Consider the following 53,602-nt stretch of genomic DNA (forward strand, 5'->3'; position numbering starts at 1 on the left):
GGTCATGACGTCAGCTGCGCCGAAGGTTGGCAGGTCAACGAATTTCATTGTTTCTGGCAAAGTCATGTGGGCCTCCGTCGGGTTTTCATTGCCCTGAACTTAGGTCACCTCTGTCGCACTTAAAAGAAGGCGCATTGTCGCTGATATCAAATAGTGTCGCCATAGGTCCGCAGGACGAGGCCTAAGTCGCTTTCCTTGGCAGCCTTTTTGATCGTAGCAATTTCGCCGCCGATCCGCTCCGGGTCGCCAATAATCAAGCCCTTGGAAAGTTGAAGAACGCCGATGGAGCAGCGCATCAGCGCAAAGTCCCGCTCATTGCCAAACCGGTCGTGGCCTTTGATCTGTCCTGCGGCACGGTCTTCTTCCGAATAAAGCCCGACGACATCATCATGGAAATCGCTGAGCAGCCTTCCTAGAATTTCCGTGACCTCGTCCATCGTCCAGCCACGCACGCCAATGAAGAAGTCATCGCCGCCGATATGGCCGAGGAAGCAATCGCCTGAGAAGAAATAGCGCTTCATCAATGCTGAAAACAGCGTGATGGCGTGGTCACCGACATGGAAGCCGTATTTATCGTTGAAGGGTTTGAAATTGTCGAAATCGCAATAGCAGAAAAAGCGGTTGTCGTCGCTATCGCTGCAACTGTCTTCGATAAAGCTGCTGATGGCGCGGTTGCCGGGCAGGGCCGTCAGCGGGTTTTGTTCTTGCGCTAGCTTCAATTGCTTTTCGTTGATGACCTTGATCAGCGATGCAGCGGAGACAACGCCGATATAGCGCATGTTTTCGGTCAGAATAACGCAGGCACTGCCGCCCGTATTGGCAAACACATTCATCAACTGGTCCGCGTCCGCATCCAGCCCGACGATGGGCGCTCCATCCACGAAATGGGAAATCGTTCGCTCATAGACTTTGTTTTTCAGCAGGTCGCGACCGAAGGGCTGGTAGATATATTCCTTAAGATGATGCTCGTTGATGACACCGCGCGGCTCGCCATTGGCGTTGAGAACCGGAAAAAACGCCTGCGCCGGGTTACGACGAAACAGCTCGAACACGCTGTCGATGCTGTCGTTTTCGTAAACCGTCGGCAGACGCTCGATCTGACGGCGGATGAGAATTTCATCCAGCGTCTGGCTGCTGCGGCGGGTCTCACCAAGATGCTGGAGATGTGGAAAGCCAGTCTGCAATTCGCTAACGAAGGTCGTTGGTCGCGAAATGAACCAGCCCTGCACCAGATCGACACCGTGTTCACGGCACGCCAGAAACTCGGCCTCGGTCTCGATGCCTTCTGCAATCACCCGAACGCCCAGAACATGGGCGATGTTGACGATGTTCTTCACCAGGTGGCGCTTGCGCGGATTGCGGTCCACACCTGAAATAAAGTAGCGATCGATCTTCAGATAATCGACCGGGAAGTCACATAGAAGCTTCATCTCGCCGTGGCCGACACCGAAGTCGTCGATGGCCAGCTTGAAGCCCTCCTTGCGCATGCGGGCAATCAACGCGTTGAACTCCGGCACGCTGGTATTGTCGAAACGTTCGGAAAGCTCGAAGCAGATGGATGATGGTGGAATAGACGCTTTGGCCAGATGTTCCAGCAGCTTGTCGAGAATGGTATTGCCGTGCGGGATGAGCCTGACGTCGAGATTGAGAAAGAGGGTGGCCGATGCAAATTCCGGCAATGTCGAGAATTTTGCCAGCGCCCGCCCGACCAGCATCTGCTCCACCGTCAGCAATTGCCCATCGGCTTCTATATGGTCCAGAAGGTCGAGAGGGCTGGAAAAGCCGATGCGGTCAAACCCGCGCATGAGAGACTCGTAACCAAATACGGTTCCGGTTGTTGCCTCGACAATGGGTTGAAATGCGGTTTCCAGCACGAGCTTCGCCATGGATGCCATTTGCCCGCTGGCAAACCGCCGTATGACATCTGGGTCGATCGCCGTCGACATGATAATCTTCTCCACCGACGCGCCCATTTCTGTGATTTGGCAGGCGCTTTTGGGTGGGACAATGGCGAATAGTCATCAACAAACACTTTATTGTTGATGAAGCTTTTTTGAAATTTTTATGACGCGAACGCGAAGTGCTAAAACAGCCATCGCAAAGGTGCTTCGGGGTGTCAGCCGTGTCGTCTTTTTGCGCTGTGTGCGGCGTAAAGTTCTGCAACGTTCAGATGCTCGCTCATTGGCGAGGAATGGTCCTGGCGCTTTGAAACGTCGCTTCTGACCGCAGTCTCCACCCAAAGGCGAAGGGCTGCACGAACGACTTCACTTCCGGAAGCATACTCCCCGCTATCGACCGCGTCGCGCATCTTCGCTGCCTGCTCTGGGGAAATGGATACAGTTACCATCGGCATCGTGTTTCTCCCTGTTTGACAGTTATCGCCCGGCAATCATGTCCGAGGCAAATCCATCATGGCCATCTTAAATGCTCGTCACTGGCCAGTCGTGAACGGGCTTTATTGTTTGTATATTAGCACAGATGTGTGGTGCACCCGAAGGAACGCCCATCTCCGTTTTAGGTTCCAGATGAATGTTCGTTTTGCGAAAGTAAAAAATACGGAAAAAACCGCCGTGTGACCAAAGGGCGTGCGCTGGTGTCACCGAATATCGAGCGAATGCCAAGGATCATGCTTGCGACCTATCATTTGCCAGTGATCGCAGACTAACACATTTGCAGTATCGGGCAAGTTTCAAGGAGACAATGAAATGGCGCAAAGAACACATTTGCGTGTCGCATTTATTATTGATTGATCAGTCAATCAATAATAAATTGCCACCAAAGGAGAGTGGTGATGCCGAAACTTGGAATGGAGCCTTTGCGCAAGAAGGCCCTGATGGATGCAGCATTACGCACCATCGGGCAGCAGGGTTCATTGAATGTGACAATGTCGGACATCGCACGCGAGGCGGGGGTATCTGCGGCACTCGCACATCACTATTTTGGCAGCAAGCAACAGCTTTTGCTCGAAACCATCCGCAGTCTGCTGCGCGCTCTTCACCACGATGCCGTTGCCGCGCTCGGCCAGTCCTCGGGGCCACGCGCACGGTTGAGCGCCATCGTGCGCGTGTCATTCCAAAGCAATCAGTTCACCAATGAAACGGTCGCGGCCTGGTTGGCCTTCTACGTGGAGGCGCAACGCTCCCACCAGATGCGCCGCCTGCTTGTCATCTATAACAGACGTTTGCGGTCCAACATTGTGGATAGTCTTAACCGACTCTGCCCACCTGATGATGCTGCCCGCATTGCAGAGGGAGCCGCAGCCCTGATCGACGGCCTCTATATTCGACACAGCCTTCAAGCTGCGCCACTTGGTATTTCCGCCGCACCTGCGCTGGTGGAGAATTACTTCGACACGCAGCTCAAACCTTTCGTTGACGCCAAGCCGTCCATTCGCATTTTGTAAGGATCCTATCATGACATTGAGAGCCCAGCCGAAAGCATCGCATTTCATCGATGGAGATTATGTCGAAGATGGCAATGGTGCGGTTTTCGACAGTCTCTATCCTGCGACAGGTGAGGTCATCGCAAGGCTGCACGCAGCCACTCCCGCCATCGTGGAGCGCGCCATCGCTTCCGCCAAGCGCGCGCAGAAGGAATGGGCAGCCATGAGCCCCACCGCGCGCGGCCGCATCCTGCGCCGGGCCGCCGATATCATCCGTGAGCGTAACCGCGCGCTGTCTGAGCTTGAAACGCTGGATACCGGCAAGCCCATTCAGGAAACAATCGTCGCGGATTCGACCTCCGGCGCAGATTGTTTCGAGTTTTTCGGCGGCATCGCGCCCTCGGCACTGAACGGCGATTACATTCCTTTGGGCGGCGATTTCGCCTATACAAAGCGCGTGCCGCTGGGCGTTTGCGTTGGTATCGGTGCATGGAACTACCCGCAGCAGATCGCCTGCTGGAAGGCGGCGCCTGCGCTGGTTGCCGGCAACGCCATGGTGTTCAAGCCTTCGGAAAACACGCCGCTTGGTGCGCTGAAAATCGCTGAAATTCTGGTGGAAGCCGGTTTGCCCAAGGGTCTGTTCAACGTCATTCAGGGCGACAGGGACACCGGCCCTCTGCTGGTCAATCACCCGGATGTCGCCAAGGTGTCGCTGACCGGTTCAGTTCCCACGGGCCGCAAAGTGGCCGCTGCGGCTGCCGGACATCTGAAGCACGTCACGATGGAACTCGGCGGTAAGTCTCCGCTGATTGTGTTCGATGATGCCGATATCGAAAGCGCCGTCGGCGGGGCGATGCTGGGCAATTTCTATTCGTCCGGCCAGGTCTGCTCCAACGGTACCCGCGTTTTCGTACAGCGGGGCGCAAAGCAGCGCTTTCTCGAAAACCTCAAAAGCCGCACCGACGTGATGGTGATCGGCGATCCCATGGATGAGGCAACACAAATCGGCCCGCTGGTATCCAAGGCGCAGCAGGAAAAGGTGCTGGCCTATATGGAAAAGGGCAAGGCAGAGGGTGCCACGCTCATCACCGGTGGTGGCATTCCCAACAATGTTGCGGGTGAGGGTGCCTATGTGCAGCCCACGGTCTTTGCCGATGTGACCGACGACATGACCATCGCCCGCGAGGAAATCTTCGGGCCGGTCATGTGCGTTCTGGATTTCGATGATGAAGACGAGGTCATAGCCCGCGCCAACGCCACCGAGTTCGGCCTGGCCGGGGGCGTTTTCACCGCCGACATCACCCGCGCCCACCGCGTTGTCGATCAACTGGAGGCGGGCACGTTGTGGATCAATACCTACAATCTCTGCCCCGTTGAGATGCCTTTTGGCGGGTCCAAGCAATCAGGGTTCGGACGTGAAAATTCTGCGGCAGCGCTTAGTCATTATAGTGAATTGAAGACGGTTTACGTGGCGACGGGCAAGGTGGATGCGCCGTATTGATTTGGTTGTTGGAGGGGGTGAGCTTGCGCAGACCTTCGATTGTGGAAAGAACTTGAAATGCAAAACGCAGATTTCGTTATCGTCGGTTCCGGTTCCGCAGGCTCTGCGTTAGCCTATCGCCTGTCAGAAGACGGCAAATATTCGGTCATCGTCATTGAGGCGGGCGGTTCAGATTTCGGACCGTTTATTCAGATGCCAGCAGCCCTTGCATGGCCGATGAGCATGAAACGCTACAATTGGGGTTATTACTCGGAGCCGGAGCCGAACCTCAACAACCGCCGCATCACCGCGCCGCGTGGCAAGGTCATCGGTGGGTCGTCTTCCATCAACGGTCTTGTCTATGTTCGCGGCCACGCGGAGGATTTTAACCGGTGGGAAGAGCTTGGCGCCCACGGCTGGTCCTATGCGGATGTGTTGCCATACTTCAAACGCATGGAACACAGCCATGGCGGCGAAGAGGGCTGGCGTGGCACGGATGGACCGCTTCATGTGCAGCGCGGGCCAGTTACGAACCCGCTATTTCATGCCTTCGTACAAGCAGGGGCGCAGGCCGGTTTTGAACTGACGGAAGATTATAACGGCTCCAAGCAGGAGGGCTTTGGCCTGATGGAGCAGACCATCCACAATGGTCGCCGCTGGTCTGCCGCCAACGCCTATCTGCGGCCCGCACTGAAACGCGGCAATGTTACGCTGGTGCGTGGCTTTGCGCGCAAGGTGGTCATCGAAAATGGTCGTGCCACCGGTGTCGAGATCGAGCGCCGAGGCGTGGTGGAAACGATACGCGCGAACCGTGAGGCCATCGTTTCTGCCTCATCCTTCAACTCACCCAAGCTGCTGATGCTCTCGGGCATCGGCCCGGCGCAACATTTGCGGGATATGGGCATCGAAGTGAAGGCGGATCGCCCCGGCGTAGGGGCAAATCTTCAGGACCATATGGAGTTTTATTTCCAGCAGGTCTCCACCAAGCCAGTGTCGCTCTATTCTTGGTTGCCATGGTTCTGGCAGGGCGTTGCAGGTGCGCAATGGCTGGTGACGAAGGGTGGGCTGGGCGCTTCCAACCAGTTCGAGGCCTGCGCCTTTCTGCGCTCCGAACCGGGTTTGAAACAGCCAGATATCCAGTTCCACTTCCTGCCCGTCGCCATCTCCTATGATGGCAAGGCGGCCGCGAAAAGCCATGGTTTTCAGGTGCATGTCGGCTTCAACCTGTCGAAATCACGCGGCGATGTCACGCTGCGTTCGTCCGATCCGAAAGATGATCCAATCATCCGCTTCAACTATATGAGCCACGCCGAAGACTGGGAAAAATTCCGCCATTGCGTGCGCCTGACACGGGATATCTTTAGCCAGAAGGCGTTCGATGATTATCGCGGACCAGAGATCCAACCGGGAGAAGCTGTGCAGTCCGATGAAGACATCGACGCTTTTCTGCGAGAACATTTGGAAAGTGCCTATCACCCTTGTGGCACCTGCAGGATGGGCGACCGCAACGATCCGATGGCTGTGGTCGATCCCGAATGCCGGGTCATCGGCGTGGATGGCCTTCGAGTAGCAGACAGCTCGATTTTCCCGCATGTCACCTATGGCAACCTCAACGGCCCTTCGATCATGACCGGTGAGAAAGCAGCGGACCATATTTTGGGGAGACAGCCGCTGCCGCGCTCCAATCAGGAGCCGTGGGTTAATCCGCGTGCGGCGGTGAGCGACCGGTAGGACTTAGTAGTAATCGTCTTCGCGCTGGTGGCGAATGGTAAGGATGGAGACGGTTTCTGTGTCCTCGATTTCGATAAGGGCAATATAGCCTGATGAACCAAAGGGTATCAAAAGCTCTCGACGCCGCCCGTTGTCGCCAATAGTTTTTCGTGTCGCGAAAGGAAATTCCTTGAGGCTTTCTATGGTGCTGATTATTTTATCGAGGGCTTTTTCCGCTGTGGAGAAATCTTTTTCCAGAAGAAATTGATAGAGCCGCGTGATGTCGTCTCTGGCGGAGATCGTGTATCGAAGATTGAAACTCAACGGCCAAGCTCTGCCTTTTTAGCTGCAAGCATTGCCCGCAACTCCGCATGAACTTCATCTGCTGAATAATAAACGCCTGTTCGTTCGGCCTCTTCCAATGACGCAAGCCCGCGCGCGATGAACTCAGCCTGAGATTTCCGTATTTCGACCTGACGTCGTACCGAATCCTCCACGAACGACGAGAGCGTTTCACCCTCCTTCAAAACGCTTTCGGCTGCTTCGCGAAAATCCGAGGTTACCCTCAGTGACGGTATCGTTGAGCTTTTCATAGCTGGCTCCATGCATTGCAATTGCGATGCGTGATCCTGCGCTATTCCCGGGCGATTGTCAAAGACGAGGTTGCAATCGTGGTCTGTCAGTCCGATAAGTGAGCCCTCTCCCCGGACGACAGAAAAGTTGCCATGCCTTCCAAATACAAGAAAATGAAAATGTTTCGCCGCTCCCGCGTCATGTGGGGTTCGTGGCGTGTGTGGAAACCGCGTGCTGTGTTCTGGACCGGCGCTCTGGCCGTCGGTGTCATCAGCGTCGCTTTCGCGAAGATGGCGGATTGGGCGCAGCATCTGTTCTTTTCCGTCACCTCGTCGGGAGAGTGGGCCTTTCTTCTACCGCTGATCATCACGCCGCTCGGCTTTGCACTCTGTGCGTGGCTTGCGATCACAGTGTTTCCAAACTCCGGCGGCAGCGGCATTCCGCAGGCGATTGCGGCGCGGCACTTTCATGATGACGAGGACCGGTCACGACTGCTGTCTCTGAAACTCGCCGTTGGCAAAATCGTGCTGACGATTGCCGGGCTTCTCTCTGGCGCATCCATTGGGCGTGAGGGGCCAACCGTGCAGGTGGGCGCATCGATCATGCTTCAGGCGGCACGCATCGGCGGCATGGCGCAGGCGCGGGGATTGATCCTCGCCGGTTCCGCTGCGGGCATCGCCGCCGCGTTCAACACGCCCTTGGCTGGTATCGTTTTCGCCATCGAGGAAATGAGCCGGACCTATGAGGCGCGCTCCAACGGTCTGGTCCTGACCGCCGTCATCCTGTCCGGCTTGGCGTCGCTGGGTCTGGTCGGCACCTACACCTATTTCGGCACAAGCACCGTTGTAGCCCAGACGGCGGCGGATTGGGGGCTGGTGCTGGTCTGCGGCATCGGTGGCGGTGTGTTCGGCGCGCTGTTCAGCGCCGGTGCGCTGAAAGCATCACAACGGGTTCGTCGCTGGAGCCATAGCGTGCCGCTGAAGCGGATGTTGATCGTTGCCGCCGGTTGTGGCCTTGGCTCCGCCATCATCGGCGTGGCAACGGGTGGTGCGACCTTCGGCACCGGATACGAGCAGGCGCGTGCCGCAATCGAGGGGCAGGGCGCTCCAACTTTCTTCTTCCTCGAAAAGCTGGCTTCTACGTTTCTGGCCATGATGTCGGGCATTCCCGGCGGTATTTTCGCGCCCTCGCTATCCGTTGGGGCAGGTTTCGGCAGCACGGTCGCGTCCGTTCTCGGCACCAGTGTCGGGCTAGGAGCGATCCTCGGCATGGCCGGATATTTCGCCGGCGTCGTACAGGCACCGATGACGGCTTTTGTCATTATTCTTGAAATGACCGGCAATCATGAGGCCGTCATCCCGATCATGGCGGCATCGATGCTGGGGTATTTGACATCGCGGATGATCTCAGCAGAGCCACTTTATCACGGCCTGTCACGCATTTTTATCGCACAGGGCATCCGTGCCAAGCGCGCGCACCGCGCGGCAGAAGATCACACACCCAGCTGAGAACCCGTGCCGAAGTAGCCCAGCCCCGGTATTTTGATGCCGGGGTTTACGATGTCGATCCCTGCGACGAGGCCAAGGAAATTCACCTCAAGGCCGCTTCTGGCACCTGCGGAGACGCCGAAGAAACCGCCAAGCGAAATGCTGACGTCTTTCCAGTCGTCCGCGACGTGGATAAATTCTCCATTGGGCAGATAATCGCGCCCGACGGCATCGGGCGGCAGCACGACGCCCAGTTCCGGCACTTGGCGCAACACATGCGCCACGAAGGTGTTTGAGTTTGGACCCGGATAAATGCGGTAGCCGCCTGGCTTTCCATAGGGGTAATCGGCGATGGCCTGCTCGACTTTCGGGATCAGCCGTTCGGCTTCATCGCCGTGTAATTCCAGGACACGCCGCGGCATGTTGGAATACCAGTATGCATCGGGCGCATAAGCGTTGCGGCGTATCGGCGTGCCCCATCCAACCTTGTCGTAGCGCTCGTAGCTGGATGCCCCTTCTTTTTTCACCACGATCCAGGCATGGCTGGCAAGCGAGCCCTTAAGGCCGCCGGTCATTGCCGAATAGACGTAGATCGCAGCCGGTTTGTCCGCTGGCGCTTCCGGGAGAATACCCGCAGATGACCAGCGCGCGTTGCGATAGCCAGTCGGGTGCTCCTTCATGGCCCAAAGCCCGGCCGAGGCCAGCGCGGGCAGGAGGTAGATGACGAAAACAGCAATTAAAAAGCGTTTGGCGAATTTCAATGAGGCAACCTCGTGCATCGGTGCGGCGATTCATCTAAACAGCGATTTCAATTTCGTATTTTTTGAGGCCGAAGCCATGCACAACCCCGTTACCGTCGAAGTCCTCAGAGGAAATCTCGTTGAAAGCCGCCATCGCGGCATGGCCGTGGTGATGGATGGCGCAGGCGATGTCGTGTTCTCGGCAGGTGACGTGGATGGCGGCGTGTTTCCACGCTCTGCCTGCAAGGCGATGCAGGCGCTTCCTCTGGTAGAAAGCGGCGCGGCGGATGCCTATGGCTTCGGGGATAGAGAACTGGCGTTCGCCTGCGCGTCCCATTCGGGTGAAGATGCCCATGTGCAGCTTGCGGCAAGTATGTTGGCAAAGGCGGGTAAGGACGTGGAGACGCTGGAGTGCGGCGCGCATTGGTCTTCCGATCAGAAGACAATCATCCACCAGGCCCGCACGCTGGAAAAACCATCGGCACTTCACAACAATTGCTCGGGCAAGCATTCCGGCTTCATCTGCACCTGTGCCCACACAGGCATGGAAACGAAGGGCTATGTCGATTACGACCATCCCCTGCAGGCCGAAATACGCTCGACGATGGAAAGCCTGACGGGCGCCGCTATCGGTCATGACAATTGCGGGGTCGATGGCTGCTCTATTCCGACCTACGCCATTCCGCTGAAAGGTCTGGCACATGGCTTTGCCAAGATGGTGACGGGGCAGGGGCTGGAACAGGCGCGCGCAAAAGCCTCACGCCGGTTGATCGACGCTTGCATGGCCCAACCCTTTTACGTGGCTGGAACGGGTCGGACCTGCACGAAGCTGATGGAAATTGCTCCGGGTCAAATCTTCGCCAAAACCGGTGCTGAGGGCGTGTTCGTTGCCGCCCTGCCGCAGCAGGGCATCGCGATGGTGGTCAAATGCGAGGACGGTACGACGCGCGCGGCAGAAGCCATGATTGCGGCTTTGCTGGCGCGTTACTTTGAAAAGGACAGCTCGGAACAGCAGGCGCTGTTGAGCATGGCAAACCGTTCCATGAAAAACTGGAACGGCATCCATGTCGGCGACATCAGAGTGACCACCCGCCTGTAGACGGGGTCAGGCTGCTTCGATGTTGCGAGCGTCCCACATGGCCCTGAAGGCGGGGCGGGACTGGCAGCGTTCCAGCCAGGCCTTGACCGATGGGTTGGCATCGAACAGGGCAGGATGCCCCTGCGCGTAGCGCACGACCTCGGCGGCATTGATATCGGCGACGCTGAACCGGTTGCCGACCAGATAGTCTGTGCTGGAAAGATGCTGCTCGAGAACCTTGAACGGTCGGCGCAACATGCGCGCTGCCACTTCGATCACGGTCTGGCCGGCTTCGCTGTTTGCCAGTCCTTCCGCAACCGTGGAAGAAATCTTCAGGGCGTTCGTCTCGATTTCGGTTGCTGAGAAGAAGGACCACTGCATCATTTGCGCGTCCTCGACCAAATCTGCCGGGGCAAGCGGTGTGCTATACTTGCGCGCCAGATACAGGTTGATCGCCATTGACTCGTAGAGAACCATCCCGTCATCGTCTATGCAGGGAATGGTGCCCATGGGGTTGATGGCAAGATAGGACGGCGTCAGCGTGTTGACCGGTGCATCCGTGGCGAGCGGATCGCTGAGGCGTCTGGCCTGAATGACCGGCATATGCTTGAACTCAAGCCCGAGTTCTCCAGCCAGCCACAGCGTGCGGGTGGCACGGGAGCGATAAACGCCATAGATCGTCAACATTCGCAATTTCCTCTTGTTTCTGAGGGTAACCTATTGCTGCGATTTGCAAAACGGAAGCTGGAATATCACGGCCTCGTGTGATTTTTTCTGATTACTTGATGCATCTTTTGATTGCATTTGAAGTAAAATAGAGTTATTTGCGGTTATATTGCACCCATGTTGTTCAGGTATAAATCTACTTCCAAATGCGGACAGTGTTACGGCTTATTTTAATCGAGCATAAGTACGTTTGCTCTATTGTCGTCATGGCTGATCGATGTCTGTGAACTATGGTTTACTGCCGATCGGAGCAATGAAAAATGGGGAAGAGTAGCGTTGGTGGGGGTCGTTGCGCAATGCGTGAAGAAAATGGCGCTCGTTCACTGAACGTGCAAACATTGGCGACGGATTTGCTCAAGACTGGCCTGTCCGATTCGAGATTATCATACCTGCTCGACAACATACCCGAGATGGTTTTCATTAAAGATATTGAAGGCCGTTACAGCTACATGAATGCGGCTGCATTTGCTTGTCTTGGCCACGAGGTGGACTTCATCCAAGGCCGACAACTGACCATATTCGATATGGCCCCGCCGGATGTCGCGCGTCGTATCGACGCGATGGACAGCCAAATCATGGCAACGGGTCAAGGGCTTTACGATGCCGAAGAGCGCGTCGCCAAGGACGGGCACGTTCGCTGGTACTCGGGAACTCGTATCCCCATCCGCAATGACAGAGGCGATGTTATCGGCCTGGCGGGCATTTCACGCGATATTACCGCCGCAAAATGGCAGGAAACCCTGCGCCGCAGCCACGCTGCACTTCTGGAAATGATCGTGCATGGTGAGCCATTGCCAAACATACTGGAAGCCATCGTTACGACGGTAGAAAACCTGCTGGATAATCTTACGGGCTCCATTCTACTTGTAGAGCAGGATCGGCTGCGAACCGGCGCTGCACAATCTCTTCCGCAAAGCTACACATCGGTGATCGACGGTTTGGAGATTGGCCCCATGGTCGGTTCGTGCGGGACAGCGGCATGGCGCCGCGACGCCGTCTATGTCAGCGATACGTTTCAGGATCCGCTTTGGAAGGATTTCGTTGAAATCGCCATGCGCCACGGACTTCGTTCGTGCTGGTCAACGCCAATCATGGGGAACAACGGCGTGTTGCTGGGCACATTCGCGCTTTACTCCGGCATGGTGCGGGAGCCGTCCGCGATCGAAAAAGAAATCATCGAGATGGCAACCAATATCGCTGGCATTGCGATAGACCGTCGTCGCATCGAAGAGCGCGTCCATTACATGGCGCATCACGACCCGCTGACGGGGCTTTCCAACAGAAACGTGTTCTGGACGCAATTTCGTCGCGCCATTCATGAGGCGAAGCGCGAAAACAGGCTGGTGGCCATCACCTATATCGATCTCGATAATTTTAAGCAGATCAACGACCTTTATGGGCACGCTGCCGGAGACGAGGTTCTACGCAATCTGGCTGCGCGCATCACCGGTTGTATCAGGGCGTCCGATATTGCCGTGAGGCTGGGTGGTGACGAATTTGCGATCATATTCAGCAATCCCAGACATGACGAGCACGGCATAATGCGGAGGCTCGAAAGCATCCGTGAACGTGCGGCTGAGCCGATTGCACTGGAGAACAGCTCCATCACCGTCACCTGTTCATCCGGTACTGCTTTCTATCCAGGTGATGGCGAGACGCCGGAAGCCCTGCTGGCAAAGGCCGACGCGGCCATGTACGAAGCCAAGAAGAACGGCCGCAACACAGTGCGCGTCTTCGAACAGTGTTTCGGGGCAGGTATCTGACAAGGAACAAAAACTGCGGCTTAGCGTAGATTGTCGGGTTTTGCTGCGGCCATCAACGCCATGACATCGGGAGCAAGGCGCTTTTCGAACTTCTCGATAAAGCGATCGAACAATCTGGCAAATTCCGCAACATCCTCGCTTGGCCAGTCGCTGACCACTTCGCGGATAATACTGATCTTTGCGTTGCGCATCTCCTCCAGAATGCTTTGGCCAAGTGGTGTGATATCGATGACGCTGCGTCGTCCGTCTTCCTGAGAAGCCTCTCTTTTGATCAGGCCGCGTCCCACCATTTCGGCCACCACACGGCTGCCGCGAGACGGGTCCAGCCGCATCGCTTCGGCTATTGCGCCCACCGTCACCACCCCGCCCGCACGGTGGACGATATCCAGAACATCGATATGCGACAGCTCCAGCTCTGGCGCCAGCTTGGCAATGGCCATGCGTCCAATGACGCGACGACCGATCATCAGGCGCATGCGGCCCATGGTCTGACTGATCGTCAGAACCTCGTCACGGTCAGTCGGTTCCTGTTTCGAAAGCGATGTCAGCGCATTCATTTCTGCAATTCCCCTGGAGAGTTTGCGAGAGAATATCACAGATTGAGAAATATGCCATTGACACATATGTGCGAAAGGCACATAAATTTCTCATCAAGTGTGAGACCTTCCCATGAATATGGCCGTTACGCCTGTGGCGCCTCTGGTTCCGGATCGCCGCCGCAGGCTCGTTGTGTTTTCTTTCCTCATGTTGGCCATGTTCATGGCGACGCTCGATAACCAGATCGTGTCGACGGCGCTACCGACGATCGTCGGTGAATTCGGCGCGCTGGAACGGTTCGGCTGGATCGGCTCCGCCTATCTTCTCGCCACCAGCGCCGTCATGCCCGTTTACGGAAAACTGGGTGACCTGTTCGGGCGCAAATACGTCATGATGTCCGCTATCGTCATCTTCACGCTGGGCTCACTGGCCTGCGGATTGGCATGGTCGATGGACTCGCTGATTGCCGCCCGTGTGCTGCAAGGGCTTGGTGGCGGTGGCATCATGGTGTCGATCTTTTCCGTCAACGCAGACCTGTTCGAGGCGCGCGAGAGGGCGCGTTACCAGAGCTATTCTAGCCTCGTCATCATGGCATCGGGCAGCGTTGGCCCCATCCTCGGCGGTACGATGAGCGATCTCTTCGGCTGGCGCTCTATTTTCCTCATCAATCTACCCATCGGCATTGCGGCTCTGATCGGTCTTGCGCTGATGCTGCCCTATCGTCGCCCGGAACGTCAGCCCAAGATCGATTATCTCGGCGCGGTTCTGTTGGCTCTGACGATTTCCAGTGTCGTTCTGTGGGCAGATAGTTCGCAGCTCTTCGGTTCGATATTCGCCTGGGAGAGCCTCTGCATCGTCGCCTTTGCCGTTGTCACCGCCTATCTGTGGGTGCAGGTGGAGCGTCGTGCGCTGGAACCCGTGGTGCCGTTACGGTTGTTCAAGGACAGCACATTTCCGCTGTTCATGATCATCTCGTTGATAAGCGGCGGGCTTGGCATCGGCATGGTCAATTATTACGCGCTGTTCTTGCAAACGACGACCGGCCTTTCGCCATCATCTGCCGGGCTTTTCTTCATCGCCATCACCGGCGGCATCGTCATGGGCTCGCTGACGGCGGGCCGCCTGATTTCGATCACGGGCAGTTACAAGATATTCTCGGTCATCAGTCTTTTCATAGGGGTTGTCGCAATGCTGTCTCTTTCGCAGATGCACGCCGGCACACCGCTCTACATCATAGCGATCATTCTGTTTGCGCAGGGACTTGGCGTGGGTTTAGGACAGCAGGCTCCGATCATTGCGGTTCAGAATTCGGCTCCGAAAGCCGACATCGGTGCGGCAAGCGGGGCGGTGGCGTTGACACGCATGGGCGGTGCTGCAATTGCAATCTCCGTCTATGGTGCCATCATTTCCTCCAACCTCAAGGGCGGTGGTGTCGATATTCCGGGCGTGGGCAAGATTCAGGAATTGACGCCGAAGATGCTGTCCGAACTTCGCGCAGCCTCACAAAGCGCCGTTGCAAGTCTTTATGCGGGCGCCTTCACGCCGCTATTTTACGCAGCAGCAGCGACAGCGGCCATCGGGCTGATCGCGGCGTTGGCCTTGAAAAACGTCAAACTGCCAGCGGCAGCCGTCGAAAAGCCTGCTGCCGCGGTTGAGTAACGGCAAGCGCTGAAAATCTTACGGGGCGAGGAACGTGTCGCTGCGGCAAGCGTTTCCTCGTCCAAAGCCGTGAATGATTGCGCATATGAAGCCAGAGAAACTTCTCAGCCCGACGCCAAAAGGGCTCTACTGCCCTGTCGGCGATTTCTATGTTGATCCTGTGCGGCCCGTGCCACGGGCGCTCATCACCCACGGTCATTCCGACCACGCCCGAGCCGGTCATGAAAAGGTTCTGGCGACGCGCCAGACGCTGGATATCATGCGCATCCGCTACGGCGACGACTTCACCTGCAGCGAGCAGGCCATCGGCTTTGGCGAGACGGTAGAGATCAACGGCGTCACGGTTGGCTTTCACCCCGCCGGCCACGTTCTTGGTTCGGCGCAGATTTCCATCGAACATGACGGCATGCGTATCGTTGCATCCGGTGATTACAAGCGCGGTATCGACCCCACCTGCGCGCCATTTGAGCCGGTGCCGTGCGATGTCTTCATTACCGAAGCGACATTCGGACTACCGGTTTTCCATCATCCCAAACCCGGGCGCGAGATGGCCAAGCTTCTGACATCGATCAAGCAGTTCCCGGAACGCACCCATCTCGTCGGTGCTTACTCGCTCGGCAAGGCGCAACGGGTGCTGCGGCTGTTGCGAGATAACAGATATTCCGAGCCGGTTTATATTCACGGCGCGCTCGCCAAGCTGTGTGACTATTATGTTTCCCAAGGCATCGACCTCGGAGATCTGCGTCCCGCCACGCTGGAAAAGAGCAATCCGGCCCAGTTCAAAGGTGCCATCGTCGTCGGCCCACCGTCCGCTTTTCAGGAGAAGTGGGCCCGCCGCTTCAACGAGCCGCTGATTTCCTTTGCGTCAGGCTGGATGATGGTGCGCCAGCGCGCCAAGCAAGGCGGGGTAGAGTTGCCGCTCGTCATCTCTGACCATTGTGACTGGCCCGAACTGCTGGAAACCATCAAGGAAGTTGCGCCGTCTCAAGTCTGGGTCACGCATGGCCGCGAGGAGGCTTTGGTGCGTTGGTGCGAGTTGCAGGGCATTCCGGCACGGCCTCTGCATCTGGTGGGCTATGAGGATGAGGGGGATTGATGGTGCAGAATTTGCGGCTTACCCCCCTCTGTCCTGCCGGACATCTCCCCTACAAGGAGGGAGATCAGCCAATCGTATGCTCCGCACTTAATTCGCAGCCTTCAAGATGGGCGAAAGGTTTCAACGAGTCGATCTCCCCACCTGTGGGGGAGATGTCCGGCAGGACAGAGGGGGGTATCCCACCCACAGTTCCCAACGTCGGGGAGCGCCACCTCCCATGAAACCCTTCGCAACCCTCCTCGACCGCCTCGTCCTTACCCCATCCCGAAACGGCAAACTCAAGTTGCTGACGGACTACTTCCGCGACACGCCAGACCCCGACCGCGGTTACGGTCTTGCCGCCATTGCAGGCACGCTCGACCTCAAGAGCGTCAAGCCCGCCATGCTGCGCGAGCTGGTGCTGGAGCGCATGGACGATGTGCTGTTTCGTTATTCCTACGATTACGTGGGCGATCTGGCCGAAACCATCGCGCTGGTCTGGGACACCAGCCAGAATGCCGACGTACCGCAGGCGGATGATCCCGGCCTTGGTGAGATCGTTGACCTGATGAACTCGCTGGGCCGAACCGAGGTTCGCTCTGCCGTGCGCGATTTACTGGACAGGCTGGAAACATCCTCTCGGTTTGCTTTTCTCAAGCTCGTCACGGGTGGTTTACGTATCGGCGTATCCGCTCGTCTGGCCCGCCAGGCGCTGGCGGATTTCGGGGGCAGGGATATCACCGAGATCGAAACCTTGTGGCATGGCCTGACGCCCCCCTATGAACCTCTATTTGCCTGGCTGGAAGGCGAGGCAGAGCGCCCCGTTCTGGCCACACCTGCCATTTTCCACTCCGTTATGTTGTCCACGCCGGTTGGCGATAACGACCTGCAAAATCTCGATCCACAGGACTTCGTTGCCGAATGGAAGTGGGATGGCATCCGTGTTCAGCTGTCCCGTTCCGGCGAAACGAGGAAACTCTACTCCCGCTCCGGCGACGATATTTCGGGCACGTTCCCCGATGTGCTGGAACGCATCAATTTCGAAGGCGTGATGGATGGCGAGTTGCTGATCGGTGGCACGGCACGTTCCAACATCGCCACGCGCACATTTTCCGATCTCCAGCAGCGATTGAACCGCAAAACGGTCACGGGTCGCATGCTGGAGGAATATCCCGCCTTTATCCGCGCCTATGACCTTTTGTTCGAGGGCGAAGAAGACATCCGCGCACAGACCTTTCTTAAGCGTCGCCAGAAGCTCGAACACATCATCGAAAATGCCCCGCATGACCGATTCGACCTGTCGCCGCTGGTGCCCTTTTCCAGCTGGGATGAGCTGGAAACCCTGCGGAAAGCCCCGCCCGATCCCGTCATCGAGGGCGTCATGATCAAGCGCAAGGACAGCGTCTATCAGGCTGGTCGTGCCAAGGGACCTTGGTTCAAATGGAAGCGCGATCCCTTCAATATCGATGCCGTGATGATGTATGCGCAGCGCGGGCACGGCAAACGTTCCAGCTATTACTCGGATTTCACCTTCGGCGTCTGGGCAGACAATGATGGAGGCGAGCAACTGGTGCCTGTTGGCAAAGCCTATTTCGGCTTTACCGATGCGGAACTGGAAGTGCTCGACAAGTTCGTGCGCGACAACACGGTCGAGCGCTTCGGCCCCGTTCGTGCCGTTCGCGCTACCCCGGAATTCGGCTTCGTACTTGAAGTGGCCTTTGAAGGCATCAACCGCTCCAATCGCCACAAATCCGGTGTCGCCATGCGGTTTCCCCGCATTGCAAGGCTGAGGGCCGACAAATTACCGTCCGAAGCTGACAGGCTCGCCACACTTATGGCGATGATTGATGAGAAATCCGGATAGATTGTCGTCCATTTTCTCGAAACAGGGAGTGGACAACTGAATAGGTCGATGGTGAAATTGAAATGTGCGCAACGTTGTTCCGGGTCATCGCATATGCCAGATAAATGCTCTCTCTCTTCCGATGTCGTTTCCAGACCCATCACGCGCCGCACGCTTCTGGCGGGTGCAGCAGGATTTTCGGCCTCGGCATTTCTCGTTCCGCAGGCCCATGCCAGCCTGACGATGCCTGCTACAATGCCGCTGGAAGATATTGATTACGCGGCCGCACGCAGGCGGTTCCGTACGCACCTCTTGCGCAAGATTTCCGCGCCGGAGAAATCCTCGCCGCTCGGCACGCCCCAGAATGGTGTGCGCGTGACGTATCCCGGAGGGCCGAACGGCTCCATCGAGCTTGTCGCGTGGCTGTCGAATTATACGCCGTCCAAAACGCTGAAACCCGCAGTCCTTTTTCTTCATGGCGGCAACGCGACGGGTGACGGTCACTGGGCGTTGATGAAGCCCTATTGGGAGGCGGGCTTCGTCGTGCTGCTGCCGTCTTTCCGGGGTGAGAATGGCCAGAAAGGCAATTATTCCGGCTTTTACGATGAGACATCCGATGCGCTGGCGGCGGCGTCCTATCTCGAAAATCTTCCGGGGATCGATCAGGACCGCCTGTTCCTCGCGGGCCATTCCAACGGCGGCACCCTCACGCTGCTGGCCTCTATGACACGCAAGTTTCGCGCTGCCGTGCCAATGTCGGCGGGCGTCAATTCCTGGCGCTATTTTAATCGTTATTCTGACGAGCTTTGCTTCGATGATGGCAACCCGCAAGAGTTCATCATGCGCTCGTCGGTCTGTTTCGGACCCAGCCTGAAATGCCCGACCTTGCTGTTGCGTGGCACTGAGGAACGCCCCTTCGATGCCGACCATAAGCTTTTGATGGAGCGCGTCCGCTCGGCAGGAATGCAGATCGACCACAAGCTTTTGCCGGGCAATCACAATGGTGTTGTGCCGGGTGCGGTGGTGGAGAGCATTCGTTTCTTCAACCAGTTTGCCTGATAGCAACCCGAACTGACCATTCCTCCAGCTTCGCGCCAGCCGGGCACGTCATTGTTGCGCCAACGATGACTCCCTGTGAAGCGGTTCAATGACAGTTCTATCCCTTAAAAACTGCCGTCGCCTTGCGTCTTTTGCTGTGCTGGCGCTTCTTCCGCTTCTGGGCGGCTGCCTTTTCGTGACCGACACGAGCCGGATGAACCCGGATGTGTTCGTGCGCGAAACCGCGCCTGTGTTCAATTACAACAATGTCGGCTCCATTCCGCGCCCGCCGTTGCCGCCGACACCCGGTTCGATTAACAGCCGTCCGCCGGATCTTTTCCGTTCGCAATTCCAGCAGCTTTACGGTCCTCCGTCCACCGCACGGCCAACGGGTTCCGGTCTGTCTCCTGCCTATAGCGGTAACACGGTCGGTTATGGCCTGCCGGTTTCCAATCCGTTGCATCGCGCCATATATGGTCAGGTCAGCGATGAAGGTCACACGCTGCCTGCCATTCCCTATGCTCGCGTCGATCCACGCTTTCTGCGCCAGGAAGTCAGCTACCAGACAGCCGAAGCGCCCGGCACGATCGTGGTCGATACCAAGCAGCATTTCCTTTATCTCGTGCAGTCGGGCGGCACCGCCGTTCGTTACGGTGTCGGTCTTGGTCGAGATGGTTACGCCTGGGCCGGTCGCGGCAAGATACAATGGAAAACGAAATGGCCGCGCTGGACGCCGCCGGATGAGATGGTTCAGCGGCAACCGGAGCTGGCTTCGATTTCCGCTGCCAATGGCGGCATGATCCCCGGCCTCAACAATCCGCTCGGTGCCCGGGCGCTTTACATTTTCAAGGACGGCAAGGATACGCTTTATCGTGTCCACGGCACGCCGGACTGGCAGTCTGTCGGAAAGGCAACGTCATCCGGCTGCGTGCGCATGCTCAATCAGGATGTCATCGATCTCTATGATCGCGTGCCGCAGGGCGCGCCGATTGTGGTTATTTGATCACGCGCCCGAAGAATGGTCGACAAATAGGGCTATGTTGCAGACGCGCAACTGGCCTTTAGGTATGTATTAACCACTATACCAATACTTGATCTGTCGCGGAACAAACGACGTACAGCGAGATTGATGGATGGTTCTGCAAACCCGCGTAACATCCGCCCCAGTCGCTTCGATGTGAGAAAAACGGCCTTATGATGAGCACCGACACTGACTTTTCCAGACGTACCTTCCTTTCCCTTCTTGGCCTCTCCTCTGCATCGCTTCTGGCGGGCTGCGCCTCTTCCGGCGTCAGACCCTTCAACAGCGTTGAGCCGGGCAGCCTTGCCAGTAACTTTGCGGGCGATTTCCGCTCGATGTTCGCTGGCGGCATTTCCGATGCAGAGCTTGCCGTCATGTACGGTACCGTCGAGGATGGCGGCTATGTCATTCCCGCGATTCCCTACCAGAAGATCGATCGTCGCTATTATCGCCAGCGCGTTGTCGATCCGACCGGCGAGCCAGCAGGCACCATCGTCGTGGATACGCGCTCGCGTTTCCTTTACGTGGTCGAACCCGGTGGTTCCGCCATGCGCTACGGCGTCGGCATCGGCCGCGAAGGTTTCGCATGGTCGGGCGAGGGTGTCATCCAATGGCGTCAGAAGTGGCCAAAGTGGACACCACCAGACGAAATGGTGGCCCGCCAGCCAGAACTGGTCAAGTTCTCCTCTAGGAACGGTGGCATGCCACCAGGCCTGAAGAACCCGCTCGGCGCGCGCGCGCTCTACATCTTCCAGAACGGCAAGGACACGCTGTACCGTCTCCACGGTTCGCCGGAATGGAACTCCATCGGCAAGGCCGTCTCTTCCGGCTGCGTGCGACTGATGAACCAGGACATCATCGACCTCTACGAACGCGTGCCGAACAAGGCGCGGGTGGTTGTCTGGCAGTAAAACGGTTTTGTTATTTTGACGACATAGAGCCGCAGGCGATCAAACATCGTCTGCGGTTTTGTTTTCCATCATATTTCAAATGGATTTAAACCGGTCTTACTCGGTCACAGCGCGTCGTTCTTCCGGGATTGGATATTGTCTGCCATCATAGATCAGACGCAGTTTCTGCGGCTTATCCGTTATGCTTGTTTCGTCACAAGCCCTGTCTTTTCCAACAAAATTGGTTGTTGTGGTGTTGGTCTCCACCGCCGAGATATCCGCAAAACCATGGTTGGTGGTGGGCGCCATCGAAAGCGTGGTCTGCCTCGCCTTAAACTCAGTAGCGCAATTTGTATCCGATTCGCCCGTCGTTTCCGAAACGACCATCCCGTCAACGACCGGACGTATCGAACTGCCTTCAAGGACATAAAGCCATAGGCTCACTCCATTATAGGGGTTTGCCCTAGAGTTGTTGCTTGCCGATATGCGCAGACCAAAGGCAGCCTGCTCTTTTGTCAGTTTGTAGCGCGCAGTGTCGAATTCGAGTGACCTGATAGCGATGGCATCGTCATTCATTCTGTTGGCAAGAAGCAGGCGCTGTTTTACCGCGAGACTGCTGGTATCAACCACCAGAAGTTCCAGATCGCCTACAGTCCCGTCTTCGTTTGCGGACTTGATCAACGGCACGGCGACCAGCGTGAGGTGCGGATTTGCTGGCCAGACGCGGCATGTCATCATGTGCGGTGCGTCGATACCGGTTTCACTGTTGTTGATCGAGATTGTCGATGCGCCAACCTGGAATGTTTCGTCGTCACTCTTTGTGGCATCAGGGTAGGTGTTGTGGACTATAACTTCAGCACGGTCACCGCAACTCGTGTTCTCTCCAGCCTCCGCCCTGTCGAGTGCAAGGAAGCTCATGATTGCGAATAATATTGTCCTCGTAAATTGCGCAAACATTTGGTCAATTCCATGAGGCTTGATTGGCCGTGCGCGTGACATTATCGCGGTTACGCCATGTTTCAAACCTAGTCTTTCACCAAATTCTCCTTCAGGGCATTCAACCGATCTCGCAACTGCCCAAGCTCCTCTAAACTGCACCCCGTCGCTTCACCAATCGAGCGCATGACGTTGGCGGCTTTTTTCTTCATGTCGGCACCTTCTGGCGTCAGCGCGATCAGCACCTGACGCTCATCCACAGTGCCGCGTTTGCGGGTAATCATGCCCGCTTGTTCCAAACGCTTGAGAAGCGGGGAGAGCGTGCCGGAATCGAGGCCGAGCATTTCACCCAACACTTTCACCGTTGCCGTTTCCTTTTCCCATAGCGCCATCAAAACGAGGTATTGGGGATAGGTCAGACCTAGAGGGTCGAGCAGCGGCTTATAGGCGCGGTTGAAGGCGTGCGCTGCGCCGTAAAGCGCAAAACATATTTGCAGGTCGAGCCTCAAAAGGCCTTCCATCGTTCCGTCATCCATTGTGTGGGCTCCAAATATGCGGCTGGAGAGGGAACAATCTATCCCGTCACTCGGTTCCTGCCACATGCAAAAGGCAACGCAATCTTCAAAATTGTTATGTCAGACATTGAAAAATATCTCAATGTGCAAAATTATATTGCGCACAATTCAATTGTGGGCTATATGAAACTCAACATCAACCGAAGGAAGTGAATGACATGGCTATTCTCTACACCACCCAGGCAAGTGCAACCGGCGGCCGTGCAGGCAACGCCAAGTCCGTAGACGGCGTTCTGGACGTCACCCTGACCGTTCCAAAGGAACTCGGCGGCGATGGCGCAACCGGCACCAACCCTGAGCAGCTTTTCGCAGCTGGTTACTCTGCCTGCTTCCTCGGCGCGTTGAAGAACGTCGCTGGCAAGGAGAAGGTAAAGATCCCCGAAGACACGACTGTGACAGCAAGCGTTGGTGTTGGCCCGCGTGATGACGGCACCGGTTTCGGCATCGACGTATCGCTAAAGGTCAACATTCCCGGCCTCGACAAGGCAACAGCAGAGGATCTGGTCAAGAAGGCGCATATCGTTTGCCCTTACTCCCACGCACTGCGCACCTCCACCGAGGTTCCGGTTTCCGTCGCTTAAGCTGATCCCCGGCGCTTTCGACACAACAAGGGCTGGCATATTGCCAGCCCTTGTTGCTTTCAGAAATAAAACGACTATATTCTTTCCATGGAAAGGATATGCACATGAATATCCAGATCAAACCCGTTGCCGATCCCGCTGAATACGGGAGGGTCGTCACCAAGGCGGTTGTCTCAGCCGCAGAGCGTCTCGGCCTGAATGCGGCGCGCATCGCCGATATTCTCGGTGTTTCGGCGCCGACCGTTTCGCGTATGAAGAGGCTTGATTTCATTCTGGAGCCCGGCAGCAAAGCCTTCGAGCTTTCCGTGTTGTTGATCCGCGTCTTTCGCTCGCTCGATGCTATCGTCGGCGGGGATGAAACGGTGGCCCGCACATGGCTGCGCAATCACAATGATGCGCTGGCGGCCATACCCGCAGAAAAACTCACAACGATCACCGGATTGCTCGATGTCCTCACCTATCTGGACGCAAGACGCGCTCCAATCTGAAAAGCGCGACATATCAGGCCCTTGGTGGCGGCTTGTGGAAGCGCAACATCAGGTTTCCACCATGAAGCTCGTCGATACCGTAGCCGAGCAATCCCTGCTGGAAGATATTCTGGAAGGCAGCAAGCGACGTTTCCCGCCGGAATGCGCTGGCCTCGATTATCTACTGGCGACACCGTTCCGCTATGACTCGGCTTATCCACACGGCTCGCGCTTTCGCCGGGCAGGGTGGAGCAAGGGGGTCTATTATGCTGCCGCGAGCGTAGAAACGGCACTGGCCGAAATGGCCTTCTATCGCCTGTTGTTCTACGCGGAATCCCCCACCACACCGCTGCCCGCCAACGCGGCTGAGTACACCGCCTTTTCGGCCGAGATCGCCACATCCTTCGCGATCGATCTAACGAAGCCAAGCCTGTCTAAGGATCAAGCCGTTTGGACGCATCCAACCGACTACGAACCGTGTCAGGCCCTTGCAGACGTGGCGCGGGCGGCGGATATCGAGGCCATCCTTTACCAATCCGTGCGCGATCCCGATAGCGGACTGAATATCGCACTTCTCACTCCACTGGCCTTTGCCCGGAAACAACCGGTGGAGCGTGTCAGCTGGCGCATTCGGCTGGCGAAAACCGGAATACAGGCGCTGTGCGACTTCCCCATGCGGCGCATTGGGTTTGCGGTGGAGGATTTTGCGGGAGACCCGCGCATTGCGAAACTGTTGAGCGTTTAACCCAGGCTGACCAAATCCTGCCGCAGCCGGTCTGCGTCGCCGCTGTCGATCTGCGCCTCTACCTCGCCATGCGTTTGAATCCAGATGGGAACGGCGGATGCCAGTACCGCCATGCCTTCGTCGGTCAGTTTCAGTCGCTTGCCGCGCTTGTCTTTCGGGTCAGGTTCGATGGAGAGCAGACCGCGCTTTTGCAGCGGCTTCAACGCCGCCGTCAGCGTCGTGCGGTCCATGGCCAACAGGTTCGCCACTGGCCCCATGGGCGGTGGCTCTGGCCGATTGAGCGACATCAACAGGGAAAATTGCCCGTTCGTCAGGCCCACCGGCTTCAAGGCCATGTCGAAACGGCGTGCCAAAGCGCGTGCGGCCCGCTGTGCGTGCAGGCAAAGGCACGTATCGCGGACCAGAAGTGTGGTTGAAAAAGGAATCGCCGTTGGATTTGACATGGCTAATATATGTTGATATCAACGTAAATAGTCAAGAAAATTCGTTTTCGGTGCCTGGGCCATTTTACACGCCAATCAAACCGAGGCCGCGTACCGAGCGTTTTTTGCAGATGATAGATCGAGGAGGATCAGATCATGCCGCATGCTGTCGTTTCCAGAGAGGAGTGGCTGGAGGCCCGCAAGGAGCTTCTGGCAAAGGAAAAGGAATTGACCCGCGCCCGTGACAGGCTGAACGAAGCGCGCCGCGCGCTGCCTTGGGAGCCGGTGACGAAGGAGTATAGTTTCGAAACCCCGTCCGGGGCGAAATCGCTCAGCGAGTTGTTCGGGGATTGCAGCCAGCTCATCGTCTATCACTTCATGCTGGCGCCGGATTGGGAAGAGGGCTGCGTCGGCTGCTCGTTTCTCGCCGATCACGTCGATGGCGCAATCGCGCATCTGAAGGCAGGCGATGCCGCCTTCGTGGCTGCTTCCCGCGCGCCGCTGGACAAGATCGAGGCTTACAAGGCCCGCATGGGCTGGAAATTCCCCTGGGTTTCCGCTGGCGACAGTGATTTCAATTACGATTATCAGGCCTCGTTCCGTGATGAAGACGTCGCGTCCGGCACCATCCACTACAATTACACAGAGATGCCTGCCATGGGCGATCTGAAGGATCTGCATGGCACCAGTGTTTTTGCGAAAGGTGAGGATGGCAGGATTTACCACACCTACTCCACCTATGCCCGTGGTGCCGAACAAACACTGACGACACTGATGCTGCTCGATCTGGTGCCGAAGGGTCGCAACGAGGAGGGCACCATGAACTGGGTGCGCCGCCACGACCAGTACGAGGATGCGCCCAAGACCGCGAGTTGCTGCCACTAAAGTTTCGAGGGAGGAGACACCAATGGAAAGTGCAAAACCACAAAAGGAACACGCGTTTCTTGAGCGCCTCGTTGGCGAATGGGTGATGATCTCTAGCACGTCCGATGAGGGATACGACCCTGATGATGCCGAGCAGCGTTTTACTGAAACCATCCGCTCCGTTGGCGGTCTCTGGGTCGTCAGCGATGGCAAGGGCAAGATGCCGGATGGTTCGCCGATGGAAGCGATTATCACGCTGGGTTTCGACGCGGCCAAGGGCCATTACGTCGGTTCGTGGATCGGCTCCATGATGACGACACTCTGGGTCTACAAAGGTTGGCTGGAGCCGGACGGCAAGACGCTGGTGCTGGAGGCGCAGGGTCCGAAGTTCGACGGCAGCGGCGAGAGCGCCACCTATCATGATGTTCTTACATTGCACGACGATAATAACCGCACTTTCTCCGGCAGCGTGCTGCAGCCGGATGGAAGCTTCAAACAGTTCATGTCGTCGGAATTCCGCCGCAAGCAATAACGGGAGCGAACCAATGTCCACTTCGCATGGAAAATTCATCTGGGTCGAATTGATGACGCCGGACAAGGATGCCGCGGGCCGTTTTTACGGCCATGTCGTCGGCTGGGATATCAAGGACTTCGGTTCACCGGAGATGGACTATAAAATATTCGAGGCCAACGGAGATGGCGTCGGTGGCATGATGGAGCTGACCGAAGAGCACAAAGGCGAGGGCATTCACCCCAACTGGACACGCTATGTCGCGGTCGATGATGTGGATATTACGGCAAAGCGGTTTGAGGAAAAAGGCGGCACAATCATGCGCCCGCCAAGCGATATTCCGGAAGTCGGCCGCTTCGCCGTGGTGACGGACCCATCAGGAGCTGTCCTATGCATCATGAAGCCTTTGCCGATGGACATTAGCGGCTTTCCGGAAGACGCCGACGCACTCAACGGCCATGTCGGCTGGAATGAGCTTTTCACCGATGATGTCGATAGCGCCATGGCCTTCTATGGCGATGTCTTCGGCTGGACCAAGGATCATGATTTCGACATGGGCGACATGGGGCCATACCGGATGTTTGCGCATAACGGCAAAACCATCGGCGGCATCATGAAACGCTCGCCACAAGTCCCGGTCTGCCATTGGGGTTATTATTTCAATGTCGATGGCCTGGAGGACGCCATCACCCGTGTCAGCGTCGGCGGCGGCAAGGTCGTCAACGGCCCTATGGAAGTTCCCGGCAACACATGGATCGTCAATTGCCAGGACCCGCAGGGTGCGTATTTTTCGCTGGTGTCGCAGCGGAAGTAGCGGGCCTGCCAAATACTGGCCTGCCGGATCGGCAGGTCAGTTTCCCCTCGACAATCGTACATGATCGATGAATGCCCGCAACTTGGGCGCCAGATTGCGGCGGCTGGGGTAATAGAGATAGAAGCCTGCAAAGTGGTGGCAGTACTCCTCCAGCATCGGAACGAGTTGACCCCGTTCTATGTAGGGACGGAATGTTTCTTCCATTCCAAAAGTAATGCCCGCACCGGCGCAGGCCAGTTTGATCATCAATTGCATATCGTTGGTGGTGAATTCCGGTTGAACGGCGACGGCGAATTCACGGCCATCTTCCATGAATTCCCACCTGTACGGCGCAACGCCGGGGCGGGGACGCCAGCCGATGCAGCTGTGGCCAATCAATTCCGCTGGGTGCGAGGGCAGGCCGCGCCGATCCATGTAGGCCGTGGAACACACCGGAAGTTGTCGCTGCTCGACGGAGACCGGCACCGCGATCATGTCCTGCGCAATCAACTCGCCCAACCGCACGCCCGCATCATATTGCTCGGCGACGATATCGAATTCCTCATCGGTCACGACAATATCCAGCTGAACTTCCGGATAGCCCTCGGCAAAACCGGCAAGCAACGGGCCGGAGAGGAAGCGTTCAGCGATGGAGGAGACCGCCAACCGCAATTGCCCGCGCACGGTGCCTGACAGCGACGATGCCGCGAGGGCTGCTTGAGCCAGGTTGGCAATGGATGGGGACACATCCGCGTAAAGCTGCTGCCCCGCTTCGGTCAGGCTGACACTGCGGGTGGTGCGCTGAACCAGCGCGATGCCCATGGTCTCCTCAAGCTTGCGGATGGTCTGGCTGACGGCTGATCGCGTAACGCCCAGACGGTCGGCTGCGGCTCGAAAATTGCGCTCGTCTGCCACCATGCAGAATATGGAGAGTGCGTTGAGGTCGATGTTCATTGGTTAGATTTTCTACCCATTGAGGTAATGATTGAGGCGCTTATCACGACAATGTCAAAGCTTTATCTCTGTTGCAACGGCGCTGCCCGACAAAACATGGCAGGTCGCAACATCCAAGGAGATCAAGTCATGGCATTGAACAAAGTCGTTCTCATCACGGGTGCATCGAGCGGTATTGGCGAAGGCATTGCGCGTGAACTCGCAACAGCGGGCGCAAAACTCGTTATCGGTGCTCGCCGCATGGATCGTCTGGAAGCGCTGGCCGAAGAGCTGCGTCAGACCGGCGCAGAGGTCATCGCCCATCCGTTGAACGTGACGGACAGGGACAGCGTTGCAGCCTTCGCGGAAGCGGGGCGTAAGGCTTTCGGCCCCATCGATGTCATCGTCAACAATGCCGGCATCATGCCGTTGTCGCTGATGTCATCGCTGAAAGTCGATGAGTGGGACCGCATGATCGACGTCAACATCAAGGGTGTGCTGTACGGCATCGCCGCCGTGTTGCCGGAGATGACCAGCCGCAAATCCGGCCAGATCATCAACATTGCCTCTATCGGGGCGCTGGCGGTATCGCCCACAGCGGCGGTCTATTGCGCTACAAAGTTTGCGGTGCGTGCCATTTCAGATGGTTTGCGCCAGGAAAACAAGGACATTCGCGTGACCTGCATCCATCCCGGCGTGGTGGAAAGCGAATTGGCCGGAACGATTACAGACCCCGCCGCTGCCGAGTTGATGAAGGGCTACCGAGCCATCGCGCTAAAACCCGATGCCATTGGCCGCGCCGTGCGCTACGCCATCGAGCAGCCGGATAATGTTGATGTCAACGAAATCGTCGTTCGTCCGACCTCTGCCTGAAGGAAGCAACCCATGAACATGGTCTCGACATCGGTTGCCATCGCACTGGCAACCGCCGCCCTTGATGGCATTTCACCCACGACCAATTCCACCCGGGAGGTACAGATGACGAACTCAACATCCCAAAACCAAAGTCACCCCTATCTCGGCATGTGGGTGACGGGAGACGGTCAAATCCGCCAGGAGCTGTTGCCGAATGGACGATATGACGAAGCGCGTGGCAACCGAAAAAGCGCCTATCAGGGGCGCTATGAGGTCAAGGGCGATCATATCGACTATTGGGACGATACGGGTTTTACCGCCGATGGGGAGTTTGTGGACGATGTGCTATATCACGGCGAAATGATTTTTTATCGGGAGAGGTGAAGGCCACCCTATCGTCATCCCGTATCAAGGACGGGATGACGGAAGTGGAGGACACCCTACCGCCGCAAACTTCCCAGAATACCCCGCACCAGCGCCCGCCCGACTGAACTCGCAACAGTCCGGGCTGCACTCTTCATCGCCGCCTCGATCACCGTTTCGCGCTGATAGCCCCCAGCCTTGCGTTTTGTCCCGGTGGTGGAAGCCTGTGTCGGCTCTTCATCGCCAAAGCCCGGCAGTTTCCAGCGGCTCGCGGCGCTGTCGGCTGGCTGATTGTCCTGTTCTTCGGCGGCACGTTTGGCCGCTTCCGCATCCGCTGCTTTCTGCGCACGAGCGGCCAGCAGTTCGAAGGCCGATTCGCGGTCCAGATCCACGTCGTAAATACCCGCAACCGGGCTTGAAGCCATGATGCTTTTGCGTTCATCGTCGCTGACAGGGCCGACCCGGCCGGATGGTGGGCGCACCAGCGTACGCTCCACGATGGATGGCGCACCCTTGTCGCCAAGTGTCGAAACCAGCGCTTCGCCGGTGCCAAGCGTGGTAATGGCATCTGCCGTGCTGAAAGCGGGGTTCTGGCGGAATGTATCGGCAGCGGTTTTGACGGCCTTCTGTTCACGCGGCGTGTAGGCGCGCAGCGCGTGTTGCACCCGGTTGCCCAGCTGGGCCAGCACGGTTTCCGGCACGTCCAATGGGTTTTGCGTCACGAAATAAACGCCGACACCCTTGGAGCGAATGAGGCGGACAACCTGTTCCACGCGCTCCGTCAGCACCCTCGGCGCATCGTTGAACAGAAGGTGGGCTTCATCGAAGAAGAAGACGAGCTTTGGTTTGGTCGGATCACCCACTTCCGGCAGTTCTTCGAACAGTTCCGACAACATCCACAGCAGGAAGGTGCCATACAGGCGCGGGTTCATCATCAGCTTGTCGGCAGCCAGAACCGAAATCGTGCCGCGTCCGTCAGATGTGGTGCGCATGATATCGGAAATCTTAAGCGCCGGTTCGCCAAAGAAATGTTCGGCGCCCTGCTGTTCCAGCACCAGCAAACCGCGCTGTAGCGAGCCGACCGAGGACTTGGAAATCAGGCCGTATTGGTTGGAAAGTTCCGACGCATGTTCGCCCATATAGTTGAGCAGCGCCTGTAAATCCTTCAGGTCCAGAAGCGGCAAACCGCCCTGATCGGCTATCTTGAAGGCGATGTTCAGCACGCCTTCCTGCGCTTCCGACGCATCCATCAGACGCGCCAGCAGCAAAGGCCCCATCTCCGCAATGGTGGCGCGAACGCGGTGGCCTTTTTCGCCGTAGAGATCCCAGAAAATCACCGGAAACTGCTCGAAGGCAAGGTCTGTGAAGCCGATCTGCTCGGCGCGCTTCGTGACCCAGTCTTTCGCTTCGCCCTTGGCTGCAATGCCGGACAAGTCGCCCTTCACATCGGCGCAGAAAACCGGCACGCCCGCCTTGGCAAAACCTTCTGCCAGCACCTGAAGCGAGACAGTCTTGCCGGTGCCGGTCGCCCCGGTGATGAGCCCGTGGCGGTTGCCGAATTTGAGATCGAGATATTCGCCCTTGTTCAGGCTGTCGTCGGCGTTGCGGCTCGTGCCGATATAGAGCTTTCCGTCCTGCAGCATCTGGCGATTTCCTCCGGTATAGCGGGCAGTGGCTGCCCTTTATCCAATCTTTGCAATATACTTATAGGAACTGTTGGAAGGCTCAACAACTGTTTGATAAGGCTGCCAAAGCGCTGGCTGTAAACTTTAGTTGCGTCGCAATTTCCCACCTTGTGTCCAAACTTCAGTTGTTTTACGTTGACGTTAACGTCATTTATTTGTTCGGAGGAAAAACTATGAGCGATATCGTCACCCAGGTAGCCGAAAAGGTTGGTATTGAACACGACAAGGCCGAAAAAGCTTTAGGCATGATGCTGGGTTTCCTTCAGCGCGAGGCGGATGATGCGCCTGTTGCGAAGATGATCGAATCCATCCCCGGCGGCCCTGATCTCGTTGCGCGCTTCAACGGCGAAGGCCAGGGCGGCGGCGGTCTGCTCGGTGGCCTTATGAGCGCCATCGGTGGTGGTGGTATCATGGGTCTTGGTCAGCAGCTGATGAGCCAGGGCCTCGGCATGAGCGAAATTTCCGCGCTGGCCAAGGAAACCATCGCGATCGCTCGCCAGCACGCAGGCGACGAGACCGTAGATCAGGTCATCGCATCCGTTCCGGGCCTTAGCCAGTTCGCCTGATATGTTAGTTTAGACTGCCGGGCGTGGAGGGTGTTCGTTGAACAGTTTCCGCGCCTTTTCTATATCCGCATGGTGGGTTTCGGCCCATATCCAGACGCCACAGAAAGCGCTGCCGAGACTTTTTCCAAGTGCTGTGAGACTGTAGTCCACATGCGGCGGAATGACCGGGTGGATGACGCGTTTCACCAGCCCGTCGCATTCCATCTGCCGCAACGTTTTCGTCAGCATTTTTTGGCTGATGCCGCTGACATGGTGGCCGATTTGCGTGAAGCGCAAGGTGCCGTTCTCTTCCAGAACCTCCAGAATCAGCATCGTCCACTTGTCCGCCACCTTGGCGATGATATCGCGTACCAGCGCCTCGATCACGGGATCGGTTTCTTCCGGCGGCGGCAATTTGCGCTTTTCTTCAATGATCTCATCGGCCAGATGCCTTTTCATGCCGACACTCTCCTTCGGGTAAGTATAAATCTTTTGGGTGCCTACTACCCTCTGGAGAGCAATCTACCTAGATTTTATTCAGACAACAAGGAAAGGCATTCCCATGAACGTCACAGGCAACACGATCCTCATCACCGGCGGCGGCACTGGCATTGGCAGGGCGCTGGCGGAAGCGTTCCACGCGCTCGGCAACAAGGTCATCATCTCAGGTCGCCGCGAGGCGGTCTTGAAAGAGGTCGCGACCGCAAATCCAGGCATGGCATGGGCCACGATGGATGCGGCGGATGCCGAGGGCATCAGCGCCTTTGCCGGTAAGCTCATCGCCGACCACCCTGATATCAACGTGGTCATCAACAATGCCGGCATCATGAAGAATGAGGATATCAAGGCTGCGCCTGACTATCTGGTAACCGCCGAAGAAACCATCACCACCAATCTGCTGGCTCCCATCCGGCTGACGGCAGCACTGCTGCCGCATTTTCTCAAGAAGCCGAAAGCGGCGGTGCTGACCGTCTCATCCGGTCTCGCTTTCGTGCCCATGGTGGCGACACCAACCTACAGTGCCACAAAATTCGCCATCCATGGTTATTCGATGGCTATCCGCGAGCAACTCAAAGGCACGTCGGTCGATGTTATCGAAATTGCGCCACCTTACGTCCAGACGACGTTGCAAGGTGACCATCAGGCCACCGACGAGCGCGCCATGCCGCTCGACGCCTATATTTCGGAAGTCATGGACATTCTGACCAACCAGCCAGACGCGACCGAAGTGGTGGTGGAGCGCTGCAAGCCGCTGCGTTTCGCAGAGAAAAACGGCAATTTCGATCAGGTGTTTGCGATGGTGAATGGGTCACATTCTTGAGGAAGTGGGAGTGGCCGCATAGGCCACTTCCTTTATGGGTGTAATCTTTGCTTTACCTCAGACCTACTTATCCCATTCCGGTGCGAGATGACCCGGATTGACGATCCGACCATCTGCCTTGGCCAGCGCGAAAATCGCCTGCATCTCTTCGCTCGACAATTCAAAGTCAAAAATGTCGTAGTTTTCCTTCAGTCGGCTTTCCGTCGCTGTCTTGGAAAGCGCGATGACATCCGGCTGCTGCACGGCCCAGCGCAGGGCGACTTGAGCTGCGGTCTTGCCGTGTTTTGCGCCGATGTCCTTCAGCACCGCATCGCCTGGCACCTTGCCGTCCGCCATCAGGTAATAGGCGGTGACAGAAATGCCGTTCTTGCGGGCTGCTTCGATGACTTTCGTCTGGTCGAGGTAAGGGTGGTATTCGATCTGGTTGTTGGCAACAGGCGCGTCGGAAAGCTTCACGGCCTCGTCCATCAACGCGACGTTGAAGTTGGAAATGCCGATGTTGCGGACCTTTCCGGCCTTATGGACCTCGTTCAACGCGCCGATACGCTCTGCCAGCGGGACATCGCTTTTTGGCCAGTGCAGCAGCAGAAGGTCGACATAATCGGTCTTCAGCTTCTTAAGGCTCTCATCTACGGATTTGATGAAATCTGCGTGTTTGTATTGATCGACCCAAACCTTCGTTGTCAGGAAAATATCGCCGCGCGCAATGCCTGAATTTGCGATGACATCGCCCACCGACGCCTCGTTCTTGTAGATCTGTGCCGTGTCGACATGGCGAAAGCCGAGCTTCAAAGCTTGGGGGAGGATGCGGTGGACATCGTCATCTGGCATACGGAACGTTCCGAAGCCGAGAGCCGGAATATTTGCGCCATTGGCGTTCACTGTGTGCATGGTTTTTCTCCGTTGTGGGAGTTGGCCCCGCATGGTGGCGGGGCAGGAATGTCACAGGGATAAGTGTGTTGGCTGCGGTTTTGTTCAAGCCGCCTACGCAACATTAGCCAAATGACAGACCGTCGCGCTGCTTTCAATCTTGGAGTCCAAGCTGGCACGACAAGGCCAAACGCAAGATGCGGGCATCAGGCCCGCATCCGCATTTTTAGCGATCGTTTCTTTGTCTGGCGTGTTAGCTCGTCAGGCGTGGCGACGTAATGACCCGCTTGAACAGAGCGGACATGGCGTCCGTTATGCCTTCCGTAGGGCTCACTTCGAAGAACAGGCCGGGCGATGCGCATTCCTGCATTTTGGTGCTGATCTGCGACTGGAAAGGGCTGATCCAGGTCTTGTACCAGTCATTGGTTGGCAGTGGCAGATAGGTGGTGTAAAGCACCGCAATCCTGTAGCCCTTGTCTTTCAAAGCCACGCAAAGTTTCGTGTCGATTGGCTCCTGACAGCGGCCACCCGTCAGCTTCTTGGTGCAGCCGGAGGGCTTGTAGCTGTCGCCGACGCCATCAGATACGAAGAATATGACCTTGTCCGGGCTGGCAGAACTGGTGCCGTTACCGGGGGTGCCGATCTTGTCGCTGATTTGCGTCATCGCCCGGTCGAAGTCGGTCATCTGGTCGTTATTGTAGCTCTGGTACGGAATGGACATGAGGTCGATGGCGCTCGCCTTCTTTTTGGCGGTGGCGAGATCGGCGCTCAACGGGGAGACTTCCAGAAGTTTGGTGTCCTCTGCCTTTTCACCAAAGGTGTAAACGGCCATTCTATACTGGTTGACGTTCTTTCTGGTGGCGACGGCGGTGTCCATAAGGCTCGCGGTTGCTGTCGCGACCACGTTGATGCGCGTTGTCACGCCCAGTTGTTTCGCTTTGAAATAGTAGCTGTTCTGGTCGGCCACGCCATCCTTGACGATGTGACAGGCAAACGCACATTTGTCGCTGGTGTTGGCAACAAGCTTGGCAACGTCGTTGGGTGTCGCGCCAACGCCCATCGAAGGCGTATTGTCGAGCAGCAGGTAGAAATCGCTGTACATTTCCGTTTCGTACTTCGCCGTGGCTTTGCCGGACACGGTAACGAACTCTTTGCCGAGTATGCGTGTCAGCGATGTGTTGACCGTTGCCTTAAAGGTGACAGCGGCCTGAACCACGTTTCCGACCTTTTCAACCGACAGCTTGACGGAGTCGACATCGAAATCGTCACGGCCCACGGCATCTTTGTTGAAGAAGTCCATCGCTTCACCATTGGGAAGTTCGATGGAGCCATCGGCCGACATTTTTCGGGCCGCTTCGACATAGGCGGACATCTTCGCCACAGAAGACAGCACGGCTGCATCCGCCGCTTGCTGCAGATCGGCCTTCACGGCCATAGCCTGGCTGATATCGAGCGCTACACCGGCTGTGCCGAAAATAGGTACAACCATAAGCGCTGTAAGAATACCGAAGTTACCTGCCTTATCGTGCCAGAAATTTCGCACGTTCCACCCTCTCGCGTTAATATGCCGCGAAGCATAGACAAGCAGGATTGAGAACTCGTTTCCCGAGATAACTAACGTCTGATGAATATATTATATCAATCTACTGATATCATAGGTAATCGAGCAAAACCCAAGCAACGCCGTCCACGAGGAAAAGCCTTTGTCCCGCTCTCAACGCCTGCTCGACCTTTTACAGATTTTGCGTACCCACCGCAGACCTGTCAGCGGCGCGGAGCTGGCACGCGCCACGGCGGTCAGTCTGCGCACGCTTTACCGGGATATCGCTACGTTGCAATCGCAGGGCGCCAATATAGAGGGTGAGGCGGGCGTTGGATATGTCTTGCGGCCCGGTTATCTGCTGCCACCACTGATGTTTACCGAAGCCGAAATCGAGGCGCTGGTGCTGGGGTCTCGCTGGGTCGCGGGCAGGGCGGACGGCCCAATGGCGGATGCGGCACGGGCAGCGCTTGCAAAGATATCCGCCGTGGTTCCCGATGAACTGGGTGAAGAGCTGGAAAATTCCACATTGCTGATTGGGCCCGGCAAAGTGCTGGACATGAACAATGTCGATCTTGGCTCGGTGCGCACCGCCATCCGCAGCCAGTCGAAAGCGCAGATCGATTACGGCGATGAAGCCGGGCGCAGTTCTAAGCGTACGATCTGGCCCTTCGCGCTGGCATTTTTCGATCAGGTGCGGGTCATTGTGGCATGGTGCGAGCTGCGGCAGGATTTTCGCAGCTTTCGTGCAGACCGCGTCATGGCTTTTCATGCCCTCGCCACGAGATATCCGCGCAATCGGCAATCGCTTCTCAAGGAATGGCGCGCGCTGCAGAAAAAGACTGCTGACAAAAACTGACAGCAGCGGGGTCTAGGTTCGCTTCATCATCAAAAAGGAGACAAGCGATGACCCAACCCAACTTCACGATCCTGTTCGTCGATAACGTCACGAAAAGCGCCGAATTTTATCAGGATCTCTTCGGTATCAAGCCGGTCGAGGCGTCCGAGACCTTCGGGCAGTTCATTCTGCAAAATGGCCTGAAATTCGGCCTCTGGTCACGTCACACAGCGCAACCGCCCGTTACGTTTACAGGCGGCGGTGCGGAAATCGTCTTTCAGGTGGAAAAGGACGGAGACGTGGATGCGTGGCACCGCGACTGGAAGGCAAAAGGGCTAGCCATCCAGCAAGAACCGACCGAGATGGATTTCGGTTACACCTTCGTTGCCGCCGATCCCGATGGTCACCGCCTGCGGGTTTACGCCGTCCACGACTAGGCTTTGACCGCAACGACGAACAGGCGAGGAAAACGCAGCAACCGCTGCCCGTCCGCCGTGGGCGGGTATGCGGCGTCGATGCGCTGCAGATAATCCGCCAGAAAGGCGGCACGGTTTTCTTCGCCTGCCGCCTCCAGATAAGGGCGAAGGCCGGTGCCCTTGACCCACTCGACGATAGCTTCTGCATTTCGCATCGGATGGTTATAGATCGTGTGCCAGATATCCACGCGCGCGGACTTTGGAGATAGCCGCTCGAAATAGGTAAGCGGAGAGGGCAAATTCGGTCTGCGTAGCCTGTTGCCCTCGAAGGCCGCTTTCCATGGCCCTGCGGCCCCGGTTTCCTGCATCGCAACATGCGTCGGTTCACCCATATTATCCGGCATCTGCACGGCCAGAACGCCACCGGGCTTGAGGTGATCCATCAGCGACACGAGAATGTCGAGGTGATCAGGCAACCACTGAAAAACGGCATTGGCGTAAAACAGATCCGCCTTCTGCTTCGGCCGCCATGTGGCGAGATCAGCCTTTTGGAACTCGGTATTCGGTAGTCTAAGCCGCGCTTTTTCCAGCATATCCGCATCGCTGTCGACGCCGGTTATGACATTGACGCCGTAGCGTTCGGCCAGCAGCTCGGTCGAGTTGCCTGGGCCGCAGCCCAGATCGTAGCCCGCGGTCAGCCGTTCCAGCGGCACTTGCGCCAACAGGTCGCTGGCGGGGCGGGTGCGCTCGGTTTCAAATTTCAGATATTGCTGCGCGGACCATGCCATGATGCACTCCTCTAAAGACACGAAACATCGCATGGCGGCATCCAGCGGGCCAGAGGCTCACTCATCAAAAAACGTGATGGGTCTATCGATAGTGGTTTTGAGATCGCGCAATAAATCCATGATCCGAGCCAGTTTTCCGTAACTTTCCATCAATTTCCGATATTGGTGGAATTTGGTCTTGACGCAAAAGGTGCGGAGGCATTCATTCCCGGCATATGCATAAGGAGAATGCCATGTCCGTCGATACAGCACCCCGTTCCCCCACCTGGACCTATGTCGATGGTCAATGGCTTCCCGGCAACCCGCCGCTGATCGGGCCGACCTCCCACGCCATGTGGCTGGCATCCACGGTGTTCGATGGCGCGCGTTGGTTTAACGGTCTGGCACCGGATCTCGACCTGCACTGCAAGCGCGTCAATCGCTCTGCCATCAGCATGGGCATGAAGCCGACCATGACGCCGGAGGAAATCGAACAGCTTGCGCTGGAAGGCGTGACGAAATTTGACGGCAACGTGGCCATCTACATCAAGCCGATGTATTGGGCCGAACATGGCATGCCCGGCAGCATCGTTGCCCCGGATGCCGCATCCACCCGCTTTGCGCTGTGCCTGTTCGAAGCACCGATGGATGCGGGCGCATCCGTAACGCTCACCGTCTCGTCCCTTCGCCGCCCATCGCCGGAAACGGCCATGACGGATGCCAAGGCCGGTAGCCTTTACCCCAATAGCGGCCGCGCTATTCTGGAAGCCCGCGCCCGCGGCTTCAGCGGCGCTCTGATGCTGGATATGAATGGCAATGTCGCGGAGACGTCTTCGGCCAACGTCTTCATGGTCAAGGACGGCGTCGTCTTCACGCCCGTTCCCAACCGCACCTTCCTCGCTGGTATCACGCGCTCCCGCGTCATGGGCCTTTTGCGTCAGGCCGGGTTCGACGTGCGCGAAGCGACGCTTTCCGTTCAGGATTTCCGCGAGGCCGACGAGATTTTCTGCTCCGGCAATTATTCCAAGGTGTCGCCGGTGACCAAGCTGGATGACCGCGAATTGCAGGCCGGTCCCGTGGCGCGCAAGGCGCTGGATTTGTATATGGAGTGGGCTACGGATTTGGTTTCTGAGGAGTGAGGGTTTAGCCTTTTAGGGAAAGACCCCCTCTGCCTGCCGGCATCTCCCCCACAAGGGGGGAGAAGGCTGGAAGCACAACCTCGTGCTGTTTCGAGCTTATGATATTGGCAAAAAATGAGCCACAATCTGTCTCCCCCTTGTGGGGGAGATGCCGACAGGCAGAGGGGGCTTCTTGCTCACCCCTGCACCAACACACCCCGCGCCACATCCACCACTGCCTGCGTCATCGGTTTCAACCTCTCCGCAGCCAGCTTGTTCACCTGCCAGTACAGCGGAATGTCCAGCGCCGTTTCCGCTACCAGTTCCACGAGTTTTCCCGATGCCAGATGATCACGGACCAGCATTTCAGGGTTCATGCCCCAGCCCATACCCAAGAGCGCTGCGTCTACGAAGCTTTGCGTGGAGGGCAACCAGTGGGTGGGGTGGACGACTGGCGCACCGAAAACACTTGACAACCATTGGTGTTGCAGCCGGTCTTTCTGGTTGAAGGTCAAGGCTGGTGCCTGCGAAAGACGCGCCTCGGTCACGCCAGCGGCAAAATGTCGGGCGATGAAATCGGGGCTGGCAGTGGCGCGGTAGCGCAGGGAGCCGAGTGGCGTGACCCGGCAACCCTGCACCGGCTTTTCAAGGCTGGTAACTGCCGCCAGAACCCGGCCGCGCTGTAGCCAGTCAGCGGTGTGGTCCTGATCGTCCACCGCGATATTCATCAGATAGTTTGAGCCGGTGGAAAAGCCGGAAATCGCTTTCAGGAACCATGTGCCAAGGCTGTCGGCGTTGGTGGCTATGTGTAGCGTCACCTTCTCGCCCGGTTGGTCCGGCGCAAGAAGGGCTGGCAATTGACCAAAAAGCTCCGTTTCCAGCATGCCGACATGCTCCATATGACGGCAGACCCATTCGCCCTTTTCGGTTGCTGTGCACGGGTTGCCGCGCAGGATCAATACGGCTCCGAGCCGTTCTTCCAACTGCTTGACCCGCTGCGAGATCGCAGAGGGCGTGACATGCAGGGCAAGCGCCGCCCTCTCGAAGCTGCCCGTCTGCACCACCATCATCACTGCGCGGAGCGCTGCATAATCCAACATGGAAATTAGCCTGCCTTAATCGGAATTAGAAACATTAACTGGATTAATGTACACGCGCTACCTATTCAGGGCCTTAAATGAAGGGCAGGGGCATGAATTTTTCGACCTATATGACGGGCGTGACGATGGGTCTGACACTGATCGTCGCCATTGGTGCGCAAAACGCTTTCGTGCTGCGGCAGGGTTTGCGCGGAGAGCACGTCTTCGCCGTGGTGTTTGCCTGTGCATTGTCGGATGCGATCCTGATCACTATCGGGGTAACGGCCTTCCGCCAGATTGCCGCCGTCCTGCCCGCCCTGGAGCCTGCCATGCGCTATGCGGGCGCGGCATTTCTATTCTGGTATGGCGCGAAAAGCCTGCAGTCGGCGCTTGGTGCTTCGAATGTTCTCGCCGCCGCATCCGGCACCGTGACCTCGCTCGGGTCGACACTCGCCACTTGTCTCGCGCTGACATGGCTCAACCCGCACGTCTATCTCGACACGGTCGTTCTGCTCGGCACGATCTCCACCCAGTTTCCAGGCGCTGAAAAGGCCTTCTGGGCGGGTGCCGTTACCTCGTCCTTCCTGTTCTTTTTCTGCCTCGGTTACGGCGCCCGCTGGTTACGTCCCATCTTCGCCAATCCGCGAAGCTGGCGCGTGCTGGAAGGCGTCATCGCGCTTACCATGTGGCTGATCGCCATCAAGTTGTTGACCGGTGGGTGAGCGTTGAATTTAGGTTTGAAATGGAGCAGGGACCGTGCACATTGTCTCTGTAAATATTCAGGATATTGAAATGCATTCCCAGCCAAAAACCGTTGTCACCATCCGCCCCTGTGAAGAAGGCGATATTGCCGCAATTACGGAAATCTATCGCCACGCGGTGCTGCACGGTACGGCCAGTTTTGAAATCGAGCCGCCTTCCGCAGACACCATGATCGAGCGCAGGCAGGCTTTGATTGCAGGCGGCTTTCCCTATGTGGTGGCAGAGGTGGAGGGGACTGTCGCGGGTTATGCCTATGCGGGAGCGCATCGGGCACGCCCCGCCTATGGCGCGACTGTTGAAGATTCCATCTATGTCGATCCTGAGCGCAAGGGCTTGGGTATCGGCAAGACCCTGCTTCTATCGCTGATCGATGAGGCGACCGTACGGGGCTTCCGCCAGATGGTTGCCGTCGTCGGAGACGCCGACAATGCGGCGTCCATAGGCGTTCATCGCGCCGCCGGTTTCGAGATGGTCGGCACACTGAAATCCATTGGCTGGAAGCACGGGCGCTGGCTTGATATCGTGCTGATGCAGCGCCCGCTGGGCGAGGCTGATACGACACCCCGCTTCTAATCGGAACCATAGGGGTCAGCGCGCGGCCGCGCCGGGAATGTCAATCTTTACGGCGTCTCGGGGCAACTCGCCGCCAATTTCGACGGTCTTGTTTTTCTTGTCGAAAACGCAGATCTGGCTGATCTCCGTCTTCGTACCCTTCGCCTTGCCGGTGATGATGGCAAGGCCGTAGCTCTGGCTGCCGAAGGGATCGACGACGATCTTCGGCTTTTCCATAACGCCCTCGATTGCGCCCAGGCAACGGGCCTGAACCTCCGCTGAAAATTCCTTCCAGGCATCGCCGGAAGACGCTGCGGCGGGCAGGGCGATGAGGCTTGCGATGCAAGCAGCTAGAAACTGTCGTTTCACGGCAATATCCTTCCTGTATCGTCGCTGGCGAAAGCGAACGGATTTTCTTGAATCGGTACGCAAGCTTGGCATGAAAAGTGTTTTTCCAAGGGCGCCGGGAAGAATTTTCTCTTTTGCTGGAACATTTTAACATTTAGCAGGTTGCCTCTCATGACGTCCGCTCTTATGGTCCGGGCACAGGTTTCAAGGAGCGGCCCTGCCGCTGCAACAAGGAGTAAACACCATGGCCTTCGAACTTCCCGCACTGCCTTACGATTACGATGCACTTGCGCCTTACATGTCTCGCGAAACGCTTGAGCTGCACCACGACAAGCACCACAAGGCCTATGTGGACAACGGCAACAAGCTTGCCGCCGAAGCCGGTCTCGCAGACCTTTCGCTGGAAGAAGTCGTCAAGAAGTCGTTCGGCACACATGCTGGCCTTTTCAACAATGCCGCCCAGCACTACAACCACGTCCACTTCTGGAAGTGGATGAAGAAGGACGGCGGCGGCAACAAGCTTCCGGGCAAGCTGGAGCAGGCATTCGCGTCTGATCTCGGCGGCTACGACAAGTTCAAGGCTGATTTCATCGCTGCTGGCACGACACAGTTTGGTTCCGGCTGGGCATGGCTGTCTGTCAAGGACGGAAAGCTCGAGATTTCCAAGACTCCGAACGGTGAAAACCCGCTGGTTCACGGCGCAGAGCCGATCCTCGGCGTCGACGTATGGGAACACTCCTACTACGTGGATTACAAGAACCTGCGTCCGAAGTACCTCGAAGCTTTCGTCGATAATCTCATCAACTGGGATTACGTTCTGGAGCGCTACGAAGCTGCTGCCAAGTAAGGTTTTACGCTTTCATTGATATCAACACCCGGCCTCAGCGCCGGGTGTTTTCATTTTGTCATATGGCTGTCATTGCCCCGTCCTATGCGGAGGCATCATGACAGAAAAAACTGCACCGCTTTTCTCCTTCGGCATTGTCGCCGATCCACAATACGCCGATGTCGCGCCGCGCCCGGATATGGGCCGCTACTACGCGCAGAGCCCTCAGAAGCTGGATGAGGCCATCGCCGCTTTCAACAGCCAAGACCTCGCCTTTGTCGTCACGCTGGGTGATATCATCGATCACGGCTGGGAAAATTTCGACATCATTCTCAACTGTTACGACAAGCTGCGCCACCGTAGCGTGATGCTGCCGGGTAATCATGATTTTTCGGTCGCGCCGCAGCATCTCGGCACAGTCCATGAACGCCTGTCGATGCCATCACCATGGTATGATTTCACGGTCGGCCATGTTCGTTTTGTGGTGCTGGATGGCAGCGATGTCAGCCTGTTTGCGCCCCCACAGGGTGATCCGCGTCGTGAACTGGCTGCGCAAAGGCTTGACGTGCTGAAACAGGCCGGTGCCATCAATGCCCAGAACTGGAATGGTTCTTTCAGTCCGGAGCAGGTGGCATGGCTTTCCGATACGCTGGACGCGGCTGAAAAGGCGGGCGAAACCGTCATCATCTTCTGCCACTATCCGCTCTATCCTGATAATGCCCACAATATGTGGGACGCGCCTCAAACCCTGGAATTACTCAGTACACGACGATGCGTGAAGGCGTGGTTCTGCGGGCATAATCACGTTGGCAATTACGGGCAGGTGAGCAGCACGCATTTCATGAATTTCAAAGGCATGGTCGATACCTTGGACGAAAACACTTTTGCCATTGCAGATATCTTTGAAGATCGCATTGAAATTCGTGGCTTCGGCCGCGAAGATAGCCGGACGTTGCTACTGTCAGCCTTGACAGACCGGCAGCAGGTCGCGGTGGCGCGGTGATAAAAGCCGACGGCCAAAGGCAACTTTATATACCTGATTTCGCTTTACAAATCACCGGAATGTGACTTCTTTTTGCCATGTGAAGCAGGCATCTTCGTCCACGCTCGCTCCAGCATGTCGGGCGGGTGGGACGCTGTTTTGCGATGACGACATGCGAGAACACAGAGCAGACACCCCTCCGGCGCGCCGGTTTCAGGAGAGAGAAACGATGAAGCTTAGAACCATTGCCGCTTCCATAATGATAGGCTGTCTTTGCGCCGGTGCGGTTTCCGCAGCTGGCGAGGTTGAGAAGCGCGAAGGCTTGATGAAGGGTATCGGCGGCGCCATGGGTGCGCTTGGCGCCATTGCCAAGGGTGAAAAGCCTTACGATGCGGCTACCGTCAAAACCGCTGTTACCACCATCAGCACCAATGCCAAGGCCTTTCCGGACCAGTTCCCGGCTGGTTCCGAGGGCGGCGCTGCGGCTCCTGCCATCTGGCAGAACTTCGTGGACTTCAAGTCCAAGTCCGAAAAGCTCGGTTCTGATGCCGATGCGGTTCTGGCGCAATTGCCGACGGATCAGGCCAGCGTTGGTGCTGCCATGAAGACCCTCGGCGCAGATTGCAGCAGTTGCCACCAGACCTACCGTCTCAAGAAGTAGTCGGTACCAGCCAAGGTCCGCCACCATACCGGCGGACCTTTTCGCATTGTAAATTCGGACGAATCGGAGAAGGCGATGGCTTCCATCTGGGCGAAGCTGGCGGGCGGTGCTGTTATTGCGGGTGCCGTCGGCCTTGGCGTTTTCATGTGGGTAACCGCGCCGCAACGCCAGCCACCAAGCCATTGGGCCAATCTGGGTGAGCCGAACCTTGCCAATGGTGAAACGCTGTTCTGGGCGGGCGGCTGCGCAAGCTGCCATGCCGCGCCGAATGCCACGGGCGACGCACTGAAGACGCTGTCCGGCGGGCAGGCCTTGCCAAGCCCGTTCGGCACCTTCCACATGCCCAACATTTCTTCTGATCCGCAGCACGGCATCGGCGCGTGGACAGTGGGGCAATTCGGCGATGCGATGACGCGCGGCGTCGGCAAAGACGGCGAGCATCTCTACCCGTCATTCCCTTACAACTCCTATGCGCGGATGACGCCGCAGGATGTGAACGATCTTTTCGCCTATTTGAAAACACTGCCGGCCAGCACCAATGATGCGCCGGGCCATGATCTGCCATTTCCCTTCAATATTCGTCTTGCTCTGGGTGGCTGGAAATTCCTGTATTTCGACAAGGGCAAGCCGCGCGTGCAGCTTGCCAATGCCGATGCGGAAGTCCTTCGCGGGCAATATCTCGTGGAAGGCCTCGGCCACTGCGGTGAATGCCACACCCCGCGCGATGCACTGGGTGGGTTCCTGAAGAACCAATGGCTAGCCGGTGGACCCAACCCGGAAGGTGAGGGGCGTATTCCCGATATCCGGCCTGAGTCCCAACCCATCGGTTCATGGTCGCAAGCTGATATCGCCAATTATCTCGAGACCGGCTTTACACCGGATTTCGATAGCGCCGGCGGTTCCATGGTCAAGGTGCAGCAGAACATGGCCCGCCTTCCCGCCGAAGATCGCAACGCGATTGCGGCCTACCTGAAGGCATTGCCGTCTCCGTGATCAGCCATTGACTCGGATCAGCTTCCGCCGGATAACGGTTGTGTGATGGTCTTTTCGGGTTCGCCCGGAAAGTGAAAAGGGAACACGATAGAAGCGCGAGCTTTGATTCGTGGCTGCCCCCGCAACTGTGAGCGGATAGCCTGAAAACGAAAAGCCACTGACTGCAAAGTTCGGGAAGGTGTTTTCAAGGTTACGACCCGCGAGCCAGGAGACCTGCCATCACGTGAGTGTCGTCAATACCGGCGGGGTGTCCGGAACAGCACGGTTGGCAGGTCGGTTCTCCGGCCTTCAAGACCTTGTGTCTCTTTCCCCGTGGTGAATGTTGAATGCGGTCGTGCGGCTTTTGATCAGCAATGCGCCCACCCGCTCAGGAAGGGATCACCATGTCTATCCAGCAGAATACGGCCACATCAGCCGTATCAACCAAAACATCGAAGATTGCGCAGTCGTTGACAGCCGCCGCACTTGGCCTGTTCATCGTCGGTTTCGTGGGCTTTTCGCATGTCGAAGCGGTGCACAATGCCGCCCATGATACGCGTCATGCCAATGCCTTCCCTTGCCATTGAGGGAAACAGAGATGCCATTTTTCCGTAATATCGTTTTTACCGCCGTTCTGGTGGGGCTGATTGCCGGTCTCGCCGTCAGCGTCATGCAGGCTGTCGGCACCACGCCTCTCATCCTTCAGGCGGAAACCTTTGAAAATGCCGGCGGCGAGGCTGCTCCCGCTCACGCCCACGATGCCGCAACACCGGCCGACCATCATCATGATGCCGAAGCCTGGACGCCTGCCGATGGTTTCGAACGCAACGCCTACACCATCGCCGCCAATGTGCTGACCGCCATCGGCTACGCGCTGGTCCTGACGGCGTTGATTTCGCTACGCGGCTCAGAAGGCGGCTGGCGCGAAGGCATCTTCTGGGGTCTTGCGGGTTTTGCCGCCGTCATGCTGGCACCCATGATCGGTCTGCCACCGGAATTGCCGGGCACGCCCGCCGCCGCTCTCGGCGCACGTCAGATGTGGTGGATCGCGACGGTCGCCGCAACGGCGGGTGGTTTGGCGCTGCTCGTCTTCAGACGGGGTGAGCCATGGGCTGCGGTTCTGGCCGTCATGCTCATCGCCGCACCACACGTCATTGGCGCGCCGCTGCCGCCGGAGGGCGAACACGCTTTGGCACCTCTGCCACTCGAGCGCCGGTTCATGGTGCTGGCAACCGTTACCAGTTTTGTGTTCTGGATCATTCTTGGTTCGCTGAGCGGGCTTTTCTTCAAGCGTTTCGACGCTGCCCGATAAGATGAAAAATGCAGTCGAGTGGAGCGATGAACTCGATGCGCTGCGTTTTTCCGTCCCCGGTCATGGCGCGCCTTGCGCCATGCACCGCCTCGCTTTCAAAGCGCTGCTGCGGCAAGAGCCTGAAAAGGCAGCGTGCCTACAGTTTTTCGAGAGTAATAGCCCGGCCTTCTTGACGGCCGCCGCAGCCAAGATCGCCCGTCTTGCTTTGCCAGTCGACCGCAGCCTGCACCTTAACAGTCGGGATTTGCGCCGCGCAATGACGTCCGATGACACGCAAGGACCAGCACGTGCCTGCCGCATTCTTGATCGAAGCTGAGTCTACCGATGTTCCGCCGAAAACACGGTGATTTCGGCCTCCGCCTCCGGTCCCCAGAGGTCGAGTGCTTTCAACACCTCTGCTGCAAATGTCACCGGCGCGCTGCCAGGTGCGGTAATGATGCCCTTGTCGCTGACGGCTTGCGGCTGGTCGCGGTAGTGTTCCGCGCCTTGATAGCTCTCGTATCTGCTATGTGAACTCACCGAATTGCCGGTATGGGCCACGTGGTTCAGCACGCCGGTTCCCGCGAGCGCACTCGCCGCCGCACAGATGCCTGCCACTACGCGGTCCTGCGCGCGAAAGCGGTGGACGAGGTCGGTAAAATCCGGTGCCACACCCTTTTCCCAGATCAGCCCACCGGGAATGACCAGCGCATGGATCATATCAGGGTCCAACGCATCATAGGCCATATCAGGGGTGACTTTCAGGCCGCCCATGGAAACGACGGGCGAACCATCAGGCGTTGCGGTCAAGATGTCGACGCCCAGATACCCACGTGCCGCCGCAGTCAACAATGCGGGTTCCCAATCGGCAAAATCCTCGGTTAGGGCCAGCGCAATACGAGGCATTCTCTTCTCCTGCAATCAACCACGTTGAAACACTAAACCGAAACAAGACCATGCCAAAAGCCTGACCGGCACGGTCGGTTCCGTTGTGTCTATCGCACTAAGCTAACGCCTGCATGAAACGCATGCCGGTCACGGGGCGTGGTATGAAATCCATGTTTTCGTAGAATTTGTGCGCAGCGAAATTGCCGGTTGCGGCACCCACCGAAAGGAAGTCGCAGCCACAACGCTTGGCAACATCACGAGCGCGCCCCACCAGATGCTGGCCGGTGCCATGGCCACGGTGGCCATCACGCACGAAAAGATGGTGCAGTTCCATGCCGCGACGGCCTTCCTGCGCACGGTAGAGCGGCAAGAGAATGGCGTATCCGATCAACTCGCCATCGGCTTCGGCAACCAGCGCCGTAATCCACGGCACCTGGCCAAACAGGTCGCGCTCCAGCTTTTCAGCCGTAATCGCTGCCGCATCGCCATGGTGGGCGGCAAGCAACGTGATCATCTCGTTAAGCTCAGGCAAATCGGCCTTGCGCGCACCGCGAATGGTGACAACGGGTGGTCTCGGTAGGGTCAGAAGGCTGTCTTCGGTCATTTTCTCGTCCTTCGGGTTCTGGTTTAGCCGTCAGGACATTTGAAAACAACAAAGCCGCCTGACGGCGGCTTGTTGACAAAGTGATCTGTCGAGCCGCCCTTAAAGGAAGGCCCAAAAATACGTGCAGGAAATGGGTGCGCGTGCGTTGATCATGCGAGGTTCAATGCGCTCGAATCGTAATTGTGTCAAGGCCAGATTTCTGGTTTATGCAGAAGCTGTCATACGAAGCGACTTCGTCGCGATTGCTGCCTCTGCAATATTTGCCAGCGTTGTTTTCGAGTAGGCCTTTTTCAACGCGGTTTCAGCTGGTCTATGCGGCACGTTCGATAGGATAATTGGGGTGGTCTTTTTATAATGATGCGAGGAGCATTTCACCTCCGACTAAAACGGTCTGACCATGAAGCATCCTTGCAAGACGATCATTGCTTTGCCGAGCACTGAAGTGCCACAAAAATGATGACGACCATATTGCTGGTGCCAGTCGCGGCATTGTAGATTCGTTTGCTTTGCAAGCTTATCGGAGTGAGTATCTAGTGATGAAAAATACCGCCAACGTAATCGCCGTAGATCACGCAGGGTTCGTTGTATCCTCGTTGGATGAATCCATTCGGTTCTGGACAGACGCGCTTGGGTTCACGCTTGAACGGCAGTCTGAGATGGGGGGAGACTTCCTACATCAGGTAACAGGTGTCGATGATCCGAATGTGCGGACGGCGATCGTGAGATCGGAGGGCGGCTTCGTGGTCGAATTATTACAGTATTCCAAGGGCCAGCAGAACGGAACCGTGGCAAATAGCGCAGGCGCGATCGGTGCCGCTCATCTCGCGCTGACCGTCCGCGACATCCATGCCGCCATTGCTCACGTTGAAGCTGCAGGATGGAAGGTAAAGGGAAGTCCACAGGCCATCCCAGGCGGTCCGAGAAAGGGAACGATGACAGCCTATGTTTCAGGCCCCGACCATATTACGATCGAGTTCATGCAACCGCCTGCCATTGATGGGGCTCAGTAGCCTCCCCGATTAACCACCTATCCCGCCCGTCTGATCGTTCGCAACCGGGAACCGTCGCGATGATGCGGGTGGACTATTAGAAAGTCTGCCGGAGCCCGCTGCTTAACAGGCTGGCTCCCCACCCACGAACTCTTCCCTCAATGCTCATGCTCACACAGATCATGGTTCGACAGCGCCCGGATGACATAACAATCCTCGATCGAATGGCCGTCGCAATGGGAAACGATGCGCTCCAGCTCGTGTTCCAGCTTCTTCAGCTTGGCGATCTTTTCGCGGACGGTCGTAAGATGGTCGGCGGCGATGCGGTCGGCGCCGGCGCAGGGCATTTCCCGGTGCTGACTGAGCGCAATCAGTTCGCGGATGGCATCTATGTTTAGGCCGAGGTCGCGGGCGTGGCGCACGAAAGCGAGGCGTTCCAGATCAGATTTTTCATAGCGGCGCTGATTGCCTTCGGACCGTTCCGCCGCACGCAACAGACCCATCTGCTCGTAATAGCGAATGGTCGGCACTTTGACGCCGGTGTTTCGGGAAAGATCGCCGATGGAATACATGGTCGCGCCTCATATCTCTAGTTTCTAGAGATATAGCGATCGGCTGATCGGGTGACAAGCCGTGTCGGGCGGAGCTTGCGAAGTTCTGCGCCTCCCTATAATATACCCCCCTATACTATATTGAGAAAGTACCATGTCACACACTATCGAGAACAAGGACAAGCTTCTGGCCCGCATTCGTCGCCTTAAAGGGCAGATGGAAGCCGTTGAGCGTGCGCTGGAAAGCGGCAAGCCGTGCGGGGAGGTGCTGCAATTGCTGGCATCCGTGCGCGGTGCGCTGTCCGGGCTGACCGGTGAGGTGATGCAGGATCATCTGCATGAGCATGTGCTTCATGCGGAAAACGACGAAGAGCGTGCCCGCGCCACGGAAGAGCTGGCGCAGGTCTTGAAAACTTACATTCGATAAAGGTGCGGCATGACGACGACAACCGAGCATCCTGACGCCCGCGGCACCCACAGCCACGTCTTTCTGGGGCGGGATCACGAGCGCAATGAGCGCCGCGTATGGACGGTGATTGCGTTGACGGCTGCAATGATGGTGGCGGAAATCACGGCCGGGAGCTGGTTCGGCTCTATGGCGCTGACCGCGGATGGCTGGCACATGGCCACCCATGCCGGCGCGATGCTGATTTCTGCGCTCGCTTATCTCTACGCTCGCAGGCAGGCCAACAATGCCCGCTTTACGTTCGGAACGGGAAAATTTGGCGATCTGGCCGGTTTTGCCAGCGCTGTGGTGCTGGGCGTTGCCGCGGTGATGATTGCCTGGGAAAGCCTGCTGCGCTTCTTTGCGCCCGTGCAGATCGATTTCAACCAGGCCATCGCGGTGGCGATGATCGGCCTCGTCGTCAATCTCGTCAGCGCGTGGCTGCTGAAGGACGACCATCATCACGGGCATGACCCTGGTCACTCACATGGCGGCCACGCTCACCACGGCGATCATGCCCATCATGGCACGCATGCTCATCATGGAAGCCATGGGGGTAAGGACAATAATCTGCGCGCCGCCTATCTGCACGTCCTTGCGGATGCGCTGACATCCGTTCTGGCGATTGTCGCTTTGCTGTTGGGCAAATGGAATGGTTGGACGTTCCTTGATCCTGCCATGGGCATCGTCGGCGGCATTGTCATTGCCCGCTGGTCATGGGGGCTGTTGCGCTCTGCTGGGGCTGTGCTGGTGGACGCTGTTCCGCAGGGCGACGCTTTGGCGGGTAAAATCCGCCGTGCCGTTGAAACCGAGGAAGAGCGTATCACCGATCTGCATGTCTGGCAGGTGGGGCCGGGGCACCACGCCGCTATTGTCGCGATCAAATCGCCATCACCGCAGGCTCCGGCTTTTTATCGACATAAGCTGGCCGCTATCCATGAGCTGTCACATATCACCGTCGAAATCGACGCTGCGGAGCTGGTCTGAGCGTGGTGTGATGAAAGCATCTGCTCGTGCAGAGTTTGAAACTATAGAGCCGCCTTTGCGCGGCTTTTTCTGAAAATTAATCAGATATCAATCATAAATATGGTTGTTGAACGCGTCGTGAATCGTCGAGAGACAATGTATGTCAGTGTTCGGTGTAGGCCTGCCGAAGCCACTCAGCTTCCAACTGCATGCTGGTTCCACCAATGCTTTGCGTCGTGGCGCTCTCGGCGGAAACGTCGTTGTTGACCGTCCACAAAACATTGGCAAGCGACGTGGATTGCAGAGCGTTCACAAACGAAATCTTGCCGCCGCTCAGCGTCGTCTCTTGCTGTTCCGGCGTCACGGTTTCCGTCTGGCGCTTTTCGATATGCTGAGATCTGCTGTGCTGTGCAGAGCCTCCAATATTATTATCGATATTCATCGCAAGCCCTTTCTCTGACCCGTTAATGAAGTATTAACGGTCGAAGCTTGCGCGAAGCTTGCGTCGTCGCGGTTGAGGAGGTGTTCACCGCTTGACAGGCGTGAAAGTAGTGCTTCGTTTTTGCATTTTAGGGGCTTGCAAAACAGGAAATGGCTCAGTTCTGCCGATTCCCCAACGTAAAACGCCCTTCGCAACGTGAGTCGCGAAGGGCTGGGAGAATCACGCGATGCGCTTTTCCGGTTCTGTGACCACCGCTGGCGGTGGGGTTACGTCGGCAGGCGGTTCATCATCCTGCGTGGCGGGCGTCACCATGGCCGCCATCAGCGTTTCGATGCCGATGCTGCCGACAGTCTTGCCATCCTCGTCCACCACATGCGCGGTGGTTTCGTTGGCGTCGGTCATGTCGCGGGCAATATTTTCCAGCGTGTCGGTTTCCAGAACCGATAGGTTCTCCGGTGCGGCGGTTGCTGGCTCCATGACCGTCGTTGCCTGCAACACGCGGCCACGGTTTACATCCCGCACGAAGTCGCTGACATATTCATTGGCCGGGTGCTGGATGATGCTCTGGCCATCACCCTGCTGCACCATCTCGCCGTCCTTCAGGATTGCGATATGGTCGCCAAGCCGCAAGGCCTCGTCCAGATCGTGCGTGATGAAGACGACCGTCTTCTGCAACTCCTGCTGAAGGTCGAGCAGCATGGTCTGCATATCGACACGGATGAGCGGGTCTAGCGCCGAATAGGCCTCGTCCATCAACAGAATGTCCGCATCATTGGTCAGCGCGCGGGCCAGACCCACACGCTGCTGCATGCCACCAGACAACTGGTTGGGGTAGTTGTCCTCGTAACCGTCGAGGCCGACCCGTTTCAGCCAGTAACGGCCCTTCTCGATGCTGTCCTTCCGCGCGACGCCTTGGATATCGAGGCCATAGACGCTGTTTTCCAGCACAGTGCGGTGCGGCAGCAGACCGAACTTCTGGAACACCATGGCCGTCTTGTGGCGACGGAAATCACGCAGGCTGGAACCGTTCATGGAGCAGATATCCTGCCCGTCATAGAGCACTTCACCCGCGCTGGGCTCAATCAGCCGGTTGATGTGGCGGATGAGCGTCGACTTGCCGGAGCCCGACAGCCCCATGACCACGGTAATCTTACCGCCTGGCATGGTGATGTTGATGTTGTTGAGACCGAGAACGTGGTTGTGCTTGTCGTTCAGTTCGGTCTTGCTCAAACCGTTTTTAACGGCCGCAAGATGTCTCTCAGGGTGCTTGCCGAAGATCTTGTAAAGTTGGCGGATTTCGATGTCCTTAGCCATGTTGCACCTCGCGATATTTTTGCAAACGCTTGCCGAAGGCCTGGCTGGCACGGTCGAACATGATGGCAATGGCCACCAGTGCAAAGCCGTTCAGAAAGCCGATTGTGAAGAACTGGTTGTTGATCGCCTGAAGCACGTTCTTGCCCAGACCGCCGACGCCGACCATTGAGGCGACAACGACCATGGCAAGCGACATCATGATGGTCTGGTTGATGCCGGTCATGATGGTGGGCAGCGCCAATGGCAGTTGCACATTGAACAGCTTCTGGGTGTTGGAGGAGCCGAAGGCATCGGCCGCCTCCAGCGTTTCCCGGTCCACCATGCGAATGCCCAGATTGGTCAGGCGGATCATCGGCGGTATCGCGTAGATGACGACCGCAATCAGGCCCGGCACCTTGCCTATGCCGAAGATGACGACAACGGGGATGAGGTACACGAAGCTCGGCATCGTCTGCATCACATCCAGACCCGGATTGATGAAACGCTGCAACCGCTCGGACCGCGCCATGAGAATGCCCAGCGGCAGGCCGATGGCAACCGCGATCAGGGTCGCAATCGCCACGATGGACAGCGTCGTCATCGCATCGCGCCACAGGCCGACCGCGCCGATCAGACACAATGAAACGGCAGTGCCAAGCGTGATGCGAAAGCTGCGCCCGGCCAGATGGACCATGGCCAGCAGACCGAGAAAGATGATGATCCACGGCGTCTGCGTGAAAAAGCGTTCGGATGAATTCAAGAATAACTGCAACGGGTGCGTGACCGTATCGATGACATCGCCGTAACTGCGAACGATATCGCGAAACCCGTCATCGATAGACTTGCGCGCCACGCGCATGGTGCTGTTGCCAATGGCCGGAAACTTGCAAAGCATATCCGGCAGAAGATTACAGAGGGCCATTATTGTTTTTTTCCCTTAGTTTTTTGTGGAGGGGCTTGTGGGTGTGGCTCACCCCCCTCTGTCCTGCCGGACATCTCCCCCTCAAGGGGGGAGATCGGCAAGACGCTCAGAGATCGCCAAAGTTGCGACGTTTGAGTTGATCGAGAGGTCACCACGGGTCGATCTCCCCCCTTGAGGGGGAGATGCCCGGCAGGGCAGAGGGGGGTGAGCCAAGACCACTAGGGATCATGGCTGCCTCCTCACATCACATCGAAGCCTTGATCTTCTCAGCCACCTCAGGCGAAACCCACTTCGTCCAGATGTCCTCGTTATTCTCGAGGAAATACGCCGCACCGTCTTCGTTGGTGCCCTGGTTTTCGTCCATCCATGCCAAAATCTTGGCCAACGTATCGTTGCCCCACTGGCGTTTCTTGACGTATTCAGCGGATGGGCCAGCCTTTTCGGCAAACTCCTTGGTCACGACGGTGTAGACGTCAGCGACGGGATAGGCGTTGGGCTTGGGGTCGGCGCAATCGGCCTTGGCGATGCAGGTGTCGTAGGCTTCGCGGTCCAGCGGCACGCCGTCATCCAGCTTCACCATGTCGTATTTGCCCATGATGGCCGTTGGTGCCCAGTAATAACCGAGCCAACCCTGCTTCTTTTCATAGGCGTTGGAAATGGAACCATCGAGGCCCGCAGCCGAGCCGGTATCGACTAGCGTGAAGCCCTTTTCATCGGCCTTGCGCGCCTTGAAAAGATTTGCTGTCGTTGGCTGGCAGCCCCAGCCGGGAGGGCAGCCGTAGACCGCACCTTTGCTGGCATCCTCAGGTGCCGGGAACAGTTCGGGGTGCTTCAACGCATCTTCAACTGTCTTGATATCAGGGTGTGCATCGGCGAGGTATT

The 53,602-nt window shown here is 57.3% G+C and carries 63 protein-coding genes and 1 riboswitch (2 of these 64 running past the window's edge); of the genes, 37 read left to right on the forward strand and 26 right to left on the reverse strand.

Annotation, left to right across the window (positions count from 1 at the left end; all coding sequences use genetic code 11):
* The 3 genes from ATO67_RS16465 to ATO67_RS16475 all read right to left on the reverse strand — a co-directional run.
* Positions 1-66, reverse strand: partial view of an NAD(P)H-quinone oxidoreductase gene (locus ATO67_RS16465; RefSeq protein WP_067651681.1) — the beginning only. The gene continues 936 nt to the left of window position 1, outside the view; the window shows 66 of its 1,002 coding nt (coding positions 1-66); its start codon is at positions 64-66; the stop codon falls past the left edge of the window.
* Between the two features lie 80 nt (positions 67-146).
* The gene (locus ATO67_RS16470) at positions 147-1,946 is read right to left on the reverse strand and encodes a GGDEF domain-containing protein (RefSeq protein WP_425352225.1); all 1,800 of its coding nucleotides are present in this window, start codon (positions 1,944-1,946) and stop codon (positions 147-149) included.
* 170 nt (positions 1,947-2,116) lie between these two features.
* Positions 2,117-2,353, reverse strand: a complete 237-nt coding sequence (locus ATO67_RS16475) for a ribbon-helix-helix domain-containing protein (RefSeq protein WP_067651685.1) — start codon at positions 2,351-2,353, stop codon at positions 2,117-2,119.
* Between the two features lie 438 nt (positions 2,354-2,791).
* Here ATO67_RS16475 and betI point away from each other — a divergent pair, with 438 nt between their 5' ends.
* Genes betI through betA form a run of 3 tightly spaced genes read left to right on the forward strand, consistent with a single transcriptional unit; the run spans position 2,792 to position 6,593 of the window.
* A complete protein-coding gene (gene betI / locus ATO67_RS16480; protein ID WP_067651688.1) occupies positions 2,792-3,403 on the forward strand; it encodes a transcriptional regulator BetI in 612 nt (203 codons plus the stop codon).
* A 16-nt stretch (positions 3,404-3,419) separates the two neighbouring features.
* Positions 3,420-4,883, forward strand: a complete 1,464-nt coding sequence (gene betB / locus ATO67_RS16485; protein WP_173645947.1) for a betaine-aldehyde dehydrogenase — start codon at positions 3,420-3,422, stop codon at positions 4,881-4,883.
* Between the two features lie 57 nt (positions 4,884-4,940).
* Entirely contained in the window at positions 4,941-6,593 is a 1,653-nt protein-coding gene (gene betA, locus ATO67_RS16490; protein ID WP_067651694.1) for a choline dehydrogenase, read from the forward strand.
* 3 nt (positions 6,594-6,596) lie between these two features.
* Here betA and ATO67_RS16495 read toward each other — a convergent pair whose 3' ends face one another.
* The gene (locus ATO67_RS16495) at positions 6,597-6,896 is read right to left on the reverse strand and encodes a type II toxin-antitoxin system RelE/ParE family toxin (protein WP_067651696.1); all 300 of its coding nucleotides are present in this window, start codon (positions 6,894-6,896) and stop codon (positions 6,597-6,599) included.
* Positions 6,893-7,165, reverse strand: a complete 273-nt coding sequence (locus ATO67_RS16500) for a YlcI/YnfO family protein (protein ID WP_067651699.1) — start codon at positions 7,163-7,165, stop codon at positions 6,893-6,895. Before ATO67_RS16500 ends, ATO67_RS16495 begins: the two co-directional genes overlap by 4 nt.
* A 132-nt stretch (positions 7,166-7,297) precedes the next feature.
* Between ATO67_RS16500 and ATO67_RS16505 the strand changes: the two genes are divergently transcribed.
* Positions 7,298-8,653: a chloride channel protein gene (locus ATO67_RS16505; protein WP_067651702.1), complete on the forward strand. Its 1,356-nt coding sequence runs from the start codon at positions 7,298-7,300 to the stop codon at positions 8,651-8,653.
* On the opposite strand, the gene ATO67_RS16510 is transcribed toward ATO67_RS16505, so the two are convergent.
* Positions 8,638-9,393 carry a DUF3750 domain-containing protein gene (locus tag ATO67_RS16510; RefSeq protein WP_067651705.1) on the reverse strand — a complete coding sequence of 252 codons (756 nt, stop codon included), beginning with the start codon at positions 9,391-9,393 and terminating at the stop codon, positions 8,638-8,640. The two genes, ATO67_RS16505 and ATO67_RS16510, sit on opposite strands and share 16 nt — an antisense overlap.
* Before the next feature lie 76 nt (positions 9,394-9,469).
* On the opposite strand from ATO67_RS16510, the gene ATO67_RS16515 reads away from it, so the two are divergent.
* On the forward strand, positions 9,470-10,471 hold the full coding sequence (locus ATO67_RS16515; RefSeq protein WP_067651998.1) for an asparaginase: 1,002 nt from the start codon (positions 9,470-9,472) through the stop codon (positions 10,469-10,471).
* A gap of 6 nt (positions 10,472-10,477) precedes the next feature.
* Here ATO67_RS16515 and ATO67_RS16520 read toward each other — a convergent pair whose 3' ends face one another.
* On the reverse strand, positions 10,478-11,137 hold the full coding sequence (locus ATO67_RS16520) for a glutathione S-transferase family protein (protein WP_067651708.1): 660 nt from the start codon (positions 11,135-11,137) through the stop codon (positions 10,478-10,480).
* Positions 11,138-11,472: 335 nt separating this feature from the next.
* Here ATO67_RS16520 and ATO67_RS16525 point away from each other — a divergent pair, with 335 nt between their 5' ends.
* Positions 11,473-12,939, forward strand: coding sequence for a sensor domain-containing protein (locus ATO67_RS16525; RefSeq protein ID WP_067651711.1), 1,467 nt, complete (start codon positions 11,473-11,475; stop codon positions 12,937-12,939).
* Between the two features lie 20 nt (positions 12,940-12,959).
* Here ATO67_RS16525 and ATO67_RS16530 read toward each other — a convergent pair whose 3' ends face one another.
* Positions 12,960-13,496: a MarR family winged helix-turn-helix transcriptional regulator gene (locus ATO67_RS16530; RefSeq protein WP_067651714.1), complete on the reverse strand. Its 537-nt coding sequence runs from the start codon at positions 13,494-13,496 to the stop codon at positions 12,960-12,962.
* A gap of 112 nt (positions 13,497-13,608) precedes the next feature.
* Between ATO67_RS16530 and ATO67_RS16535 the strand changes: the two genes are divergently transcribed.
* The 6 genes from ATO67_RS16535 (at position 13,609) to ATO67_RS16560 (ending at position 21,023) form a co-directional block, all read left to right on the forward strand.
* A complete protein-coding gene (locus ATO67_RS16535; protein ID WP_067651717.1) occupies positions 13,609-15,135 on the forward strand; it encodes an MDR family MFS transporter in 1,527 nt (508 codons plus the stop codon).
* 85 nt (positions 15,136-15,220) lie between these two features.
* Positions 15,221-16,231: a ligase-associated DNA damage response exonuclease gene (locus tag ATO67_RS16540; RefSeq protein ID WP_067652001.1), complete on the forward strand. Its 1,011-nt coding sequence runs from the start codon at positions 15,221-15,223 to the stop codon at positions 16,229-16,231.
* A 217-nt stretch (positions 16,232-16,448) separates the two neighbouring features.
* Positions 16,449-18,074: a cisplatin damage response ATP-dependent DNA ligase gene (locus ATO67_RS16545; RefSeq protein WP_067651719.1), complete on the forward strand. Its 1,626-nt coding sequence runs from the start codon at positions 16,449-16,451 to the stop codon at positions 18,072-18,074.
* Positions 18,075-18,167: 93 nt separating this feature from the next.
* Positions 18,168-19,112: an alpha/beta hydrolase family protein gene (locus ATO67_RS16550; protein WP_067651722.1), complete on the forward strand. Its 945-nt coding sequence runs from the start codon at positions 18,168-18,170 to the stop codon at positions 19,110-19,112.
* Positions 19,113-19,200: 88 nt separating this feature from the next.
* Positions 19,201-20,094 carry a L,D-transpeptidase gene (locus tag ATO67_RS16555; protein WP_067651725.1) on the forward strand — a complete coding sequence of 298 codons (894 nt, stop codon included), beginning with the start codon at positions 19,201-19,203 and terminating at the stop codon, positions 20,092-20,094.
* Positions 20,095-20,285: 191 nt separating this feature from the next.
* Positions 20,286-21,023 (forward strand): L,D-transpeptidase, encoded by a 738-nt coding sequence (locus tag ATO67_RS16560; protein WP_082760303.1) that lies wholly within the window; start codon positions 20,286-20,288, stop codon positions 21,021-21,023.
* 96 nt (positions 21,024-21,119) lie between these two features.
* Here ATO67_RS16560 and ATO67_RS16565 read toward each other — a convergent pair whose 3' ends face one another.
* Complete coding sequence (locus tag ATO67_RS16565; protein ID WP_157940901.1) at positions 21,120-21,959, reverse strand: PA3715 family protein; 840 nt, start codon at positions 21,957-21,959, stop codon at positions 21,120-21,122.
* A gap of 68 nt (positions 21,960-22,027) precedes the next feature.
* Positions 22,028-22,474 (reverse strand): MarR family winged helix-turn-helix transcriptional regulator, encoded by a 447-nt coding sequence (locus ATO67_RS16570; protein WP_067651732.1) that lies wholly within the window; start codon positions 22,472-22,474, stop codon positions 22,028-22,030.
* Positions 22,475-22,671: 197 nt separating this feature from the next.
* Here ATO67_RS16570 and ATO67_RS16580 point away from each other — a divergent pair, with 197 nt between their 5' ends.
* From ATO67_RS16580 to ATO67_RS16590, 3 genes are all read left to right on the forward strand, one after another.
* Entirely contained in the window at positions 22,672-23,094 is a 423-nt protein-coding gene (locus ATO67_RS16580) for an organic hydroperoxide resistance protein (protein ID WP_067651738.1), read from the forward strand.
* Positions 23,095-23,198: 104 nt separating this feature from the next.
* Complete coding sequence (locus ATO67_RS16585) at positions 23,199-23,582, forward strand: MbcA/ParS/Xre antitoxin family protein (protein WP_067652007.1); 384 nt, start codon at positions 23,199-23,201, stop codon at positions 23,580-23,582.
* Positions 23,542-24,306: an RES family NAD+ phosphorylase gene (locus tag ATO67_RS16590; protein ID WP_067651740.1), complete on the forward strand. Its 765-nt coding sequence runs from the start codon at positions 23,542-23,544 to the stop codon at positions 24,304-24,306. The genes ATO67_RS16585 and ATO67_RS16590 overlap by 41 nt, the downstream gene beginning before the upstream one ends.
* On the opposite strand, the gene ATO67_RS16595 is transcribed toward ATO67_RS16590, so the two are convergent.
* On the reverse strand, positions 24,303-24,749 hold the full coding sequence (locus ATO67_RS16595; RefSeq protein ID WP_067651743.1) for a MarR family winged helix-turn-helix transcriptional regulator: 447 nt from the start codon (positions 24,747-24,749) through the stop codon (positions 24,303-24,305). The genes ATO67_RS16590 and ATO67_RS16595 overlap by 4 nt on opposite strands.
* 135 nt (positions 24,750-24,884) lie before the next feature.
* Between ATO67_RS16595 and ATO67_RS16600 the strand changes: the two genes are divergently transcribed.
* Genes ATO67_RS16600 through ATO67_RS16610 form a run of 3 tightly spaced genes read left to right on the forward strand, consistent with a single transcriptional unit; the run spans position 24,885 to position 26,917 of the window.
* The gene (locus tag ATO67_RS16600; RefSeq protein ID WP_067651747.1) at positions 24,885-25,613 is read left to right on the forward strand and encodes a DUF899 domain-containing protein; all 729 of its coding nucleotides are present in this window, start codon (positions 24,885-24,887) and stop codon (positions 25,611-25,613) included.
* 22 nt (positions 25,614-25,635) lie between these two features.
* Entirely contained in the window at positions 25,636-26,124 is a 489-nt protein-coding gene (locus tag ATO67_RS16605; RefSeq protein ID WP_067651750.1) for a DUF1579 domain-containing protein, read from the forward strand.
* Between the two features lie 13 nt (positions 26,125-26,137).
* On the forward strand, positions 26,138-26,917 hold the full coding sequence (locus ATO67_RS16610) for a VOC family protein (RefSeq protein WP_067651753.1): 780 nt from the start codon (positions 26,138-26,140) through the stop codon (positions 26,915-26,917).
* Positions 26,918-26,953: 36 nt separating this feature from the next.
* On the opposite strand, the gene ATO67_RS16615 is transcribed toward ATO67_RS16610, so the two are convergent.
* A complete protein-coding gene (locus tag ATO67_RS16615) occupies positions 26,954-27,850 on the reverse strand; it encodes a LysR family transcriptional regulator (RefSeq protein ID WP_067651754.1) in 897 nt (298 codons plus the stop codon).
* Positions 27,851-27,979: 129 nt separating this feature from the next.
* Between ATO67_RS16615 and ATO67_RS16620 the strand changes: the two genes are divergently transcribed.
* Both ATO67_RS16620 and ATO67_RS16625 read left to right on the forward strand, forming a co-directional pair.
* Entirely contained in the window at positions 27,980-28,702 is a 723-nt protein-coding gene (locus ATO67_RS16620; protein WP_067652010.1) for an SDR family oxidoreductase, read from the forward strand.
* Positions 28,703-28,714: 12 nt separating this feature from the next.
* Positions 28,715-29,068, forward strand: a complete 354-nt coding sequence (locus ATO67_RS16625; RefSeq protein ID WP_067651757.1) for an Atu4866 domain-containing protein — start codon at positions 28,715-28,717, stop codon at positions 29,066-29,068.
* 56 nt (positions 29,069-29,124) lie between these two features.
* Here ATO67_RS16625 and ATO67_RS16630 read toward each other — a convergent pair whose 3' ends face one another.
* The gene (locus ATO67_RS16630; protein WP_067651760.1) at positions 29,125-30,690 is read right to left on the reverse strand and encodes a helicase HerA-like C-terminal domain-containing protein; all 1,566 of its coding nucleotides are present in this window, start codon (positions 30,688-30,690) and stop codon (positions 29,125-29,127) included.
* Between the two features lie 215 nt (positions 30,691-30,905).
* Here ATO67_RS16630 and ATO67_RS16635 point away from each other — a divergent pair, with 215 nt between their 5' ends.
* On the forward strand, positions 30,906-31,298 hold the full coding sequence (locus ATO67_RS16635) for a DUF937 domain-containing protein (RefSeq protein WP_067651762.1): 393 nt from the start codon (positions 30,906-30,908) through the stop codon (positions 31,296-31,298).
* A gap of 9 nt (positions 31,299-31,307) precedes the next feature.
* Here the strand turns inward: ATO67_RS16635 and ATO67_RS16640 are convergent, their stop codons facing one another.
* The gene (locus tag ATO67_RS16640) at positions 31,308-31,736 is read right to left on the reverse strand and encodes a winged helix-turn-helix transcriptional regulator (RefSeq protein WP_067651765.1); all 429 of its coding nucleotides are present in this window, start codon (positions 31,734-31,736) and stop codon (positions 31,308-31,310) included.
* Positions 31,737-31,839: 103 nt separating this feature from the next.
* On the opposite strand from ATO67_RS16640, the gene ATO67_RS16645 reads away from it, so the two are divergent.
* The gene (locus ATO67_RS16645; protein WP_067651767.1) at positions 31,840-32,598 is read left to right on the forward strand and encodes an SDR family oxidoreductase; all 759 of its coding nucleotides are present in this window, start codon (positions 31,840-31,842) and stop codon (positions 32,596-32,598) included.
* A gap of 63 nt (positions 32,599-32,661) precedes the next feature.
* Here ATO67_RS16645 and ATO67_RS16650 read toward each other — a convergent pair whose 3' ends face one another.
* Positions 32,662-33,489 (reverse strand): aldo/keto reductase, encoded by an 828-nt coding sequence (locus tag ATO67_RS16650; protein WP_067651770.1) that lies wholly within the window; start codon positions 33,487-33,489, stop codon positions 32,662-32,664.
* A 232-nt stretch (positions 33,490-33,721) separates the two neighbouring features.
* Positions 33,722-35,011, reverse strand: a complete 1,290-nt coding sequence (locus tag ATO67_RS16655) for a pilus assembly protein TadG-related protein (RefSeq protein WP_067651773.1) — start codon at positions 35,009-35,011, stop codon at positions 33,722-33,724.
* A 160-nt stretch (positions 35,012-35,171) separates the two neighbouring features.
* Here ATO67_RS16655 and ATO67_RS16660 point away from each other — a divergent pair, with 160 nt between their 5' ends.
* A complete protein-coding gene (locus ATO67_RS16660; RefSeq protein WP_067651778.1) occupies positions 35,172-35,867 on the forward strand; it encodes a helix-turn-helix transcriptional regulator in 696 nt (231 codons plus the stop codon).
* A 47-nt stretch (positions 35,868-35,914) separates the two neighbouring features.
* The gene (locus tag ATO67_RS16665; protein WP_067651781.1) at positions 35,915-36,283 is read left to right on the forward strand and encodes a VOC family protein; all 369 of its coding nucleotides are present in this window, start codon (positions 35,915-35,917) and stop codon (positions 36,281-36,283) included.
* Here ATO67_RS16665 and tam read toward each other — a convergent pair.
* Positions 36,280-37,050 carry a trans-aconitate 2-methyltransferase gene (gene tam / locus ATO67_RS16670; RefSeq protein WP_067651784.1) on the reverse strand — a complete coding sequence of 257 codons (771 nt, stop codon included), beginning with the start codon at positions 37,048-37,050 and terminating at the stop codon, positions 36,280-36,282. The two genes, ATO67_RS16665 and tam, sit on opposite strands and share 4 nt — an antisense overlap.
* Positions 37,051-37,283: 233 nt before the next feature.
* Here tam and ATO67_RS16675 point away from each other — a divergent pair, with 233 nt between their 5' ends.
* Positions 37,284-38,168: a branched-chain amino acid aminotransferase gene (locus ATO67_RS16675; protein WP_067651787.1), complete on the forward strand. Its 885-nt coding sequence runs from the start codon at positions 37,284-37,286 to the stop codon at positions 38,166-38,168.
* Positions 38,169-38,344: 176 nt separating this feature from the next.
* On the opposite strand, the gene ATO67_RS16680 is transcribed toward ATO67_RS16675, so the two are convergent.
* Positions 38,345-39,247 (reverse strand): LysR family transcriptional regulator ArgP, encoded by a 903-nt coding sequence (locus ATO67_RS16680; RefSeq protein ID WP_067651789.1) that lies wholly within the window; start codon positions 39,245-39,247, stop codon positions 38,345-38,347.
* 92 nt (positions 39,248-39,339) lie between these two features.
* On the opposite strand from ATO67_RS16680, the gene ATO67_RS16685 reads away from it, so the two are divergent.
* Both ATO67_RS16685 and ATO67_RS16690 read left to right on the forward strand, forming a co-directional pair.
* Positions 39,340-39,948, forward strand: coding sequence for a LysE/ArgO family amino acid transporter (locus ATO67_RS16685; protein ID WP_067651791.1), 609 nt, complete (start codon positions 39,340-39,342; stop codon positions 39,946-39,948).
* A 70-nt stretch (positions 39,949-40,018) separates the two neighbouring features.
* Complete coding sequence (locus ATO67_RS16690) at positions 40,019-40,561, forward strand: GNAT family N-acetyltransferase (protein ID WP_067652012.1); 543 nt, start codon at positions 40,019-40,021, stop codon at positions 40,559-40,561.
* A gap of 15 nt (positions 40,562-40,576) precedes the next feature.
* Here ATO67_RS16690 and ATO67_RS16695 read toward each other — a convergent pair whose 3' ends face one another.
* Complete coding sequence (locus ATO67_RS16695; protein ID WP_245304011.1) at positions 40,577-40,909, reverse strand: hypothetical protein; 333 nt, start codon at positions 40,907-40,909, stop codon at positions 40,577-40,579.
* 223 nt (positions 40,910-41,132) lie between these two features.
* Between ATO67_RS16695 and ATO67_RS16700 the strand changes: the two genes are divergently transcribed.
* The 7 genes from ATO67_RS16700 (at position 41,133) to ATO67_RS16730 (ending at position 45,957) form a co-directional block, all read left to right on the forward strand.
* The gene (locus tag ATO67_RS16700) at positions 41,133-41,735 is read left to right on the forward strand and encodes a superoxide dismutase (protein ID WP_067651793.1); all 603 of its coding nucleotides are present in this window, start codon (positions 41,133-41,135) and stop codon (positions 41,733-41,735) included.
* Between the two features lie 97 nt (positions 41,736-41,832).
* Positions 41,833-42,717: a metallophosphoesterase gene (locus ATO67_RS16705; RefSeq protein WP_067651796.1), complete on the forward strand. Its 885-nt coding sequence runs from the start codon at positions 41,833-41,835 to the stop codon at positions 42,715-42,717.
* A 208-nt stretch (positions 42,718-42,925) separates the two neighbouring features.
* Positions 42,926-43,357 carry a c-type cytochrome gene (locus ATO67_RS16710; protein WP_067651799.1) on the forward strand — a complete coding sequence of 144 codons (432 nt, stop codon included), beginning with the start codon at positions 42,926-42,928 and terminating at the stop codon, positions 43,355-43,357.
* Positions 43,358-43,432: 75 nt separating this feature from the next.
* On the forward strand, positions 43,433-44,350 hold the full coding sequence (locus ATO67_RS16715) for a cytochrome c (RefSeq protein WP_067651802.1): 918 nt from the start codon (positions 43,433-43,435) through the stop codon (positions 44,348-44,350).
* A gap of 29 nt (positions 44,351-44,379) precedes the next feature.
* A riboswitch (cobalamin riboswitch) is annotated at positions 44,380-44,585 on the forward strand.
* 148 nt (positions 44,586-44,733) lie between these two features.
* A complete protein-coding gene (locus ATO67_RS16720) occupies positions 44,734-44,916 on the forward strand; it encodes a CbtB domain-containing protein (RefSeq protein ID WP_067651805.1) in 183 nt (60 codons plus the stop codon).
* Between the two features lie 11 nt (positions 44,917-44,927).
* Entirely contained in the window at positions 44,928-45,641 is a 714-nt protein-coding gene (locus tag ATO67_RS16725) for a CbtA family protein (RefSeq protein WP_067651808.1), read from the forward strand.
* Position 45,642: 1 nt separating this feature from the next.
* Positions 45,643-45,957 (forward strand): hypothetical protein, encoded by a 315-nt coding sequence (locus tag ATO67_RS16730; RefSeq protein WP_067651810.1) that lies wholly within the window; start codon positions 45,643-45,645, stop codon positions 45,955-45,957.
* 2 nt (positions 45,958-45,959) lie between these two features.
* Here the strand turns inward: ATO67_RS16730 and ATO67_RS16735 are convergent, their stop codons facing one another.
* Positions 45,960-46,526, reverse strand: a complete 567-nt coding sequence (locus ATO67_RS16735) for a type 1 glutamine amidotransferase family protein (RefSeq protein ID WP_067651813.1) — start codon at positions 46,524-46,526, stop codon at positions 45,960-45,962.
* 97 nt (positions 46,527-46,623) lie between these two features.
* Positions 46,624-47,112: a GNAT family N-acetyltransferase gene (locus ATO67_RS16740; protein ID WP_067651816.1), complete on the reverse strand. Its 489-nt coding sequence runs from the start codon at positions 47,110-47,112 to the stop codon at positions 46,624-46,626.
* A gap of 536 nt (positions 47,113-47,648) precedes the next feature.
* Here ATO67_RS16740 and ATO67_RS16745 point away from each other — a divergent pair.
* A complete protein-coding gene (locus ATO67_RS16745; RefSeq protein WP_082760304.1) occupies positions 47,649-48,122 on the forward strand; it encodes a VOC family protein in 474 nt (157 codons plus the stop codon).
* A 137-nt stretch (positions 48,123-48,259) separates the two neighbouring features.
* Here the strand turns inward: ATO67_RS16745 and ATO67_RS16750 are convergent, their stop codons facing one another.
* Positions 48,260-48,673, reverse strand: a complete 414-nt coding sequence (locus ATO67_RS16750; RefSeq protein WP_067651818.1) for a MerR family transcriptional regulator — start codon at positions 48,671-48,673, stop codon at positions 48,260-48,262.
* A 133-nt stretch (positions 48,674-48,806) separates the two neighbouring features.
* Between ATO67_RS16750 and dmeR the strand changes: the two genes are divergently transcribed.
* Together dmeR and dmeF are read left to right on the forward strand one after the other, a co-directional pair.
* On the forward strand, positions 48,807-49,079 hold the full coding sequence (gene dmeR, locus ATO67_RS16755; RefSeq protein ID WP_067651822.1) for a Ni(II)/Co(II)-sensing transcriptional repressor DmeR: 273 nt from the start codon (positions 48,807-48,809) through the stop codon (positions 49,077-49,079).
* Between the two features lie 9 nt (positions 49,080-49,088).
* Positions 49,089-50,084: a CDF family Co(II)/Ni(II) efflux transporter DmeF gene (gene dmeF / locus ATO67_RS16760; protein WP_067651825.1), complete on the forward strand. Its 996-nt coding sequence runs from the start codon at positions 49,089-49,091 to the stop codon at positions 50,082-50,084.
* A 142-nt stretch (positions 50,085-50,226) separates the two neighbouring features.
* Here the strand turns inward: dmeF and ATO67_RS16765 are convergent, their stop codons facing one another.
* The 4 genes from ATO67_RS16765 to ATO67_RS16780 all read right to left on the reverse strand — a co-directional run.
* Positions 50,227-50,505: a hypothetical protein gene (locus ATO67_RS16765; RefSeq protein WP_067651828.1), complete on the reverse strand. Its 279-nt coding sequence runs from the start codon at positions 50,503-50,505 to the stop codon at positions 50,227-50,229.
* Between the two features lie 219 nt (positions 50,506-50,724).
* Positions 50,725-51,819, reverse strand: a complete 1,095-nt coding sequence (locus ATO67_RS16770; RefSeq protein ID WP_067651831.1) for a quaternary amine ABC transporter ATP-binding protein — start codon at positions 51,817-51,819, stop codon at positions 50,725-50,727.
* On the reverse strand, positions 51,812-52,720 hold the full coding sequence (locus tag ATO67_RS16775) for an ABC transporter permease (protein ID WP_067651834.1): 909 nt from the start codon (positions 52,718-52,720) through the stop codon (positions 51,812-51,814). Before ATO67_RS16775 ends, ATO67_RS16770 begins: the two co-directional genes overlap by 8 nt.
* Before the next feature lie 244 nt (positions 52,721-52,964).
* A protein-coding gene (locus tag ATO67_RS16780) for an ABC transporter substrate-binding protein (RefSeq protein ID WP_067651837.1) crosses the window boundary here: on the reverse strand, positions 52,965-53,602 show its 3' portion. The gene runs 373 nt beyond the window's last position; only the last 638 of its 1,011 coding nucleotides appear in the window; its start codon lies beyond the right edge, outside the window — the gene reads right to left on this strand; the stop codon is at positions 52,965-52,967.

Origin of the sequence: Agrobacterium bohemicum, assembly GCF_001562555.1 — a bacterium.
Lineage (GTDB): Bacteria > Pseudomonadota > Alphaproteobacteria > Rhizobiales > Rhizobiaceae > Agrobacterium > Agrobacterium bohemicum.

Excerpts from the sequence above, each read along its gene's own strand:
- ATO67_RS16470 (WP_425352225.1), bottom strand. The coding sequence starts at position 1,946 with ATGTCGACGGCGATCGACCCAGATGTCATACGGCGGTTTGCCAGCGGG.
- ATO67_RS16475 (WP_067651685.1), bottom strand. The coding sequence starts at position 2,353 with ATGCCGATGGTAACTGTATCCATTTCCCCAGAGCAGGCAGCGAAGATG.
- betI (WP_067651688.1), top strand. The coding sequence starts at position 2,792 with ATGCCGAAACTTGGAATGGAGCCTTTGCGCAAGAAGGCCCTGATGGAT.
- betA (WP_067651694.1), top strand. The coding sequence starts at position 4,941 with ATGCAAAACGCAGATTTCGTTATCGTCGGTTCCGGTTCCGCAGGCTCT.
- ATO67_RS16500 (WP_067651699.1), bottom strand. The coding sequence starts at position 7,165 with ATGAAAAGCTCAACGATACCGTCACTGAGGGTAACCTCGGATTTTCGC.
- ATO67_RS16505 (WP_067651702.1), top strand. The coding sequence starts at position 7,298 with ATGCCTTCCAAATACAAGAAAATGAAAATGTTTCGCCGCTCCCGCGTC.
- ATO67_RS16515 (WP_067651998.1), top strand. The coding sequence starts at position 9,470 with ATGCACAACCCCGTTACCGTCGAAGTCCTCAGAGGAAATCTCGTTGAA.
- ATO67_RS16520 (WP_067651708.1), bottom strand. The coding sequence starts at position 11,137 with ATGTTGACGATCTATGGCGTTTATCGCTCCCGTGCCACCCGCACGCTG.
- ATO67_RS16525 (WP_067651711.1), top strand. The coding sequence starts at position 11,473 with ATGCGTGAAGAAAATGGCGCTCGTTCACTGAACGTGCAAACATTGGCG.
- ATO67_RS16530 (WP_067651714.1), bottom strand. The coding sequence starts at position 13,496 with ATGAATGCGCTGACATCGCTTTCGAAACAGGAACCGACTGACCGTGAC.
- ATO67_RS16535 (WP_067651717.1), top strand. The coding sequence starts at position 13,609 with ATGAATATGGCCGTTACGCCTGTGGCGCCTCTGGTTCCGGATCGCCGC.
- ATO67_RS16540 (WP_067652001.1), top strand. The coding sequence starts at position 15,221 with ATGAAGCCAGAGAAACTTCTCAGCCCGACGCCAAAAGGGCTCTACTGC.
- ATO67_RS16545 (WP_067651719.1), top strand. The coding sequence starts at position 16,449 with ATGAAACCCTTCGCAACCCTCCTCGACCGCCTCGTCCTTACCCCATCC.
- ATO67_RS16550 (WP_067651722.1), top strand. The coding sequence starts at position 18,168 with ATGCCAGATAAATGCTCTCTCTCTTCCGATGTCGTTTCCAGACCCATC.
- ATO67_RS16555 (WP_067651725.1), top strand. The coding sequence starts at position 19,201 with ATGACAGTTCTATCCCTTAAAAACTGCCGTCGCCTTGCGTCTTTTGCT.
- ATO67_RS16560 (WP_082760303.1), top strand. The coding sequence starts at position 20,286 with ATGATGAGCACCGACACTGACTTTTCCAGACGTACCTTCCTTTCCCTT.
- ATO67_RS16565 (WP_157940901.1), bottom strand. The coding sequence starts at position 21,959 with ATGTTTGCGCAATTTACGAGGACAATATTATTCGCAATCATGAGCTTC.
- ATO67_RS16570 (WP_067651732.1), bottom strand. The coding sequence starts at position 22,474 with ATGGATGACGGAACGATGGAAGGCCTTTTGAGGCTCGACCTGCAAATA.
- ATO67_RS16580 (WP_067651738.1), top strand. The coding sequence starts at position 22,672 with ATGGCTATTCTCTACACCACCCAGGCAAGTGCAACCGGCGGCCGTGCA.
- ATO67_RS16585 (WP_067652007.1), top strand. The coding sequence starts at position 23,199 with ATGAATATCCAGATCAAACCCGTTGCCGATCCCGCTGAATACGGGAGG.
- ATO67_RS16590 (WP_067651740.1), top strand. The coding sequence starts at position 23,542 with ATGTCCTCACCTATCTGGACGCAAGACGCGCTCCAATCTGAAAAGCGC.
- ATO67_RS16595 (WP_067651743.1), bottom strand. The coding sequence starts at position 24,749 with ATGTCAAATCCAACGGCGATTCCTTTTTCAACCACACTTCTGGTCCGC.
- ATO67_RS16600 (WP_067651747.1), top strand. The coding sequence starts at position 24,885 with ATGCCGCATGCTGTCGTTTCCAGAGAGGAGTGGCTGGAGGCCCGCAAG.
- ATO67_RS16605 (WP_067651750.1), top strand. The coding sequence starts at position 25,636 with ATGGAAAGTGCAAAACCACAAAAGGAACACGCGTTTCTTGAGCGCCTC.
- ATO67_RS16610 (WP_067651753.1), top strand. The coding sequence starts at position 26,138 with ATGTCCACTTCGCATGGAAAATTCATCTGGGTCGAATTGATGACGCCG.
- ATO67_RS16615 (WP_067651754.1), bottom strand. The coding sequence starts at position 27,850 with ATGAACATCGACCTCAACGCACTCTCCATATTCTGCATGGTGGCAGAC.
- ATO67_RS16620 (WP_067652010.1), top strand. The coding sequence starts at position 27,980 with ATGGCATTGAACAAAGTCGTTCTCATCACGGGTGCATCGAGCGGTATT.
- ATO67_RS16625 (WP_067651757.1), top strand. The coding sequence starts at position 28,715 with ATGAACATGGTCTCGACATCGGTTGCCATCGCACTGGCAACCGCCGCC.
- ATO67_RS16630 (WP_067651760.1), bottom strand. The coding sequence starts at position 30,690 with ATGCTGCAGGACGGAAAGCTCTATATCGGCACGAGCCGCAACGCCGAC.
- ATO67_RS16635 (WP_067651762.1), top strand. The coding sequence starts at position 30,906 with ATGAGCGATATCGTCACCCAGGTAGCCGAAAAGGTTGGTATTGAACAC.
- ATO67_RS16640 (WP_067651765.1), bottom strand. The coding sequence starts at position 31,736 with ATGAAAAGGCATCTGGCCGATGAGATCATTGAAGAAAAGCGCAAATTG.
- ATO67_RS16645 (WP_067651767.1), top strand. The coding sequence starts at position 31,840 with ATGAACGTCACAGGCAACACGATCCTCATCACCGGCGGCGGCACTGGC.
- ATO67_RS16650 (WP_067651770.1), bottom strand. The coding sequence starts at position 33,489 with ATGCACACAGTGAACGCCAATGGCGCAAATATTCCGGCTCTCGGCTTC.
- ATO67_RS16665 (WP_067651781.1), top strand. The coding sequence starts at position 35,915 with ATGACCCAACCCAACTTCACGATCCTGTTCGTCGATAACGTCACGAAA.
- tam (WP_067651784.1), bottom strand. The coding sequence starts at position 37,050 with ATGGCATGGTCCGCGCAGCAATATCTGAAATTTGAAACCGAGCGCACC.
- ATO67_RS16675 (WP_067651787.1), top strand. The coding sequence starts at position 37,284 with ATGTCCGTCGATACAGCACCCCGTTCCCCCACCTGGACCTATGTCGAT.
- ATO67_RS16680 (WP_067651789.1), bottom strand. The coding sequence starts at position 39,247 with ATGTTGGATTATGCAGCGCTCCGCGCAGTGATGATGGTGGTGCAGACG.
- ATO67_RS16685 (WP_067651791.1), top strand. The coding sequence starts at position 39,340 with ATGAATTTTTCGACCTATATGACGGGCGTGACGATGGGTCTGACACTG.
- ATO67_RS16690 (WP_067652012.1), top strand. The coding sequence starts at position 40,019 with ATGCATTCCCAGCCAAAAACCGTTGTCACCATCCGCCCCTGTGAAGAA.
- ATO67_RS16700 (WP_067651793.1), top strand. The coding sequence starts at position 41,133 with ATGGCCTTCGAACTTCCCGCACTGCCTTACGATTACGATGCACTTGCG.
- ATO67_RS16705 (WP_067651796.1), top strand. The coding sequence starts at position 41,833 with ATGACAGAAAAAACTGCACCGCTTTTCTCCTTCGGCATTGTCGCCGAT.
- ATO67_RS16710 (WP_067651799.1), top strand. The coding sequence starts at position 42,926 with ATGAAGCTTAGAACCATTGCCGCTTCCATAATGATAGGCTGTCTTTGC.
- ATO67_RS16715 (WP_067651802.1), top strand. The coding sequence starts at position 43,433 with ATGGCTTCCATCTGGGCGAAGCTGGCGGGCGGTGCTGTTATTGCGGGT.
- ATO67_RS16720 (WP_067651805.1), top strand. The coding sequence starts at position 44,734 with ATGTCTATCCAGCAGAATACGGCCACATCAGCCGTATCAACCAAAACA.
- ATO67_RS16725 (WP_067651808.1), top strand. The coding sequence starts at position 44,928 with ATGCCATTTTTCCGTAATATCGTTTTTACCGCCGTTCTGGTGGGGCTG.
- ATO67_RS16730 (WP_067651810.1), top strand. The coding sequence starts at position 45,643 with ATGAAAAATGCAGTCGAGTGGAGCGATGAACTCGATGCGCTGCGTTTT.
- ATO67_RS16735 (WP_067651813.1), bottom strand. The coding sequence starts at position 46,526 with ATGCCTCGTATTGCGCTGGCCCTAACCGAGGATTTTGCCGATTGGGAA.
- ATO67_RS16740 (WP_067651816.1), bottom strand. The coding sequence starts at position 47,112 with ATGACCGAAGACAGCCTTCTGACCCTACCGAGACCACCCGTTGTCACC.
- ATO67_RS16745 (WP_082760304.1), top strand. The coding sequence starts at position 47,649 with ATGAAAAATACCGCCAACGTAATCGCCGTAGATCACGCAGGGTTCGTT.
- ATO67_RS16750 (WP_067651818.1), bottom strand. The coding sequence starts at position 48,673 with ATGTATTCCATCGGCGATCTTTCCCGAAACACCGGCGTCAAAGTGCCG.
- dmeR (WP_067651822.1), top strand. The coding sequence starts at position 48,807 with ATGTCACACACTATCGAGAACAAGGACAAGCTTCTGGCCCGCATTCGT.
- dmeF (WP_067651825.1), top strand. The coding sequence starts at position 49,089 with ATGACGACGACAACCGAGCATCCTGACGCCCGCGGCACCCACAGCCAC.
- ATO67_RS16765 (WP_067651828.1), bottom strand. The coding sequence starts at position 50,505 with ATGAATATCGATAATAATATTGGAGGCTCTGCACAGCACAGCAGATCT.
- ATO67_RS16770 (WP_067651831.1), bottom strand. The coding sequence starts at position 51,819 with ATGGCTAAGGACATCGAAATCCGCCAACTTTACAAGATCTTCGGCAAG.
- ATO67_RS16775 (WP_067651834.1), bottom strand. The coding sequence starts at position 52,720 with ATGGCCCTCTGTAATCTTCTGCCGGATATGCTTTGCAAGTTTCCGGCC.